Annotated in this window: 37 protein-coding genes, 1 tRNA gene and 10 pseudogenes (2 of these 48 cut by a window edge); 28 read left to right on the top strand and 20 right to left on the bottom strand. The window is 52.7% G+C overall.

The features are described 5' to 3' along the window. From ACQ86O_RS14930 to tmaR, 3 genes and pseudogenes are all read right to left on the bottom strand, one after another. A pseudogene (locus ACQ86O_RS14930) lies at nucleotides 1-693 on the bottom strand (ABC transporter ATP-binding protein) (it extends 107 nt beyond the left edge of the window). After that, nucleotides 687-1,832, bottom strand: coding sequence for an MlaE family ABC transporter permease (locus ACQ86O_RS14925; protein WP_431221768.1), 1,146 nt, complete (start codon nucleotides 1,830-1,832; stop codon nucleotides 687-689). The pseudogene ACQ86O_RS14930 and the gene ACQ86O_RS14925 overlap by 7 nt, the downstream one beginning before the upstream one ends. Before the next feature lie 344 nt (nucleotides 1,833-2,176). Beyond that, entirely contained in the window at nucleotides 2,177-2,494 is a 318-nt protein-coding gene (tmaR, locus tag ACQ86O_RS14920) for a PTS system regulator TmaR (protein WP_431221767.1), read from the bottom strand. A gap of 494 nt (nucleotides 2,495-2,988) precedes the next feature. Here tmaR and ACQ86O_RS14915 point away from each other — a divergent pair, with 494 nt between their 5' ends. Next, nucleotides 2,989-3,735, top strand: a complete 747-nt coding sequence (locus tag ACQ86O_RS14915; protein ID WP_431221766.1) for a S24 family peptidase — start codon at nucleotides 2,989-2,991, stop codon at nucleotides 3,733-3,735. Between the two features lie 33 nt (nucleotides 3,736-3,768). Here the strand turns inward: ACQ86O_RS14915 and ACQ86O_RS14910 are convergent, their stop codons facing one another. Further along, nucleotides 3,769-4,878, bottom strand: a complete 1,110-nt coding sequence (locus ACQ86O_RS14910) for an SDR family oxidoreductase (protein WP_431221765.1) — start codon at nucleotides 4,876-4,878, stop codon at nucleotides 3,769-3,771. A gap of 243 nt (nucleotides 4,879-5,121) precedes the next feature. Here ACQ86O_RS14910 and ACQ86O_RS14905 point away from each other — a divergent pair, with 243 nt between their 5' ends. Both ACQ86O_RS14905 and sbcB read left to right on the top strand, forming a co-directional pair. After that, entirely contained in the window at nucleotides 5,122-5,295 is a 174-nt protein-coding gene (locus ACQ86O_RS14905) for a hypothetical protein (RefSeq protein WP_431221764.1), read from the top strand. Between the two features lie 65 nt (nucleotides 5,296-5,360). Next, nucleotides 5,361-6,788 carry an exodeoxyribonuclease I gene (gene sbcB / locus ACQ86O_RS14900; RefSeq protein ID WP_431221763.1) on the top strand — a complete coding sequence of 476 codons (1,428 nt, stop codon included), beginning with the start codon at nucleotides 5,361-5,363 and terminating at the stop codon, nucleotides 6,786-6,788. An 82-nt stretch (nucleotides 6,789-6,870) separates the two neighbouring features. Here the strand turns inward: sbcB and ACQ86O_RS14895 are convergent, their stop codons facing one another. Beyond that, complete coding sequence (locus tag ACQ86O_RS14895; RefSeq protein ID WP_431221762.1) at nucleotides 6,871-8,241, bottom strand: APC family permease; 1,371 nt, start codon at nucleotides 8,239-8,241, stop codon at nucleotides 6,871-6,873. A 520-nt stretch (nucleotides 8,242-8,761) separates the two neighbouring features. Next, nucleotides 8,762-10,179, bottom strand: a pseudogene (locus tag ACQ86O_RS14890) (glutamine synthetase family protein). 397 nt (nucleotides 10,180-10,576) lie between these two features. Here ACQ86O_RS14890 and puuR point away from each other — a divergent pair. The 3 genes from puuR (at nucleotide 10,577) to ACQ86O_RS14875 (ending at nucleotide 14,671) form a co-directional block, all read left to right on the top strand. Next, nucleotides 10,577-11,134 carry an HTH-type transcriptional regulator PuuR gene (gene puuR / locus ACQ86O_RS14885; RefSeq protein WP_431221761.1) on the top strand — a complete coding sequence of 186 codons (558 nt, stop codon included), beginning with the start codon at nucleotides 10,577-10,579 and terminating at the stop codon, nucleotides 11,132-11,134. An 18-nt stretch (nucleotides 11,135-11,152) separates the two neighbouring features. After that, a complete protein-coding gene (locus tag ACQ86O_RS14880; RefSeq protein WP_431221760.1) occupies nucleotides 11,153-12,433 on the top strand; it encodes an NAD(P)/FAD-dependent oxidoreductase in 1,281 nt (426 codons plus the stop codon). A 252-nt stretch (nucleotides 12,434-12,685) separates the two neighbouring features. Then, nucleotides 12,686-14,671, top strand: coding sequence for a ligand-gated channel protein (locus ACQ86O_RS14875; protein WP_431221759.1), 1,986 nt, complete (start codon nucleotides 12,686-12,688; stop codon nucleotides 14,669-14,671). 155 nt (nucleotides 14,672-14,826) lie between these two features. Here the strand turns inward: ACQ86O_RS14875 and ACQ86O_RS14870 are convergent, their stop codons facing one another. After that, complete coding sequence (locus ACQ86O_RS14870; RefSeq protein ID WP_431221758.1) at nucleotides 14,827-16,308, bottom strand: amino acid permease; 1,482 nt, start codon at nucleotides 16,306-16,308, stop codon at nucleotides 14,827-14,829. A gap of 151 nt (nucleotides 16,309-16,459) precedes the next feature. Continuing rightward, a complete protein-coding gene (yieE, locus tag ACQ86O_RS14865; protein WP_431221757.1) occupies nucleotides 16,460-17,332 on the bottom strand; it encodes a DNA-binding transcriptional regulator YeiE in 873 nt (290 codons plus the stop codon). 291 nt (nucleotides 17,333-17,623) lie between these two features. Between yieE and ACQ86O_RS14860 the strand changes: the two genes are divergently transcribed. Both ACQ86O_RS14860 and nfo read left to right on the top strand, forming a co-directional pair. Then, on the top strand, nucleotides 17,624-18,703 hold the full coding sequence (locus tag ACQ86O_RS14860; RefSeq protein WP_431221756.1) for a YeiH family putative sulfate export transporter: 1,080 nt from the start codon (nucleotides 17,624-17,626) through the stop codon (nucleotides 18,701-18,703). A 95-nt stretch (nucleotides 18,704-18,798) separates the two neighbouring features. Further along, the gene (gene nfo, locus ACQ86O_RS14855) at nucleotides 18,799-19,638 is read left to right on the top strand and encodes a deoxyribonuclease IV (RefSeq protein WP_431221755.1); all 840 of its coding nucleotides are present in this window, start codon (nucleotides 18,799-18,801) and stop codon (nucleotides 19,636-19,638) included. A gap of 60 nt (nucleotides 19,639-19,698) precedes the next feature. On the opposite strand, the gene fruA is transcribed toward nfo, so the two are convergent. The 3 genes and pseudogenes from fruA to fruB form a co-directional block, all read right to left on the bottom strand. Next, on the bottom strand, nucleotides 19,699-21,378 hold the full coding sequence (gene fruA / locus ACQ86O_RS14850) for a PTS fructose transporter subunit IIBC (RefSeq protein ID WP_431221754.1): 1,680 nt from the start codon (nucleotides 21,376-21,378) through the stop codon (nucleotides 19,699-19,701). Nucleotides 21,379-21,392: 14 nt separating this feature from the next. Continuing rightward, complete coding sequence (fruK, locus tag ACQ86O_RS14845) at nucleotides 21,393-22,331, bottom strand: 1-phosphofructokinase (RefSeq protein ID WP_431221753.1); 939 nt, start codon at nucleotides 22,329-22,331, stop codon at nucleotides 21,393-21,395. Continuing rightward, a pseudogene (gene fruB, locus ACQ86O_RS14840) lies at nucleotides 22,328-23,460 on the bottom strand (fused PTS fructose transporter subunit IIA/HPr protein). The gene fruK and the pseudogene fruB overlap by 4 nt, the downstream one beginning before the upstream one ends. Nucleotides 23,461-23,707: 247 nt before the next feature. Between fruB and ACQ86O_RS14835 the strand changes: the two are divergent. From ACQ86O_RS14835 to setB, 4 genes are all read left to right on the top strand, one after another. Beyond that, entirely contained in the window at nucleotides 23,708-24,130 is a 423-nt protein-coding gene (locus ACQ86O_RS14835) for a nucleotide triphosphate diphosphatase NUDT15 (RefSeq protein ID WP_431221752.1), read from the top strand. A 218-nt stretch (nucleotides 24,131-24,348) separates the two neighbouring features. After that, entirely contained in the window at nucleotides 24,349-25,509 is a 1,161-nt protein-coding gene (locus ACQ86O_RS14830; protein ID WP_431221751.1) for a NapC/NirT family cytochrome c, read from the top strand. Between the two features lie 12 nt (nucleotides 25,510-25,521). Continuing rightward, complete coding sequence (gene torA / locus ACQ86O_RS14825) at nucleotides 25,522-28,002, top strand: trimethylamine-N-oxide reductase TorA (protein ID WP_431221750.1); 2,481 nt, start codon at nucleotides 25,522-25,524, stop codon at nucleotides 28,000-28,002. A 445-nt stretch (nucleotides 28,003-28,447) separates the two neighbouring features. Continuing rightward, complete coding sequence (gene setB / locus ACQ86O_RS14820; protein WP_431221749.1) at nucleotides 28,448-29,626, top strand: sugar efflux transporter SetB; 1,179 nt, start codon at nucleotides 28,448-28,450, stop codon at nucleotides 29,624-29,626. Here the strand turns inward: setB and ACQ86O_RS14815 are convergent. Then, nucleotides 29,623-29,876, bottom strand: a pseudogene (locus tag ACQ86O_RS14815) (YkgJ family cysteine cluster protein). The gene setB and the pseudogene ACQ86O_RS14815 overlap by 4 nt on opposite strands. Nucleotides 29,877-30,320: 444 nt before the next feature. On the opposite strand from ACQ86O_RS14815, the pseudogene mtr reads away from it, so the two are divergent. Continuing rightward, nucleotides 30,321-31,564, top strand: a pseudogene (mtr, locus tag ACQ86O_RS14810) (tryptophan permease). A gap of 189 nt (nucleotides 31,565-31,753) precedes the next feature. Continuing rightward, nucleotides 31,754-32,326, top strand: coding sequence for an elongation factor P-like protein YeiP (yeiP, locus tag ACQ86O_RS14805; RefSeq protein WP_431221748.1), 573 nt, complete (start codon nucleotides 31,754-31,756; stop codon nucleotides 32,324-32,326). 127 nt (nucleotides 32,327-32,453) lie between these two features. Here yeiP and uxuA read toward each other — a convergent pair whose 3' ends face one another. Then, nucleotides 32,454-33,650 carry a mannonate dehydratase gene (gene uxuA / locus ACQ86O_RS14800; protein ID WP_431221747.1) on the bottom strand — a complete coding sequence of 399 codons (1,197 nt, stop codon included), beginning with the start codon at nucleotides 33,648-33,650 and terminating at the stop codon, nucleotides 32,454-32,456. Nucleotides 33,651-33,969: 319 nt separating this feature from the next. On the opposite strand from uxuA, the pseudogene ACQ86O_RS14795 reads away from it, so the two are divergent. Continuing rightward, nucleotides 33,970-35,462: pseudogene (locus tag ACQ86O_RS14795) on the top strand (mannitol dehydrogenase family protein). Between the two features lie 89 nt (nucleotides 35,463-35,551). On the opposite strand, the gene ACQ86O_RS14790 reads toward ACQ86O_RS14795, so the two are convergent. Together ACQ86O_RS14790 and ACQ86O_RS14785 are read right to left on the bottom strand one after the other, a co-directional pair. Further along, the gene (locus tag ACQ86O_RS14790) at nucleotides 35,552-35,860 is read right to left on the bottom strand and encodes a type 1 fimbrial protein (protein WP_431221746.1); all 309 of its coding nucleotides are present in this window, start codon (nucleotides 35,858-35,860) and stop codon (nucleotides 35,552-35,554) included. Nucleotides 35,861-36,187: 327 nt separating this feature from the next. Further along, nucleotides 36,188-36,496, bottom strand: a complete 309-nt coding sequence (locus ACQ86O_RS14785; RefSeq protein WP_431221745.1) for a type 1 fimbrial protein — start codon at nucleotides 36,494-36,496, stop codon at nucleotides 36,188-36,190. 349 nt (nucleotides 36,497-36,845) lie between these two features. On the opposite strand from ACQ86O_RS14785, the gene ACQ86O_RS14780 reads away from it, so the two are divergent. From ACQ86O_RS14780 to yejF, 8 genes and pseudogenes are all read left to right on the top strand, one after another. Then, nucleotides 36,846-37,820 (top strand): CobW family GTP-binding protein, encoded by a 975-nt coding sequence (locus tag ACQ86O_RS14780; protein ID WP_431221744.1) that lies wholly within the window; start codon nucleotides 36,846-36,848, stop codon nucleotides 37,818-37,820. A gap of 46 nt (nucleotides 37,821-37,866) precedes the next feature. Further along, complete coding sequence (locus ACQ86O_RS14775) at nucleotides 37,867-38,577, top strand: phosphatase PAP2 family protein (protein WP_431221743.1); 711 nt, start codon at nucleotides 37,867-37,869, stop codon at nucleotides 38,575-38,577. A 408-nt stretch (nucleotides 38,578-38,985) separates the two neighbouring features. Continuing rightward, complete coding sequence (mepS, locus tag ACQ86O_RS14770) at nucleotides 38,986-39,567, top strand: bifunctional murein DD-endopeptidase/murein LD-carboxypeptidase (RefSeq protein ID WP_431221742.1); 582 nt, start codon at nucleotides 38,986-38,988, stop codon at nucleotides 39,565-39,567. 375 nt (nucleotides 39,568-39,942) lie between these two features. Then, a pseudogene (locus tag ACQ86O_RS14765) lies at nucleotides 39,943-41,527 on the top strand (cyclic di-GMP phosphodiesterase). 192 nt (nucleotides 41,528-41,719) lie between these two features. Next, nucleotides 41,720-43,527: pseudogene (locus tag ACQ86O_RS14760) on the top strand (extracellular solute-binding protein). 10 nt (nucleotides 43,528-43,537) lie between these two features. Beyond that, nucleotides 43,538-44,632: a microcin C ABC transporter permease YejB gene (locus tag ACQ86O_RS14755; RefSeq protein WP_431221741.1), complete on the top strand. Its 1,095-nt coding sequence runs from the start codon at nucleotides 43,538-43,540 to the stop codon at nucleotides 44,630-44,632. Continuing rightward, nucleotides 44,629-45,654 (top strand): ABC transporter permease, encoded by a 1,026-nt coding sequence (locus ACQ86O_RS14750; protein WP_431221740.1) that lies wholly within the window; start codon nucleotides 44,629-44,631, stop codon nucleotides 45,652-45,654. The genes ACQ86O_RS14755 and ACQ86O_RS14750 overlap by 4 nt, the downstream gene beginning before the upstream one ends. Nucleotide 45,655: 1 nt before the next feature. Beyond that, on the top strand, nucleotides 45,656-47,260 hold the full coding sequence (gene yejF / locus ACQ86O_RS14745; RefSeq protein WP_431221739.1) for a microcin C ABC transporter ATP-binding protein YejF: 1,605 nt from the start codon (nucleotides 45,656-45,658) through the stop codon (nucleotides 47,258-47,260). Between the two features lie 9 nt (nucleotides 47,261-47,269). Here the strand turns inward: yejF and ACQ86O_RS14740 are convergent, their stop codons facing one another. The 3 genes from ACQ86O_RS14740 to rsuA all read right to left on the bottom strand — a co-directional run bounded on the left by ACQ86O_RS14740 (nucleotide 47,270) and on the right by rsuA (nucleotide 50,167). Beyond that, a complete protein-coding gene (locus ACQ86O_RS14740; protein WP_431221738.1) occupies nucleotides 47,270-47,614 on the bottom strand; it encodes a YejG family protein in 345 nt (114 codons plus the stop codon). A 613-nt stretch (nucleotides 47,615-48,227) separates the two neighbouring features. After that, on the bottom strand, nucleotides 48,228-49,424 hold the full coding sequence (locus tag ACQ86O_RS14735) for a Bcr/CflA family multidrug efflux MFS transporter (protein WP_431221737.1): 1,197 nt from the start codon (nucleotides 49,422-49,424) through the stop codon (nucleotides 48,228-48,230). Nucleotides 49,425-49,453: 29 nt separating this feature from the next. After that, nucleotides 49,454-50,167 (bottom strand): 16S rRNA pseudouridine(516) synthase RsuA, encoded by a 714-nt coding sequence (gene rsuA, locus ACQ86O_RS14730; protein ID WP_431221736.1) that lies wholly within the window; start codon nucleotides 50,165-50,167, stop codon nucleotides 49,454-49,456. Between the two features lie 307 nt (nucleotides 50,168-50,474). Here rsuA and ACQ86O_RS14725 point away from each other — a divergent pair. Further along, nucleotides 50,475-52,231: pseudogene (locus tag ACQ86O_RS14725) on the top strand (DEAD/DEAH box helicase). 150 nt (nucleotides 52,232-52,381) lie between these two features. Further along, the gene (gene rplY / locus ACQ86O_RS14720; protein ID WP_431221735.1) at nucleotides 52,382-52,666 is read left to right on the top strand and encodes a 50S ribosomal protein L25; all 285 of its coding nucleotides are present in this window, start codon (nucleotides 52,382-52,384) and stop codon (nucleotides 52,664-52,666) included. Between the two features lie 77 nt (nucleotides 52,667-52,743). Here the strand turns inward: rplY and yejK are convergent, their stop codons facing one another. After that, nucleotides 52,744-53,751 carry a nucleoid-associated protein YejK gene (gene yejK / locus ACQ86O_RS14715; RefSeq protein ID WP_431221734.1) on the bottom strand — a complete coding sequence of 336 codons (1,008 nt, stop codon included), beginning with the start codon at nucleotides 53,749-53,751 and terminating at the stop codon, nucleotides 52,744-52,746. 161 nt (nucleotides 53,752-53,912) lie between these two features. On the opposite strand from yejK, the gene ACQ86O_RS14710 reads away from it, so the two are divergent. The 3 genes and pseudogenes from ACQ86O_RS14710 (at nucleotide 53,913) to ACQ86O_RS14700 (ending at nucleotide 56,084) form a co-directional block, all read left to right on the top strand. Further along, nucleotides 53,913-54,140, top strand: coding sequence for a YejL family protein (locus tag ACQ86O_RS14710; protein WP_076941538.1), 228 nt, complete (start codon nucleotides 53,913-53,915; stop codon nucleotides 54,138-54,140). Nucleotides 54,141-54,149: 9 nt separating this feature from the next. Continuing rightward, a pseudogene (yejM, locus tag ACQ86O_RS14705) lies at nucleotides 54,150-55,930 on the top strand (LPS biosynthesis-modulating metalloenzyme YejM). A 77-nt stretch (nucleotides 55,931-56,007) separates the two neighbouring features. Further along, a tRNA-Pro gene (locus ACQ86O_RS14700) sits at nucleotides 56,008-56,084 on the top strand. Between the two features lie 536 nt (nucleotides 56,085-56,620). Here the strand turns inward: ACQ86O_RS14700 and ACQ86O_RS14695 are convergent. Further along, nucleotides 56,621-57,671, bottom strand: partial view of a prophage tail fiber N-terminal domain-containing protein gene (locus ACQ86O_RS14695; protein ID WP_431221733.1) — the 3' portion only. The gene runs 764 nt beyond the window's last position; the window shows 1,051 of its 1,815 coding nt (coding positions 765-1,815); its start codon lies off the right edge, out of view — the gene reads right to left on this strand; its stop codon occupies nucleotides 56,621-56,623.

The raw sequence follows: 57,671 nt of genomic DNA, 5'->3' as shown, positions 1-57,671 counted from the left end.
GTGAATCCACCACCAGCACCTTTTTTGCGAAAGTACCGCCACCCGATCACATATCGTATACAGGGTATCCAGATCGTGGGTGACCAGAAATACGGTTAGCCCCAAGGCATCACGCAAGGTGCGGATCAGGCTGTCAAAAGCTGCTGCACCGATAGGATCCAACCCGGCCGTCGGCTCATCCAGAAACAGGATTTCCGGATCCAACGCCAGCGCCCTGGCCAGAGCCGCACGCTTCACCATGCCGCCAGAAAGCGAGGCCGGATATTTATTACCGGCATTGGCCGGCAGGCCGGACAACGCCAATTTCACCTGCGCCAGCTGTTCGGCATCACTGCGTTGCAACCCCGCGTATTCAATGAGCGGCAAGGCCACGTTTTCCGTTACGGTCAAGGAACTGAACAACGCACCGCGCTGAAACAGTACGCCAAATCGCCGCTCCAACGCAGAGCGCCGTGCGCCGCTTAGCGCCATCAAATCTTCGCCAAAAACCTGGATCTGGCCAGCCGTTGGGCGGCGCAGGCCGACAATACTGCGCAACAGCACGGACTTCCCGGTGCCGGATCCCCCGACTACGCCCAGGATCTCCCCACGGCGTACGTCCAGGTCAAGATCTTCATGCACGCATTGTTTGCCGAAACAGTTACGCAGTTCGCGGATGCGAATAATGGTTTCCGGGTTTGTCTGGTTTACCATCCCATCTCCATGAAGAACAGTGCGGCAACCGCATCCAGCAGGATCACCACAAAGATTGAATGCACAACGCTGGCGGTAGTATGGGCCCCCACCGATTCAGCGCTACCGCTGACTTTAAAACCTTCCAGACAGCCAATGATGGCTATCAGGAAAGCAAATACCGGAGCCTTGCTCATCCCCACCAGGAAATGCTCAAAACCGCCGCTGCTCTGCATAATGGTTAAAAACATGGTCGGGGAGATATCCAGCGTCAGGGCGCAAACCACCACCCCGCCAAAAATCCCGCTGATCATGCCGATAAAGGTCAGCATCGGCAGTGCCAGCAACAGCGCCAGCACGCGCGGAAGCACCAGCAATTCAACCGGATTGAGCCCCAATGCCTGGATAGCGTCAATTTCTTCGTTGGCCTTCATCAGGCCGATCTCAGCAGTGAAGGCGCTGGCGGTACGCCCTGCCATCAATATGGCCGTCAGCAGCACCGCAAATTCACGCAGAAAAGAAAACACCACCAGTTGGACGGTAAAAATACTGGCGCCAAAGGTGGATAAGACCGTTGAGCCAAGAAAAGCAATGACGGCGCCAACCAGGAAGGTCAGCAGCATAATGATAGGTACCGCGTTCAGGCCGATTTGCTGGAGGTTGGCGACCAGTGAGGTGATCCGCCAGCGCGAAGGGCGTAGCAGGCTGCCAAACAAGGTTTGCAGCGTCAGGCCGATAAACCCCAGCAAAGCCACCAGGTTTTGCCAGAAGTTCTCCATCGACTGACCGATGTTGGACAATAGCTCTATCACCAGACCGGGTGGTTTTTCCTCCGGTGGCGGCTCAAAACCTTGTAATGCACGGCCTACTGTTTCGAGCAGGACACGGCGTTCAGCGGGCAGTGAAGGCGCAATCTGGCCGAGAGAAAGTATTCGCTGTTCACCAAGGAGATTAACCAGAAGCGTGGCGCCTGCGGTGTCAAGAATGCCCAGTTGACTCAGATCGAATACCACGTTGGCAGGCAGCCGGGTCTGCAGTTGTCTGACGGTGGGTTCCAACTGGCGATAATGTGCCAATACCCAGTCCCCAGATGCCGAGATACGGGGTGGGTTAGCGGCCTCGTCCAGATTGAGCAATGCGGTGAGCTGTTGTTCTGTCATAAAGATAACCTGTTACCCGATAAGCAAAAAAATGCATCATGCTGCTTAAGGCGACGCCCAATCCCCACGGGAAGGGCACTACAGAACTGGTCACGCTATCAAGCCCAAAAACTATACCGCTATTTTTCAAACGTCAGTTTGAAATTTATAGGGTAAAACAGAGTTTTCCGGCCAGAATACGTTTTTATTATTCATAACAACAAGCGTAGCGCCTCTAGGCCGATTTGCTATCTCACCGTTGAATATCAGTGATGTTGTGGTGATGGTTCAAACTGTAACCGTCAGATGGGGCGAGCGGGTGTAGGTACAGGGCCGGGGGCTTCCCCAACCCTGTTCGGCGCAAATTACTTCACTTCGCCCATAGCTTTCAGCTTTTTGGATAATTCGCGGCGCTCTTTCGACAGATCGGCATTCTTGATGATGTAATCATCAACGCGATCTTCATAGTCGCTGCGCATATTGGCGATGATGCCCTGAATGTCTTCAATGCTCATGCCAGGCTTGATGTACTCGCTCAGGTTGTCGAGCAGCAGCACACGCTTCTGGTTATCACGAACTTTCTTTTCGTTGTCGACAATTTCACGCTGTAGCTTGTTTTTACGACGGTTCATACGCACAAACTCCAGTACGTCCTGGAAACTCGGCTTAGTTGCATTATCCATCTTTAATACCCTTGCTTAAGTAATACACAGATTCGGTTGCTTACGGCCACAATGGTACCAAGATACAGGTTTGTGGCCTTCAGACACAACAGTCATCGCCCTATCTTAGCGACTTTAGCCTCTCAGCCCTATCCCGATATACCGGCTTCATGATCTGATCCCCTATTCGCGCCCACTGGCAGTACAGACCTTGAGCAGATCGCCCAGCTCTTTGAGTTGAATAGGCCATTCCCCAGCTCACAGCGCGCTCCGCCCTCCGTGAACAATACGGTAATTGCGGTATGCCAGGTGTTCAAAAGAAGAGATTTCCGGTCAAGACACACCTTTCTGCCCCCCGACAATGAGGTAAAACACTTATTTTAGAGTAGGAACCAGGCTTGCGTACAACAACTCACATCAGCAGATGTGTTCAGGCTGCCGGTAAGGCCGTTTTGTGCTAAAGATTTTCACACCGCAGGATTTACCTTTTTGCTAAAGGATGCGACCATCCACCGATGGAAACCAAAGAAATTAGGCGCAATAATCTGCGCGATCTGATGGCGCATTATGCCCGGCAAGGCACTAACCAGAATGAATTCTCCTTACTGGTGGGTTCCTCTGCGCCAACCCTGAGCCAGATCACCGGCGAAAAGTCCTCGCGCAACCTGGGCGATAACCTTGCCCGGCGCATTGAGGCCAAGTTAGGCCTGCCCAAAGGATGGTTTGACGTGTTCCATGAGAAGGCTCTGGAACAGCCGTTTGCCAACGTAGCCGCAGAGTCGGATTTCCAGCCTGCCAGGCTCAAACCCGTGGTGTGGGAAGATACCGATCAGGACAAAGAAGAATTTGTGGAGATCCCATTGCTGGATATTGATTTTTCCGCAGGCGATGGCTGTTATGAAATTGTCGATCGTGAAGAGTTTTCGCTGATTTTCCGCCGCTACTACCTGCACAAAATGGGCGTAGCGGTAAATGCAGCGCGCATTATCCGCATTTCCGGCTCCAGTATGGAACCCCGGCTGCAGGATGGCGACGTGGTGGGGATCAACACCGACGATACCCGTATCCGCGAAGGGAAAACCTATGCTATCCGCCACGGCAATCTGTTACGGGTCAAGATCCTGATTGAGAAGCCCGACGGCGGTGTGGTGATCCGCTCGCTGAACCGGGAAGAGTATCAGGATGAGCAACTCAGCTATCCGCAGCGCAAAGAACAATTGGTGGTGCTGGGCCGCGTTTTCTGGTCATCGTCATCCTGGTAAAAGCAGGGGCGCTTTTCTGAGCGCCCTTTTCAGCTATTTAAAATCCACCACCATCTGCTGGGGTATAGACAGCCCACGCGTCGACTGCACGCAACGCGCAATATAATCGGTAAAGCGTGGCGGTTTCGGCATACCCAGTTGCAGGATCTTCTCATTACTGAAACGCACGTTCAGCATGGCAAATGAGCCGTATAAACGCATGGCTTTCAGCATCAGGCGTTCATTACATGGCCCAAAGATATCTTTCAGTTGCCTGCGCATTTGCAGCAAGGCTTCGTAGCTGACCTGCGCATAGCGATCGCCCACCGGCGGCTCTTCCAGCGCAGCGGCAATGGCGTAATCGATATCGGCAAAGCTGACGCTGCTCTCTTCACCCGCCGAGATATGATAAACATCATTGTCCAGGTCTTCTCTGCAGAGCAGCATCACCAACGCGTCGGCGCAGTAATCCACCGGGATCACATCGATATTATCCTGCAGCGAACACATAAACTTGCGCAGCATCAGCGCCATACTGAATACCCAGAAGATACTGCTGGAAGGTTTACAACCCAGGCGCGTATGGCCCACGACGATCGAAGGCCGGGCAATCACCAACGGCAGTTGCGGGCAAACCTGCCGCATCATCTGTTCGATAGTGGATTTGGAGCGGGTATATTCCACCAGATGTTCAGCGGTTTCCTCAAATTCGGCGCTTTCGGCCACCAGCGAACCTGCCTGCGGGGCGCAGGACATTGCCGTCCCAACATGCAGGAAACGTTTTAATCCAGCAACCTGCGACATTCGCTGGGCGAAAGCCAGGGTGCCTTCAACGTTTACTTTCCAAATAAGGGGATTATTGCCAAATGAAGCAACAGCGGCACAATTAACCACATGCGTCACATTATTGATACGTGCGTCTGATAAAAAACAGTCTGGCTCACTTAAATCACCCAGTAAAATATTATCAACCGTCAGTTGATTCAGAATATTTTTATCGATATTGAACTTTTCCATATTAGTGCGAATACGGTTTAAACCCAGCTGTTCATTCTCAGCACGCACTAATAAAAGGTAATTAATCTTTTGATTTTCAATCAGGAACTTTTCAAGCACTGCGCCACCAAGAAAGCCGGTAGCGCCGGTCAACAACAGCGTTTTCATATTGGACACCCATATTGGTATTTAATAAAACGGATTGTATCCCTGTATTTATAAACCGAATTTAAATAGAAATTAATCCCGCACAACTTAACCTGCTCACTATTATTCCAAGGCAAGACAATTCCAGAGATTAGCAACCCATATCTATCATTGCGCGGCAGTTATATTGTTATCGTTTAAATAATATTGATGTTAGACCTGATGTAATTACACCGATAATCCATTCTTTTTCTTGGCACCGAGATGAACTACAACCAAAAAACCTGGCTGGGCGTGTTGGTCATTTGTACCTTATTCTGGTTAGGCGTGGCTGGCAGTATTAATTATTTCAGTAAGACAATAGAGAAGCCGTCAAAGGATCAGAAGGTGAAAAACACCCCGGCGCGAACAGCTATCTCCAAAGTTGACGACGTTTAAGCTTGGCATCGTTCATGGCGCCGTTACAATAGGGCTATTCCCTACGCCAATAAAGAGATGCGATTTTGAGCAGCAAGGCACCGGCAACATTTTACATCCACGATTACGAAACCTTCGGTAAAAGCCCGTCGAAGGATCGCCCGGCCCAGTTTGCCGGGGTGCGCACCGATATGGATTTCAACATTATCGAAGACCCCCTGGTTATCTACTGCGCCCCGGCCGATGACTACCTCCCTGAGCCGGAAGCGGTGATGATCACCGGTATCACACCGCAGCATGCGCTGGCCAAAGGCGTGAACGAGGCCGAGTTTGCCCGCCAGATCCACCAGGCGTTCAGCGTGCCGGGCACCTGTATTCTGGGTTACAACAATATTCGCTTTGACGATGAAGTCAGCCGCAATATCTTCTATCGCTGCTTCTACGATCCCTACGCTTACAGCTGGCAGAACGGCAACTCACGCTGGGATTTGCTGGATGTGATGCGTGCCTGCTACGCCTTGCGCCCGGAAGGCATCAACTGGCCTGAAAATGAAGAAGGTTTCCCCAGTTTCCGTCTGGAACACCTGACCCGCGCCAACGGCGTAGAACACGAACACGCGCATGATGCCATGTCCGATGTGTACGCCACCATTGCCATGGCCAAGCTGGTCAAACAGGCGCAGCCAAGGCTGTTTGATTATCTGTTGCAGCATCGCAACAAGCACAAGCTGAACGCCCTCATTGACATAGCAGAAATGACGCCGCTGGTGCACGTTTCCGGCATGTTCGGAGCGGCGCGCGGGAACACCAGTTGGGTTTCACCGCTGGCCTGGCACCCGGAGAACAAAAACGCCGTGATCATGTGCGATCTGGCTGGCGATATTTCTCCGCTGCTGGAACTGAACGCTGAACAACTGCGCGAACGCCTTTATACCCGCCGCGATCATCTGGCAGCGGATCAAACGCCGATACCTATCAAGCTGGTTCATATCAATAAATGCCCGGTGCTGGCCCCAGCCAAGACGCTGTTGCCAGAAAATGCCGATCGCCTGGGTATCGACCGCGAAGCCTGCCTTGCTAACCTGAAAGTGCTGCGCCAGCATCCCGAAATACGAGAAAAAGTGGTAACGCTGTTTGCCGAAGCCGAGCCATTCCCCCCGGTCGATGATGTTGATGCCAGACTCTACGACGGGTTCTTCAGCGATGCCGACAAAGCCGCCATGAGGATTATCCAGCAAACCAAACCGCAGAACCTGCCTGCGCTGGATCTGACCTTCAGCGATAACCGCATGAAAGAATTGCTGTTCCGCTACCGTGCGCGCAATTACCCGAACACCTTGGATGACGCCGAACAGCAACGCTGGTTACAGCATCGTCAGGAAGCGCTGAACGCCGAGCGGGTGCAGGATTACCTGCTGCAATTAGAGGCGCTGTATAACCAGCATGAAGGGAATAAAGAGAAAACCGCGCTGCTTAAAGCACTGTTTGATTACGGCAAGCAGTTGGTGGGATAAAAACATCGCCAGGTATCAAGCCAGCAAAAAAGGGTTTCAGCACGCTGAAACCCTTTTTTATTTAGTGCGTTAGACTAATAAATCAAGCTACGTCTTCACTTGCCTGCGGCACCGGCAGGCGGAAGCTGCGGGTGACGAACGCCAGGTAAAGCAGGCCAATCGCTGCCCAGACCAGGCCCAGCGTCATAGAGCTGGCTTCCAGATTGATCCACAGCGCACCGACGGTCAACGCCCCCAGCACCGGCAAAATCAGGTAGTTGAAGGTGTCTTTCACGGTGCGGTTCAGCTTGTCGCGAATATAAAACTGAGAAATCACCGACAGGTTAACGAAAGTGAACGCGATCAGCGCACCGAAGTTAATCAACGCCGTGGCCGTCACCAGGTCGAACGAAACAGCGGACAGCGCAATCACGCCAACCAACAGCACGTTCAGCGCTGGAGTGCGCCATTTCGGGTGCACATAACCGAAGAAACGCTCCGGGAATACGCCGTCACGGCCCATCACATACATCAGGCGTGAAACCCCCGCATGTGACGCCATACCGGAAGCCAGTACGGTAACGCAAGAGAACACCAGGATCACCGACTGGAAGAACTTACCAGCCACATACAGCATGATTTCCGGCTGTGACGCGTCAGGATCTTTGAAGCGTGAAATATCCGGGAAGTACAACTGCACGAAGTAGGACACCACAATAAAGATGATGCCGCCGATCAATGCCGTCAGGAAGATGGCCTTCGGGATCACATTCTCTGCGTCTTTGGTTTCTTCAGATAACGAGCTGATGCCGTCAAAGCCGAGGAACGAGAAGCACAGAATGGTCGCACCGGTTATCATCGGCACCACGTGGGCATTATCAGACCAGAACGGGCGGCTGCTGACCAGGGTACCGGCACCTTCGCCGTGGGAAATACCGTTCACCACCAGGCCAAGGAACACGATCATGATCGCCACCTGCACTACCACGATAATGGAGTTCAGGTTAGCGACCAGCTTGATGCCACGCAGGTTGAAAATGGTCATCAAGGCCACCAGCCCTGCGACAAAGATCCACGATGGCACACCGGGGAAAATCGCTTCCAGATAAATTTTTGCCAGCAGGATGTTGATCATCGGCATGAACAGGTAGTCCAGCAGAGATGACCAACCCACCATAAAGCCGACATGCGGGCTGATGGCTTTCTGGGCATAGGTATAAGCAGAACCGGCGGAAGGGAATTTCCGCACCAGTTTGCCGTAGCTCAGGGCGGTAAACAGGATCGCCAGCAGAGCAAAGGCGTACGCTGTCGCGACGTGACCATCGGTCAGGCCGGAGACGATGCCGAAGGTGTCAAAAATGGTCATTGGCTGTAAATAGGCCAGACCCATCATGACGACCGGGACTAAAGTCAGGGTTTTACGCAGTTGGACGCGTTGGCCGGCTGGTGCGGCGCTGATGATGTTATCGGACATCGCGCAGCCCCCTTACCTTCAGCCTTGCGGATAATAGACACGCCAAGACTTAAGGTTGCGGGGAAACTTCGCAACGAGCGACTTAATTCTAAAAGGGGGATGAGGGAAGCTGGATAACGCGGCGAGATTGCCTTGGTTGCTCCATAATCGCTGCGACCACAGCGGAAACCGGCGGGCACCGGTGCTAAAGTGAAAAATTGCCCCATCTGTCTTATCCTCATGAGTCACGACCATAAAGTTTTGGTTGATCGTGACGAACCTATTTATCTATCCGGCTCGATGTCCGGCCTCTCTTGGTGTATGAAACGCACATTGGTAGAACGTAATGCAAAAAAATAACCGACGCGTTAAAACGTCGGCTATCTGCATTTCGCGTATTTTGCACCATTTGGCCTCAGGAAGACAAGATCTTGAAACCTTCTAATACAAATTCTTTTGGTGATTGCCGGGAAACTACCCTTAACGCGTAGAATCAGTGTCAATCCTTTGTTGAAATAGCGGTTTTCCCCGTTATGTCGGCTCAGGCATTTTTCAGCATCCAGTCAATCTCGGTCTCCGTTACCAACCGCTCGAATTGCATCAGCTCATCCGACTTGCAGGCGTGGTAAACGTGCGAGAAGCGTTCACCAAGATACTGGGTAAGCTCATGCTGGTGCTCAAACTCATATAAGGCATCGCTCTGGCGGATCGGGAATGGCAGCCCTTCCTGCTCCAGCCCATTGCCGGTGACCGGCTCGGGTAACGGCTGTTCGGTATCCAGCCCATAAAGCATACCCGCCAGGATTGCCGCCATCACCAGATAGGGGTTGGCATCGGCACCCGCAACGCGGTATTCCACACGGTGGTTATCGACGTCACCACAGGGAATACGCAACGCGACGGTGCGATTGTTATGCCCCCAGGAAGCCTGGACTGGCACATACATGCCCGGTTGAAAGCGGCGGAAAGCGTTCACATTGGGGGCCAGCAGCGCCATGGAGGCAGGCATCAGGGCGATCATTCCGGCCAGCGTCCGTTTGAATAATGCCGAGTCTTCGCCATCCGCTTCGGCAAACAGGTTCTTGCCGTTGCTGTCTACCATGCTGAGATGCACGTGCATCCCGCTCCCGGCATAATCCTCATAAGGTTTGGCCATAAAAGTGGCATGCAGGTGATGATGTTCAGCCGCCTGCCGCACCAGGCGTTTCAACGCCAAGGCGTGATCGCAGGCTTGTAATACGTTATCGGTATGGTTGAGGTTCACTTCAAACTGGCCGGGAGACGCTTCTGCCACCGCCCCGTCCGCCGGGAGCCCCTGCAACTGCGCCAAGGCGTCTATCTCATTAAGCACCCCGGCGAAATGGTTCAGATTATCCAGCGAATAGACCTGGCTCTGCACGTTGCGTTCCTGCGTCCCCAGAGCACAAGGGGGTTGCAGGTATCCTTCCGAGTCTCGCTGTCGATCGATGAGATAAAACTCCAGCTCTACCGCTACCACCGGGAATAATCCACGTTGGCGCAACGCCTGCCATATTCGGTTGAGGACATTACGGGGTTCAACGTCAAAGGGAGTACCATCTTCATCCAACATGGTCAGCAACACCTGACCGATGTGTTCCGGATCCGCCGCAGACGGCGTCAAGGTCCCAGGCACGGGGATACAAACGCGATCCGGCTCACCCAATTCCTGACCCAGACCGGCTTCTTCCACCACGTTGCCAAGAATATCCATAGCAAATACCGAGGCAGGGAAGTAGCAGCCTTTTTCAATTTTTTCAACCCGGAGAGGGGAATACGCTTACCGCGGAAGGAACCATTAAGATCGTTCAGAAGGATATCGATATACTGCGTGGCTGGGTGGCGTTCCAAATAGTGGTCTACTTCCACTTGGAACGCGCTACTTCGCCTCTCTTCATTATGCTGTGCAAAATCTTCAATTATTGCGCTATTGGTTTGCATACGTCACCCGCTGTTGTGCTCTTGGGAATGCCTTCGCATTCGCTTGCCGATCGTCTTAACACATGGTTTGATTTCTCTGTAGACTGCGCCGCAAACCGGCGCTCAAAATAACATCCATATAATGAAACATAGTATTAACGAAAATGCTTTGCAAATATTACAATCACGTTTGATTATTGGCCACGGGCTGCTAAATTGATAAAATATTGACCGAAAAGGCGTTGTTTACGCTTTTGTCGTACAGAATTTCGTCCGCCAGAACGGGGAAGAACATGGGCAATATATTTTCCAATCACCACCCAACTACCGATATCATGTGGTCTCGATATCCCCCAGACAGGGGCCCCGCGCCCGGGGTTCTCCAAACCTGTCGCTTCTACCAGAAGGAACTACCGCTATGAGCGAAGTCAGCTTGGCACCAGGCAAGCGCCTGTCGCAGATCCGTCAGCATTTGGGTTTGTCACAGCGCAGGGTCGCCGAACTGTCCGGATTAACCCACAGTGCCATCAGTACGATTGAGCAGGACAAAGTCAGCCCTGCCATCAGTACACTGCAGAAACTGTTGAAGGTCTATGGGCTATCGCTGTCTGAATTCTTTGCTGAACCCGAACGGCCAGATGAGCCCAAAGTGGTGATCGAGCCGGAAGACCTTATTGAGATCGGTAGCCAGGGCGTCTCAATGAAACTGGTGCACAACGGCAGCCCGACCCGCAATCTGGCCATGATGCTGGAAACCTATCAGCCGGGGACCACGACCGGGGAGAAGATCAAGCACCAGGGTGAGGAGATCGGCACCCTGCTGGAAGGGGAAATCATGTTGACCGTCAACGGCCAAAGTTACCTGCTGACTGCGGGGCAAAGCTACGCGATCAACACAGGTATGCCGCACAGCTTCAATAACTCCTCAACGCGTGTATGCCGGATTGTTAGCGCGCATACCCCAACCACCTTCTGAGACACCACCGGAGGAGTGATGATGGAACATGTTGCCAGCTATTATGCCGCCAGCGCCAACCCTCACGCTCCTTATCCTCAGTTAAAGGGAGCCATCCGCTGCGACGTCTGCATTATCGGCGGTGGTTTCAGCGGGCTCTCTTGCGCCTTGCATCTGGTAGAGGCTGGTTATGACGTGGTATTACTCGAAGCCTTCCGCATCGGTTGGGGGGCCAGCGGCCGCAACGGCGGTCAGGTGGTCAACTCCTACAGCCGCGATATCGACGTGATCGAGGCGCACTACGGCCAGGAAACCGCAGCCATGCTCGGTGGAATGATGTTCGAAGGTGCAGAGATCATCCGCCAGCGCATCGATCGCTACGCTATCGCCTGTGATTATCGCCCCGGCGCCATCGCCGCCGCCCTCACCTCAAAACAGTTCAGCGCGCTGCGAGAAAAACAGAAGCTCTGGCAGCGTTATGGTCATCAGCATCTGCAACTGCTGGATGGCGAAGCCATCCGCTGCGCCATTGGCAGCGAGCGTTACGTCGGTGGGTTGCTGGATAGACAGGGTGGGCATCTGCATCCGCTCAATCTGGCTCTGGGCGAAGCAGAAGCGGTGCGCCGCCACGGTGGCAGACTGTTTGAACAATCTGCCGTGACCCGTATCGAATATGGCCAACCCGCAACGGTGCACACAGCCCAGGGTTGCGTAAATGCCAGCTTGGTGATCGTAGCTGGCAATGCTTATCTTGGGGATCAACTGGAGCCACGCCTCAGCCGCCTGAGCATGCCCTGCGGTTCACAAATCGTCGCCACCGAACCTTTATCATCGGATATGGCACTTTCGCTGTTGCCGGATAACTACTGCGTTGAGGATTGTAACTACCTGCTTGATTATTTCCGCCTGACGGCAGACAACCGGTTGTTATATGGCGGTGGCGTGGTTTATGGCGCACAGGATCCGGCTGATATCGAGGCCAGGATCCGCCCCCTGATGCTGAAGACCTTCCCCCAGTTGAAAAAGGTGCGTATCGATTACCGCTGGAGCGGTAACTTCCTGCTGACGCTTTCGCGTATGCCGCAGTTTGGCAGGCTGGAAAACAATGTCTACTACCTGCAGGGGGACAGTGGCCACGGCGTGACCTTGACCCATCTGGCGGGAAAATTGATTGCCGAAGCGCTACGCGGTGACGCCGAGCGCTTCGATGCCTTTGCCAAGCTCCCCCATATGCCATTTTTCGGTGGCCGGCATTTACAAGTGCCCTTCACTGCCCTCGGAGCCGCCTACTACGCGCTGCGTGACCGATTAGGATTCTGATTTTCTCTCCCACTCTCCGGCCAATCCCTGCATTAACTTTACTAATGCCATTGGTTTCAATCAATTACTGAATAAACATACAAATGATAGTAATTATCATTTTGATTTACATTGCTGTCGATTTCCTTACAATAACCTGACGCTTTACCCACGGGAACAGAAATCATCAGGGGTAAAAGCAAAATTATATTCTTTTAAATCAAATAATTAACAGGGAAAACCTGTTGACCTCGGGCCAGGAATATTTATCTCATGGAAAAGCCAAGCTATAACACCTTGACTGCACTCATCCTCGCATCACTCGCCAGCAGCAGCGCTCTGGCACAATCACCGGACACCATGGTCGTCACCGCCTCTGGTTTCCAGCAAAGAATTCAAGACTCAGCAGCATCTATCTCCGTGATCCCCCGCCAGCAGTTGGAAACCAGGGCCTATCGCGATGTTACCGATGCCTTGAAGGACGTACCGGGCGTGGTCGTTACCGGCGGTGCCAGCAGCAGCGATATCAGCATCAGGGGCATGTCCTCCAAATACACGCTGATCCTGGTTGACGGTAAACGCGTTGATAGCCGCGGCACCCGCCCTAACAGCGATAACGCCGGGATTGAGCAGGGTTGGTTACCGCCGCTGCAGGCCATCGAGCGTATCGAAGTGGTTCGTGGGCCAATGTCTTCACTCTATGGCTCAGATGCCATGGGCGGGGTTATCAACATTATCACGCGCAGAACCTCCACAACCCAAGCGTGGAGCGGTTCGCTACAGGGCGACACCACCTTCCAGGAACACAGTGACTCAGGCGATATTTTCCAGACTAACGCCTTTGCTTCTGGCCCATTGATTGACGGTTTACTCGGCTTGCGGGTGAATGGCCTGCTCTCCCGCCGGGCGGAGGACCACATCCTCAATGGCTTCAAAGAACAGCGCATGCGTAGCGGCACGGCGGTATTCAGCCTGACCCCAGATGAAAAAAATGAATTCGATTTTGAAATCGGCCGCTCACTGCAAGACCGCAACGGCACGCCGGGCAAATCCATAGCAGCCGAACGCTGCAGCAAAGGTGTATGTAAACCAAACACCGCCAGCGAAAATATTTATACCCGTAACAACTACTCGGTAACGCATAACGGCTATTACGATTTCGGTAAGAGTACCAGCTACATTCAGCAGGAAGAAACCAACAACTCCGGGCGCGACATGAAGTCGTACAACACCATTTTCAACACCCAGACGCAGTTTGAGCTCGGCGCTCATCTGCTTAACCTGGGTGGTCAATACCGCTACGAAAAGCTTAGCGACGGCGGTAACCAACTGGAAGCCGCAGATGGCCTGAGCAAACTGACCCGTTGGAGCTGGGCACTGTTTGCCGAAGACGAATGGGCGCTGACCAATGATTTCAGCCTGACTACCGGGATCCGTATGGATCAGGATCAGAACTATGGCAACCACTGGACGCCGCGCATGTACGGCGTTTGGCATCTGACGGAACAATGGACCCTGAAAGGTGGGGTATCGGCTGGCTACCGTTCACCGGATCTGCGCCAGTCCTCTCCCAACTGGGGCCAGATCACCGGGGGTAACGTCAGCTCCGGTATTATCGTGGGCAACGCTGACTTGAAGCCAGAAACCAGTCTGAGCCAGGAAATCGCTCTGCTGTGGGATAACCAGCAAAACCTGAATGCCGGTATCACCCTGTTCAATACCGATTTCAAAGACAAGATCACCGAGGTGCGCCGCTGTAACGACTCGGCTGACCCGGCCTGCACCATCGGCAATACCCATTATGATTTTATCAGCGATCGCGTCAACGTAGACAAAGCCAACATGCGCGGTATTGAAGCCACCGTCGGTTGGGACATCACCGAAGACTGGAAGCTGAGCACCAACTACACCTTTACCGATTCTGAACAGAAAAGCGGGGCATTCCAGGGCAAGGCACTAAACCAGATGCCCAAGCACATGATCAACACCGTGCTGGATTGGCAGGCGACGCAGGATGTCAGCCTGTGGTCACGCGTCAACTTCCGCAGCGAAACCTCGGAATACCTGAGCCGCACGTCAATGGCCTCCAGCACACCGTCCTACACCTTTGTTGACGCCGGTCTGAGCTACCAGGCAAATAAAAACCTGCAGGTCAGTGGTGGCGTTTACAACATTCTGGATAAAACCGTGGATTACGAGCACTATAACACCACGCTGGATGGTCGCCGTTACACCGTTGGTATGACTTACAACTTCTGATTATTGGAAATAAGGGTGGGGAGGAATACGCCTCGTTCTGCCAAAGCCTTTACCCAAACGTCAAAAGGGCCGCAAATTGTGCGGCCCTTTCGTTTACAGGGGATACTTGGCAAGGAATAACGCGGCGGTGACCCACCGCGTCCTGGTCTATTTGATTACTTATCAGGGTTCCACTTCGGGAATTCCATTTCGCTGTACTTCACAACACGGGTGCCGCGCGTCAGCTTATAACCGAACCAGATGATCAGGAACAATGGAATACCGATGTAGGTTGCCGTCACGCCATACCAGTCAATCTTGTCCTCCAGGAAAGCCTGATAGTTCTGCCCCAGCGTGATGATCAGACACAGCACAAAGGCAAACATTGGCCCCAACGGGAAGAAACCGGAACGGTACGGCAGATCGTTAAGATCAAGCCCTTGCTTCATATAACCACGACGGAAACGGTAATGGCTGATCGCAATCCCCAACCAGGCGATAAAGCCGGTCATGCCCGAAGTATTCAGCAGCCACAGATACACCGACTGGTTGCCGAACATCGAGCTGAGGAAGCACAGTGCCGCAACCACGGTGGTGGCATACAGAGCATTACGTGGCACACCGCCTTTCGACAGTTTGGCAAAAATGCGGGGTGCCTTACCTTCCGAAGCCAGCGTAAACAGCATACGGGTTGAGGCGTACATCCCGGAGTTACCGGCAGACAACACCGCAGTCAGGATCACCGCGTTCATCACCGCCGCCGCAGACAGCAAACCGGCGTGCTCGAATACCAAGGTGAACGGGCTGACGCTGATGTCTTTCACATCATTACGCAGCAGGCTCGGATCGGTATAAGGAATGATCAGGCTGATAATCAGGATGGCGAAGATATAGAACAACAGAATACGCCAGAACACCTGGCGCACCGCGCGCGGAATGTTCTTGCCCGGATCTTCAGATTCACCGGCTGCGATACCGATAAGCTCGGTCCCCTGGAAGGAGAAGCCGACGATCATCGCCACGCCAATCATGGCCGAGAAGCCCCCGGCAAAAGGTGCATCGCCGATGGTCCAGTTTTGCCAGCCCGCATGTTCACCGCCCTTCAGGATACCGAAAATCATCAGTATGCCGAGGCCGATAAAGATAATGACCGTACTCACTTTGATCAGTGAGAACCAATATTCTGCCTCACCGAAACCCTTCACCGAAATGAAGTTCAGCAGGAACATCAGGCCGAGGAACAAGGCGCTCCAGATCCAGCCCGGGGTATCAGGGAACCAGTAGTTCATCACCAGTTGTGCTGCCACCAAATCAACAGCAATGGTCACCGCCCAGTTGTACCAGTAGTTCCAGCCGAGCGCGAAGCCGAAGCCTTCCTCTACATACTTGGCGCCATAAGTGGAGAACGAGCCCGAAACCGGCATAAATGCCGCCAACTCACCCAAGCTGGTCATCAGGAAATAGACCATCAAACCAATCAAGGCATAGGAAAGCAATGCGCCACCTGGGCCTGCCTGAGAAACCGTTGCGCCGGAAGCAACAAACAGGCCTGTACCGATGGAGCCGCCAATGGCAATCATGGTTAAATGCCGCGCTTTTAGCTCGCGGCGTAATCCGGGTGCTTGTTGCCCCGCTGTTTTTATATCCTGCTGAGCCATTCTTACCCTATCTGCCCGTCAAAAAAAATGAGGGCAGAATTGTAACAAATACCCGCCAGTGAACTAGTAACATTGCGCTGATATAAGATAGCTTCATAATCCCGTTGTAATTATTAGCGACACCCCTGCTCCCCGGCCTCAGGGAAGCCTTTTACTTGGGTTCAACGCAGTAGCTCAGGAAGCGTTGCAGCGCGTTGGAGATATGCTTTTGCCGATGATGGATCAGGTACAGTGTGCGTACCAAAGGCGGCAAAGGTAGTTTCAACTCTACCAGTACGCCGCTGGCCAACTGCTCCTCAACCACACGCCGTGAAAGGCAACTGATCCCGATACCATGCCGCACCGCGTGCTTGATCGCTTCGGAGTTCCCGAGTTCCATCACCAGTTGGAAATCTGGCAGATGTGCCAGCAACAGATGATCCAGCACTTCCCGCGTGCCGGAGCCTCGCTCACGCAGGATCCAGGGGGCGCTGGCCAGCGCGGCCATGGTCATTGGTTGTTGCACCAACGGGCTATCCGGCGCGGCAAATACCACCAGCTCATCTTCCAGCCACGGTTGTGTCACCAACTCCGGCATATGACATGGCCCTTCAATCAGGCCAAGGTCTACACGGAAATCCGCCACCGCCACTATCACCTCCTGGCTGTTGCCCACGTTCAGTTCCAGCGGGGTGGCAGGGAAATCCTTGCGATAACGGGCAATCATCTGCGGCAATAAATAGTTGCCAATGGTACTACTGGCAGCGATGCGTAACGAGCCACTGTCATGCAGGAACAGTTGTTCAATTTCCCCGGCCTGTTCCAGTAGCGCCAGAGCCTTGGGGTAGAGCAAGCGGCCATGTTCGTTGATAACCAAGCGCTTACCAACCCGATCGAACAGCAACACTTTCAGTTGCCCTTCCAGATCGGCCAGTGCCGCGCTAACCGCTGATTGTGATAAAGCCAGAACCACTGAGGCTTGAGTGGTTGAACCGCTTTTAAGCACTTCGGTAAAGACTTCCAATTGGCGCAAAGTGATATGCATAGCGGCCTCGATATAGAAAATGTCCAGCCAGACTTGGCCATAGCCACCACCTTTCAAGCCAAAACTGAAACTTGAAATCCATGGAAGTATATGGGTCAGAAAAAGCCATTTGAATGACAACGCTGTTATGTCTTTAAGATTATCACGTTTACGGCAATCGACCTGAAAACCGGGATAATCCCGCACTCTATATCACTTATTCCGGTAAGTTATAAATATATAATCAATTTCATTTTTAGGTCACGAACTTTTATCCTTGTCTTCAGGAATTGAGAAGAGGACAAATAATAAATGGCGAGTGATACCACCCACACCTATCCTGAACAGCGTTTTCCCTTGTTTGGATTACCACGGCTGATACCGGGTTTGTTGCTGACCGGTGCGTTAACCGCATTGGCGATCTGGGCGGGTGACATACCCTGGATTGCAAATCTCGGATTAGGCGCCCTGACGCTGGCGATCCTGTTTGGTATCGTGGTTGGCAACACCCTCTACCCATGGCTGCAACCCAGTTGCCATAGCGGTGTGCAGCTTGCCAAGCAGCGCCTGCTGCGCCTGGGGATTATCCTTTATGGCTTTCGTTTGACCTTCCAGCAGATTGCTGACGTCGGGGCTACCGGTATCATTATCGATGCCTTCACCCTGAGCAGCACTTTCCTGTTGGCCTGCTGGCTGGGTAAAAAGGTATTCGGTCTCGACAACCAGACCACCATGCTGATCGGTGCCGGCAGCAGTATCTGCGGGGCCGCAGCAGTCATGGCGACCGAACCGGTGCTGAAGGCCGATTCAAGCAAAGTTGCCGTCGCGGTCTCCACCGTGGTGGTATTTGGCACCCTGGCTATCTTTGTCTACCCCTGGCTGTATCAGCTAAATGAGCACTTTCAGTGGTTACCCTTTAACCAGGAAACCTTCGGTATTTACACCGGCTCAACCCTCCACGAAGTTGCTCAGGTAGTGGCGGCGGGTCACGCTATCGGCCCAGATGCAGAGAATGCGGCGGTGATCGCCAAAATGATCCGTGTGATGATGCTGGCCCCCTTCCTGCTGTTGCTATCTGGTTATATCAGCCGCGGTGCCGGAAGTGGCAGCAAAAGCGAAAAATCAGCGATCACCATTCCCTGGTTTGCCGTGTTGTTTATCGCCGTTGCCGGGTTGAACTCCTTTAACCTGATCCCGACCACGCTGGTACAGCATCTGATCACCATCGACACCTGGATGCTTGCCATGGCGATGGCTGCGTTGGGCCTGACAACTCACATCAGCGCGGTCCGCCAGGCAGGGGTAAAACCCATTCTGCTGGCAACCCTGCTGTTTGTCTGGCTGGTTATCGGCGGTGGCGCAATCAACCTGCTTGTGCAACACCTGCTGTAACCTCTCTTCGACAGCAGGCCCGAGCCTTCGGGCCTGCTTCTTTTGTCCCGCGCTTATCAATGCCATAATGCCCCTGATAACTCAGGAGAATGATAATGAAGTTTGTCGGTGCACATGTCAGCGCTTCAGGCGGCGTAGATCAGGCCGTGATCCGCGCGCACGAATTAGAGGCGACCGCATTCGCCCTGTTCACTAAAAATCAGCGTCAATGGAAGGCAGCGCCACTGCCAGCCGACGTTATCGAAAAGTTTAAAGCTGCTTGCGCGCAATACGGGTATGGCCCCGAGCAGATCCTGCCACATGACAGCTATCTGATTAACCTTGGCCACCCGGTGGAAGAGGCGCTGGAAAAGTCCCGCGAGGCGTTTCTCGATGAGATGCAGCGCTGCGAGCAATTGGGGCTGACGCTGCTGAACTTCCACCCTGGCAGCCATCTGATGCAGATTGATGAGGATAAATGTCTGGCACGCATCGCCGAATCCATCAACATCGTGCTGGATAAAACCCAGGGCGTGACCGCCGTGATCGAAAACACTGCAGGTCAGGGCAGCAATCTGGGGTTCAAATTTGAACACCTGGCGGCGATTATTGACGGTGTGGAAGATAAAAGCCGCGTCGGCGTGTGTATTGATACCTGCCATGCTTTCGCTGCCGGTTACGATCTGCGTACCGAAGAGAACTGCCAGAAGACGTTTAAGGAACTGGATGATGTGGTGGGCTTTAACTACCTGCGCGGTATGCACCTGAACGATGCCAAGAGCGCGTTTAACAGCCGCGTCGATCGCCACCACAGCCTGGGCGAAGGCAATATCGGCAAGACCGTGTTCAGCTATATCATGCGCGATGCGCGTTTCGATAATATCCCGCTGATCCTGGAGACGGTAAACCCGGATATCTGGGCCGAAGAAATTGCCTGGCTGAAAGCTCAGCAATAATCCTCTCGACATAAATAGAAAAACCGGCACCTGAGCGCCGGTTTTTTGGTTGCTTACCTTTTATGCCACGGTGGCGGCTGGCACTTCGCTACGTTTCAATACCGCGTAAGCCACACCTGCCAGTAAAGTACCGGCAACAATCGCCAGCAGATACAGCAGCACCGGAGAGATCGCCCCTGGGATCAGCAGGACGAACAGACCGCCGTGCGGTGCCATCAGTTTTGCACCGAAAGCCATAGAAAGTGCACCAGTCAACGCACCACCAGCGATACAGCATGGCAGGACACGCATCGGGTCACGGGCAGCAAACGGAATAGCCCCTTCAGTGATAAAGCACAGGCCAAGAACCAGCGCGGCTTTGCCACCTTCCTGCTCGGATTTCTCGAACTTACGGCGCGCCAGGATAGTCGCCAGGCCCATCGCCAACGGTGGCACCATACCCGCCGCCATAATCGCGGCCATCGGTGCATAGACAGAAGAGCTGAGCAGCGCCACACCAAAGGCATAAGCCGCTTTGTTGACCGGGCCGCCCATGTCGGTACACATCATCGCACCGAGGATAGCGCCCAGCAGCACCGCGTTGGCCGTGCCCAGCGATTGCAGCCAGTTGGTCAGACCTTCCATGATTTTAGCCACCGGCGTACCGACCACATAAATCATGATCAGGCCAGTGATCAGGCTGGCGACCAGTGGAATTATCAGGATCGGTTTCAGCGCTTCCATACTCTGAGGCAGCTGCAATTTGCTGCTGATCGCCTTAGCCACGTAACCCGCCAGGAAACCGGCAATAATACCGCCAAGGAAACCGGCACCGGTACTCACCGCCAGCATACCGCCGATCAGACCCGGTGTCAGACCAGGGCGGTCGGCAATAGAGAAGGCAATATAACCGGCCAGTACCGGCACCATTAGCGCGAATGCCGAACCGCCGCCGATTTGCATCAGGGCCGCAGCCAGCGTTCCTTTGACTTCAAAGGCTTTGATACCAAACACGAATGACAGTGCGATACACAGACCACCTGCGACTACCATCGGCAACATATAAGACACGCCGGTCAGCAGATGGCGGTAAGGCCCGGTACTGCTTTCTTTCTTCTTGCTGGCCGTGTTGCCGCCTTTAGTCGGCTGGAAGATCTCGGCTTCTGCCTGTGCCTTGTCCAGTTCCTGCGCGGTTTTCTTCAACGCCAAACCGGTGGAAGTACGGTACATCGGCTTGCCGGCAAACTTGTCCAGATCCACTTCGATGTCTGCAGCTACGATCACCAGATCGGCCGCCGCCACTTCTTCTGGCGTGATGGCGTTACCAGCACCGACGGAGCCACGGGTTTCCACTTTCACCCACCAGCCACGTTTCCTGGCTTCGCTCTCGATGGCTTCTGCCGCCATAAAGGTGTGCGCCACGCCGGTCGGGCAAGCCGTTACTGCCACAATCCTTTTCGGGCCAGCGGCTTTTACCTGTGCCACTGCCGCAGCCTGGTAGGGCTTGGCCTCGGCCACGGCGCTGGCCAGGAAAGCTTGCGGTTCACGCACTGCGTGCTCCACATCACCGATATATACATTTTTGCCGTTCAGCAGTGCGTCAGCAGGAGCCATGCTCCCGGCGAGCACGACCAATTCAGCTTCGTTGAGTGAACCCACCAGCGTCAGGCCGGCTTTGGCCGCAGCGGCCTCTAGCATGCGTTTCGCCAGGTGACCACGGGCCTGCCCAAGCGAACTGTCTATCATCAGCAGCGTTTTCATTCTGCCTCCTGCTATCAATTAAAGGGTTTCAGATCGACACGCGCCATCATCGCGGCCAACTGTGGACGATCGGTCACGCCAACGTTGCTCTGGCTGACGGCCAGGGCTGCCACGGCGGTGGCCAAACGCAAAGTATGCTCACTGGACTCACGCATCAGCAGACCGTAGATCAGGCCACCGACCATCGAGTCACCAGCCCCCACGGTACTGACGACTTCGCAGGCTGGCGGTTTGGCAATCCAGGCACCGGAGGCGTTGACCCACAATGCGCCTTCAGCGCCCAGTGAAATCACCACATGGGCGATACCTTGCTCGCGTAACGCATGAGCAGCTTCAACCACATCTTCCAGCTTCGGTAATGGCCGACCGGCCCAGATTTCCAGCTCGCGGCGGTTAGGTTTCACCAGCCAAGGAGAGGCTTTCAACCCGGCGACCAGCGCTTCACGGCTGCTGTCAAAAATGATGCATGGGCACTGCGCACGCAGGCGAATCATCCACTCGGTAAAAGCTTCTGGTGCGACCCCGGCAGGTAAACTGCCGCTAACCGCCACCATGTCGAACTGGCCTAACCAGCTCAGGGAATCGGTAACAAAACGATCCCAATCCTGCGGTGTCACTTCAAAACCGGAGAAATTGAAGTCGGTGACTTCGCCGTCTTTCTCCGTCAGTTTTACGTTGATACGTGTACGCCCCGGCACCACCTGAAAACGGTTGGCAATGCCCAAATCGCTGAACAGCAGTTGGAAACCATCCTGGTTGTCTTTACCGAGGAAACCGCCAACGGTGACATCAATACCTAAATCTTTCAGTACTTTGGCAACGTTGATCCCTTTACCTGCCGCGTGTAGCCCTGCAGTTTTTACCAGGTTTACCTCACCACGCTCGATCTCCGGGCAGAACCCCACCAGATCGTAAGCCGGGTTTAAGGTAATGGTTGCTACTCTTCTGCTCATGCTGCACCCTCGCCAAGACCTTCACTGATTGCTTCGCCTATCGCTTTCAGCGCAGTTTCAGCATCGTCACCGCTAGCGGTAAATCGCAGGCGATGACCTTTTTCACGCCCAAAGCCACAACCTTCATCAGGCTGCGACCGTTGGCTGGTTTACCACTGCCATCAAGGTTGGTGACGGTAATTTCACTGCTGAACTGCTTGATCACATTGACCAACGCCGTCCCCGGGCGGGCATGCAGGCCGTGCTCATTGCGCACTACATATTCCGCACTCAGTACCGAGCTCTCTTCTGCCACTTCGCTGGTCAGTAATGCCAGCACGCCAGGGGCATCGGCGTTCAGCAGGCGTTCAGCTTTATTGGCCAACAGCAGATCGCTTAAATAGTTCAGCACTGCCAATGGCTGTTGATCGGTTACGGCGACGGTCAGCAACAACGCCACTTTTTCGCCATCTTCATCAAAAGCCTGAGCAGGACGACTGACCGTTGTTGCACTGACCAGGTTTCCTGCAGTACTGTCGCTTAACCAAATACCCTGGCCCAAGTTCAGCGGCTTGCTGGTGATCACGTTGCTGACGAGCTGTGCATCAACAGCCCCGAGCTTTTGCAGACGGCCCGCGTTCAAGGCTTGCAGCGTCATCAGAGAATCCGCCGCCACATCAAGGGCGATCAGCGAAGCATCGAACTTGAATTCAGCCGCCAGTTTTTCGCCCATCAACAGGCTGCGCAGCTCTTCTGCTGAAGTGGTTTTTGCCAGCTGTTCCGCCACGCTGTCATCACTGAGCACATGCGTCAGTTGGCGCAACAGAGCCAGGTGTTCGTCGGAACGGGCGGCGATACCAATCACCACATAAGCCGTTTGGCCTTCGCCCCATTCGATCCCCTGCGGGAATTGAAATACCTGCACGCCGGTGTTCAACACCAGATCGCGGGTATCGGTAGTGCCGTGGGGAATAGCGATACCATTGCCCAGATAAGTGGATGTTTGCAGTTCGCGCTGCAGCATGCCGTCCACATAGGCGGCGCTGACGCACCCGGCAGCCGTGAGCGCTGCCGCAACCTGCCGGATGGCTTCCTGTTTGCCGCTGGCGGCGGCACCCAGATGAATATCTTGCGGTGACAACTGGAACATGGTTCTCCTCTCCTGCTGAATTGAATCGTTTCAGCCGCATTGGGAAAAAGGAGCGTTATCGACTCCCAACAGAGGAACAGATAACGCTGAAACGTTTCAATTAGTGTGTAAGCCACCCTCGATAAAAGCAAGTTTTCTTAATTTCAGCATGACAGTTTTTTGACCTCACGCACATTTTCCCGGCAGGATCCCATGCTGGCTGACAAAAATGGCATACTGTGCTGAAACATTGCTGAAGGAGAAAAACATGACTGTCGCAACCGGTGTGGGTGTCATCATTGTCAATCCTCAGGGGCAGATCCTGTTGGGCAAACGCTGCGGCCCCCATGCCCCTTTCTGGTCGATCCCTGGCGGCCATCTTGATAAAGGTGAAACCTTTGAACAGTGCGCTCAACGCGAGATAACAGAAGAAACCGGATTGCAGATCGCCCCGCCCACCTTTATAGGCATCAGTAATAACCTGCAAACCTGGCGCGCCGAGGGGAAACATACCGTCTCCATCTGCATGCTGGTTCAGCACCCGGGTGGAGAAGCACAATTGAAAGAGCCGGAAAAATGTGCCGAATGGCGCTGGTGCTCGCCGGACGATCTACCGGAACCCCACTTTGAGGCCAGCAGAATGGCTATCCATTTATGGCTGAACCAACGAGTCTATCTGCCCGTATTGTGAAATCCCTACGCCCCCTTATCCCAGCATCAAACGCTATATAAATAAAAATATAACGCTATATTATTGTGCTATTTTCGAGTTTTTCACTACAAATAACCCTAAGGTGTTAGGTTTCTTTCGCAAAGATATCTATACTTACGCAGATACTTCGGCCTGATGTCGACAGTTTTTTGGCAAGATTTTTCTTGGTTTTTCATAACTATAAGTGGGTTTTCAATATGAGCAAAAAACAAACTGGCTTTGAAAAGCGGCGCCGGTGGGGGTGGCTATGGATTTTGTTAATCGGGATCGTACTCGGTGCGGCATTACTGGCGGGAACGGCAACCGTGTTCCATAAAACCAGCGATACTGCTTTCTGCGTCTCCTGCCACACCATGCAACAACCTCTAGCCGAATATCAGGGCAGTGTCCACTTCCAGAATACCAAGGGGATCCGCGCCGAATGTGCCGACTGCCACGTACCGCATCAGCCGCTTGATTACCTGTGGACCAAGATCCGTGCGGTAAAAGACATTTATGGCGAGATGGCCGGCACTATCAGCACACCAGAAAAATACGAAGCGCATAAGCTGGCCATGGCGCAATCGGTGTGGAAAACGCTGAAAGAAAACGACTCGGCGACCTGCCGTTCGTGCCACAGTTTCGATGCGATGGACATTACCGCCCAGAGCCCTGAAGCACGTATTCAGCACCCGGTCGCCATCAAGCAGGGTGAAACCTGTATCGATTGCCATAAAGGAGTGGCGCACATCCTGCCAGATATGAGTGGTGCCGCCCAGGCCGGTGCTGCAGAGCTGGCAAAAGCCGCCGCTGAAACCTCACCAACAGCAACCACACTGTTCACCATTGCTACCGAACCCTTCTTCCTCAAGCCGGACGACAGCCATAATGCCGGTAACCTTATGCCTTCTACCGAAGTTCACGTAGTGAAACAGGAAGGCGACAAGGTGTTGGTTGATGTCAAGGGCTGGCAGCAGGATGGCGTCAGCGAAGTGTTCTACGCGGCGCAAGGTAAACGTATCCTTAGCGTATTGCTGGGTGAAGATGCGCGCAAACTGCTGAAAACCGGCAGTACCATGACCGACGCCGAAACAGGCCTGGTCTGGCATCAGGTTTCACTGCAGGTATGGCTGCCACGCAAACAACTGATCGACGATCAGCAGAAAATCTGGCGTTATACCGCCGATATGATGTCCGCCAACTGTACCGGCTGCCACGGCCTGACTGCCCTTGATCGCTTCAACGCCAACCAATGGATCGGCGTGATTAAAGGTATGGCTCCTCGCACCTCACTGACGCAGGAACAGCTGCGCGTTCTGACGCAGTACGTTCAGAAACATGCCAGTGATATGCAACCTGCCACACCAGCCAAGATTTAAGGGAGAAGCGAAATGAGCAAATACCTACAAAAACCATTAGCAATGAGCCGCCGCCGTTTCCTGACCGGTGCCAGCGCCCTGGCCGCAGTGCCTCTGTTTGCGGGCCTGTGGCCTAAATCGGCGTTGGCAGAAGCCATCAGCCAGGCATTGCCACAGTTCGTGGCGCTGCGCCAGGCGCAGAAAGGCATCCTGACCGGTGCCCACTGGGGGGCCTTTGAGGCTATCGTTGAGGATGGGAAAATGGTCGGCGTGTTGCCGGTCAAAGACGACCCTTACCCTAACGATCTGATCACCATGGCCCCTTATCAGGTGCATGCGGAAAACCGTATCAAGTACCCGATGGTGCGTAAAAGCTGGCTGGAAGGTGGCCCTGGTAGCCGCACCGAGCTGCGTGGCAATGATGAATGGGTCCGCGTCAGTTGGGATAAAGCCATCGATTTGGTCAGCGGTGAAATTGCCCGTTTGCAAAAAGATCATGGCCCTCAGTCGATTTATGCCGGTTCTTACGGCTGGAAAAGCGTCGGGATGCTGCACAACAGCCGCACGTTGCTGCAACGCCTGATGAACCTGAGCGGCGGCTTCCTCGGCTACGCCGGGGACTATTCTACCGGTGCTGCGCAGGTGATCATGTCGCATGTGGTTGGCTCGATGGAAGTTTACGAGCAGCAAACCGCCTGGCCAAACGTGATCGATAACACCCAACTGGTGATCCTGTGGGGCTGTAACCCGATGATCACGCTGAAAAACAGCTGGAATATGCCTGATCACGTGGGCCAGACCGGTTTTGAAGCACTGAAGAAGAAAGGCACCCGCATCATCAGCATCGATCCGGTGCACAGCGACAGCGCCAAATTTGTTGGTGCCGAGTGGATTGCCCCGCGCCCCTATACCGACAGCGCGATGCTGATCGGTATCGCCCATACCCTGTTGACGGAAAAGCTGCACAACCCAGACTTCCTGAAAACCTATACCGTGGGTTTTGACAAGTTCCAGGCCTATTTGTTGGGTGAAACCGACGGCACACCGAAAACCGCCGAATGGGCAGCCGATATCAGCGGTGTCGATGCCGAGGTGCTACGGCAGTTGGCTCGCGATATGGCAAAACACCGCACCATGATCATGAGTGGCTGGGGGATCCAGCGCCAGCATCATGGTGAGCAGCAGCACTGGATGCTGGTTACCGTGGCAGCCATGCTCGGCCAGATTGGCCTGCCGGGCGGCGGCTTTGGCTTCAGCTATCACTACTCTTCCGGTGGCAGCCCGACGGCCAAAGGCGGCATCCTTTCGGGTATTTCTGCTGGCAACGCACCAAAGAATTCGCCAACGCCAATCCCGGTGGCACGCATTGCCGAATGCCTGACCAGCCCAGGTAAGACCATCCAGCTCAACGGAACGGATGTTACCTACCCAGACGTGAAGATGGTGTATGTCGCCGGTGGCAATACCTTCCACCAGCACCAGGACACCAACAACCTGGTGAAAGCCTGGCAACGGCCTGAAACCATCGTGGTTAACGAACCTTACTGGACGGCAACCGCCAAGCATGCCGATATCGTGCTGCCAGCGACCACCAGCTATGAGCGTAACGATCTGGAGATGGGCGGCGACTATTCGCAGTTGTATGTCTTCCCGATGCATCAGTGCGTGCCACCACAGCATGAGGCGCGTAACGACTTCGATATCTTCGCCGCTATGGCTGCCAAACTGGGCGTGCTGGATGGCTTTACCGAAGGCAAAGACGAAACCCAGTGGCTGAAAGGCATGTATGACGATATGAAACAACAGGCGCGTGCGGCCCGCGTTGCCCTGCCGCCGTTTGACATGTTCTGGCAATCGAATAACTACATCCGCTTCCCGATCCCGGCGGAAAATAAACAGTGGGTGCGTTTTGCCGATTACCGGGAAAACCCACTGCTTAATCCTTTGGGTACCCCGTCTGGCAAGATTGAGATCTACTCCGATGCCATCTCCAAGATGGAGTATCTGGATTGCAAAGGTATCCCTACCTGGATGCCACCGCATGAGTGGTACCGTGGCCCGGAAGCTGCAAAATACCCACTGTCATTAAATACCGCGCACCCGCTCAACCGCTTGCACTCGCAATTGGACAACACGCCGCTGCGCAAGAAGTATGCGGTAGCCGACCGTGAAGCAATTCTGATCCACCCACAAGACGCCAAGCCTCGCAACATCACCAACGGTGATTTAGTGCGGGCGTTCAACGACCGCGGGCAGATCCTGGTTGGGGCGATTGTCAGTGAAGACGTGCGCCCAGGGGCCGTGCGGATCAGCGAGGGGGCCTGGTACGATCCGGCCGATCCGGCCAAACCAGGGTCAATCTGTAAGAACGGCAACGTCAACTGCCTGACTTTCGACATCGGTTCTTCCAACCTGGCGCAAGGCAATTGCGGCCAGATGGCACAGTTGGAAATTGAGAAATATCAGGGGCAAGTGCTGAAAAATACCGCGCACGACGTTCCTGCTGGCGCCTAAACGCCAGGTTTGACTAAAACAGGGCGCTGGCAACATCGCCCTGTTCATTTCCCCTGCTCATCTGCACGATCATCTACCCGATGAATTTCAAGTTGGCCGCTCTAGCGCATTTATACCTCCTTTACAGCACACCTGGGCGCACAGCTCACACATCCCCAGTCAGTGGCCGGGGGTGACAAATCGGTCGGTAACCGATTTGAATGCCGCCAGCGGCAGCCCGCAGGGAAATCACAACGTTTTGATTTCTCACAGAATTGAATGCGGTGAACAGCGGCTCCGTGAAGGGTGAAACCCACGGACCGGTTCCGTAACAGCAGGTAACAACGCTACCGCTTGAAAGGCGACGGGTATATTTACCCTTTCATTGATTGAAACAGGTTTTTGTTTTTTTTAAACGAGCGTATTATGCGCGCGACTTCTTTTATTTGGCTTTTTACTCACCATTATGCGTACTTCCACTGCGGCAACCCGACGTTTGCCCGATTTAACTTCATTGGCATTCCTGGTGGTGGCTTTCCTCACCGGCATTGCCGGTGCCTTACAGACCCCCACGCTGAGCCTGTTCCTTTCCACCGAAGTCAACGTGCGGCCAACCATGGTCGGCCTGTTTTTTACCGGCAGCGCGGTGATCGGTATTCTGGTCAGCCAGTTTCTTGCCCGCCGTTCGGATAAACAAGGCGATCGCAAATCGCTGATCTTCCTCTGCTGCATGCTGGGAGCCCTGGCCTGTGCGCTGTTCGCCTGGAACCGGAACTATTACCTGCTGCTGTTTATCGGCGTGCTGTTGAGCAGCTTCGGCTCGACCGCCAACCCGCAGATGTTTGCACTGGCACGCGAGCATGCTGAGCGCACCGGGCGCGAAACCGTGATGTTCAGCTCCATTCTGCGTGCCCAAGTCTCTCTGGCGTGGGTGATCGGCCCCCCCATTGCGTTTGCGCTGGCGTTGGGCTTTGGCTTTAAGGTGATGTACCTGGCCGCAGCGGCTGCCTTTATTCTTTGCGGGGCACTGGTATGGAAAATGCTGCCCTCGATGCCCAAAGCGCGCGGTGCCAGCGGTGCCACACTGGAAGCCCCACGCCAGAATCGTCGTGATACGTTGCTGCTGTTTATGGCCTGCACATTAATGTGGACAGCCAACAGCATGTATCTGATCAACATGCCGCTGTACATGGTGCGAGAGCTGAATTTGCCGGAAAAACTGGCCGGGATCCTGATGGGTACCGCCGCCGGGCTGGAGATCCCGACGATGTTGCTCGCCGGTATGGTCGCCAAACGGTTTGGTAAGCGTTTTCTGATGCTCTGCGCAGTCATTGCCGGGGTGCTGTTCTACGCCGGTCTGCTGTTTATTACCGGTTCTTGGCAACTGATCGCTTTGCAACTGCTTAATGCCGTGTTTATCGGCGTTCTGGCGGGTATCGGCATGCTCTATTTCCAGGATTTGATGCCTGGCCAGGCCGGTGCAGCAACCACGCTATTTACCAATACTACCCGCGTTGGCTGGATTATTGCCGGTTCGCTTGCCGGCGTGATAGCCGAAATCTGGAGTTATCATGCGGTGTTTTATTCCGCACTGGTCATGGTGATAGGGGCCGTGCTGTGCCTGTGGCGGCTTAAAGACGCTTAAGGCGCAGTATCCGCTTCCAGTTTGGCTAAGTAGATCAACGCCTCATCGCGGCGATCATGACACATCTCTCGCTTGGCCTGCAGGCTGCCACAGACTCTGGGGCGCAGGGGGAATGAAATAGCCCGCAGCGCAGTTGCTGATCCAGATGAATACAACGGGTATTCGCCGGTTTGCCGTTGGGCATCCCTGGGATCGGGCTGGAAATGGAAGGAGCAATGCAACAAGCACCACAGTCTGGACGGCAGTCCATCGGCGACTCTCTTGGTGGGCTGATTATCGTGGCTGAGACAATAGCAGAACTCCACGTTAAGTTATACTCCCTCAAAAACCTTATCAGTGGTGCTGGCATTTATCCTTCATAGGGCAGAAAACATAAAGCTATCAATGGGATAACGCCCTGCCAGATAAAACATTCTATCCACGTTGGCAAGGCTGTATGGGGACTTCCTGAGTGGTAATGTCAGGAGCAACCGACTAAAACCCCAGCATGAATTTTTGACACTATCTTTTAGTGTGTTTTTTACGTTAAGCAGATCAAACTTTAAGGTATTTGTTGCCACACCCGCCGCAGTAACGGCCACACCACAACAAAATGCACTACTTGCCCTTCGTATCCCCTTTACATGCACATATCACGCATGTACCATTGCGCTAGTACAAAAGAACTCAATACCTCTCTGCCCCAGGAGCAATAATGTCCACGGACACCATCCAGAAGCTTTCCCGCCCTTCCGTCATCGGTGGCGCGATGATCATTGCCGGTACCGCAGTCGGTGCAGGCATGTTCTCAATCCCTATCGTAACTTCTGGCGTGTGGTTCAGCGGCTCCGTGGCGCTGTTGATTTATACCTGGGCCTGTATGCTGATCTCCGGGTTGATGATCCTGGAGGCTACCCTGAATTATCCCGCAGGCGCCAGCTTCCACACCATGGTGAAAGACCTGCTGGGTAAAGGCTGGAATACCCTGAATGGCCTGTCGATTACCTTCGTGTTATACATTCTGACTTATGCCTATATCTCAGCGGGGGGTCAATCATTGCCCATACGCTGGAGGGTATTATCGGCACCAGCCAGACGGTAGCCGGGTTGGTTTTTGCTCTCATCGTCGCCTTTATTGTCTGGTTATCAACCCGTGCAGTTGACCGCCTGAGTACTATCCTAATCGGCGGAATGGTGATTACCTTCGTGATGTCCGTGGGCGATATGTTTATCCATGTGCAACCTGCCGTGTTGTTCAACCGTGGCGAAAGTGACGCCAACTATCTGCCTTATGCGCTAGCGGCACTGCCTTATCTGCTGGCTTCGTTCGGTTACCATGGCAACGTCCCTGGGCTGGTGAAGTATTATCAGAAAGACAGTAGCGCCGTGGCGCGCAGCCTGGTATACGGCACCCTGCTGGCCTTGGCGATCTATATCCTGTGGCAGTATGTGATCCAGGGCAATATCGCCCGGGATGCCTTTAAACAAGTGATTGCCGAAGGCGGCAATATCGGTAGCCTGCTCAAGCAGATGGGTAGCGTGTCCAGCAGCCAGGCGGTAGGCCAGCTTCTGAATGCCTTCTCTTATATGGCCCTGGCCAGTTCTTTCCTTGGCGTGTCGTTGGGATTATTCGATTTTATCGCCGACTTCTTCAAATTCAGCGATAACACCGCTGGCCGTACTAAATCGGCGCTGGTCACCTTTGTGCCACCCACTTTGGCCGCGCTGTTGTTCCCGAATGGTTTCCTGTATGCCATCGGGTTTGCCGGTCTGGCCGCTACCGTTTGGGCCGTGATCGTCCCTGCACTTATGGCGCGGGCTAGCCGCCGCCGTTTCCCGCAGGCCACATACCGTGCTCCCGGTGGCCAGGGCATGATCCTGTTTATCATTCTGTTCGGGGTGATCAACGCCGTTGCGCACCTTCTGACGCTGCTGAATCTGTTACCGGTGTTTAAATAAGCTTCATGGGCGGCTATCCGCCGCCCTGTTCTTGGCGTTTTCCCCACTCTTTTTACACGATGCTATTGCCTGTAAAGCACGGCACGAGTAACTTGTCGCAACTTCCCAAAAAATCTTTACCCAATGAATTTCCAGTTGCAGCCAGGCGGCCAACTTGAAAGAAGCGGGTACACTCGACAGGTAATTCCAATGGCTAGAGCTAACGAAATCAAACGTGGTATGGCGATCAATTACAACGGCAAACTGCTGCTGGTAAAAGATATTGATGTCCAGAGCCCAAGCGCCCGTGGTGCCAGTACACTGTACAAAATGCGTTTCTCCGACGTCCGTACCGGGCTGAAGGTAGAAGAGCGTTTCAAAGGCGATGACATTCTGGACACCATTAGCCTGTCCCGCCGCAAAGTTAACTTCTCTTATATCGACGGCGAAGAATATGTATTCATGGATGACGAAGATTACACCCCATATATCTTCAAGAAAGAGCAGATTGAAGATGAGCTGCTGTTTATTCCTGAAGCGGGTTTGCCGGGGATGCAGGTATTGACGCTGGAAGGCCAGGTGCTGGCGCTGGAACTGCCGCAAACCGTAGATATGGAAATTGTTGAAACCGCACCGGGCATTAAAGGCGCGTCTGCCAGTGCGCGTAACAAGCCGGCCACCATGGCGACCGGTTTAACCATTCAGGTTCCGGAATACCTGAGCTCCGGCGACAAAATCCGCATTCATATTGCAGAGCGCCGCTATATGAGCCGCGCAGACTAGTCGTTAGTTCAGGGCGCAACCTGATTGCGCCCTGCTTGCTGTTATCCCCGTCTGGTTTGAGGTTGCTGTGTTGTTGGCTGCGCGGCACGTCGCGAGCGCAGGGAAGCTCAAGAACGGCCAACTGCAATTACTTTGAGCACAACTCAGGGAAAAACCGCCGTTTTAACGCCAGCTCCACCCCTCTGATTTCTGCCAAGCCTTTCAGACGGCCAATTGCCGAATAACCCGGGTTGGTTTTCTTCTTCAGATCGTCCAGCATCTGATGGCCATGATCCGGTCGCATTGGAATTGGCCGCAGATCGCCCGCCTTTTGACGGCGCAACTCCTCGGTCAGGATGGCTTCAATCACCGCCACCATATCCACATCCCCTTGCAAATGCGCCCCTTCATGGAAGGTCTTCGGGTTCTGTTCGCGACAAGTTGCGCGCAGGTGGGTAAAATGGATGCGATCGCCAAAGCTCTCAATCATCTGAACCAGATCGTTATCCGCCCTGACACCGTATGAACCGGTACACATGGTAAAACCGTTGTAAATGCTGTCGACCGTCTGTTTCAACCACTGCATATCTTCTAGGGTAGAAACAATGCGTGGCAAACCAAGGATCGGGCGTGGCGGATCGTCTGGATGCACCGCCAGGCGCACACCCACTTCTTCCGCGACCGGCACGATTGCGCGCAGGAAAACGGCCATATTCTCACGCAATTGTGCCTTATCAATATGATCATACTCCGCCAACCGTGCCCGGAATTGATCTAGCGTGTAGCCCTCTTCCGCCCCCGGCAAACCAGCGATGATGTTACCGGTCAGCCTGGCAATATCCGCAGCGCTCATGGCCTGGAAGTAGGCCTGCGCCTCAGTTAACTCTTCACTGGTGTAATCTTTCTGCGCACCGGCACGCTGCAAGATATGCAGATCAAACGCGGCAAAAGCGCTCTGATCGAAGCGCAATGCCTTGGAACCATCCGGCAACTCATACTCCAGATCGGTACGCGTCCAATCAAGAATGGGCATAAAGTTGTAGCACACGGTATCAATACCGCAGGCAGCCAGATTACGTAGCGACTGTTGGTAATTGGCAATATGGCGCTGATAGTTGCCGCTGTGGGTTTTGATCTCCTCATGCACCGGGATGCTTTCCACGACCGACCACACCAACCCTTTCTCCACCAACAAGGCCTGACGCGCTTTGATCTCTTCAACCGGCCACACTTCCCCATTGGGAATGTGGTGCAGAGCGGTTACTACCCCCGTTGCCCCAGCCTGACGCACATCATCCAGGGAGACCGGATCGTTCGGCCCATACCAACGCCATGTTTGTTCCATTGATTTATCCTTGTGAAAGTCGTTCCGCGCTCGTGGTTAACCAACTCGCAAAGCCATCTTGTTATACCACATTGCAATAGATATCATCCATCTTCAACCTTACTCTTTACCGGAATGCTTTCAAAATCGAAACGTTGATTGGTTGATCTATCTCACGATTCTGGCTTATTTTGGCCTGACCAATTTTATTCACCTCGCTACAGCCTTACACTGGCGCTAGGTAACAACAGACAGCGCCCCGTGGAGTGACAACGCTCTGCACCGGGCAAACTGGTCTGATAGCTTTTGATAAGCTGCCGACCGGCCTTTTCTTTTTGTAATGGAGCCCTGCATGAAAACCATCGCCAATTCACCACTACCCGCCAAGACACAGCGGTCACAGTACGATCGCACCCAACTGCGCAGCCGGATCGTTCATTTGGGGTTTGGCGCTTTTCATCGGGCCCACCAGGCGCTGTTAACCGATCGTGTACTCAACCGCATCGGGGGCGATTGGGGTATTTGCGAAATCAGCCTGTTCGGCGGCGATAAACTGTTCCAGACCCTGCGTGCTCAGGATCATCTCTATAGCGTGCTGGAAAAAGGGGCGGCTGGCGATCAGGTCGTTGTGGTGGGTGCCGTTCATGAAAGCGTTCACCGTAAGCTGGAAGGGATTGATGCCGTACTGGAGAAACTGGCCGAGCCGCAGGTGGCTATTGTCTCGATGACCATTACGGAAAAAGGCTATTGCATCGAACCCGGTAGCGGTCTGTTAGACGTGCAACATGATGCCATCAGAGCCGATCTGCAGAACCCGACCCAACCCACCACGGTTCCGGGGATCCTGGTTGAAGCACTCCACTTACGCCATCAGCGAAATCTGCCCGCCTTCAGCGTACTTTCCTGCGATAACATTCCAGAAAATGGCCATGTAGTGCGCAATGCGATTATCGGACTGGCACAGGTTCGAGACAAACAGTTGGCCCAGTGGATCACCGACAATGTGACCTTCCCCAGCACCATGGTCGATCGCATTGTGCCAGCTGCCACCCCGGAAACACTGGACGAAATTGCCATTGCCCTGGGTGGAGTACGCGACGAATGCGCTATTGCCTGTGAACCTTTCATTCAATGGGTGGTAGAAGACAACTTTATTGCTGGCCGCCCGCAATGGGAAGCAGCAGGAGTTCAAATGGTGGGCGACGTATTGCCGTTTGAACAGATGAAGCTGCGGATGTTGAATGGCAGCCACTCATTTCTGGCGTATCTCGGCTATCTGGGTGGGTATCAGTATATTAATGACTGTATGGCGGATGAATCTTATCGTCGTGCGGCACAGCATCTGATGCTGAACGAGCAAGCCCCCACACTGCGGGTAGAAGGTATTGATCTGGCCGCTTACGCCGGGGAGTTGATCGAGCGTTACAGCAATCCGGCACTGCAGCACCGTACCTGGCAGATCGCCATGGATGGCACGCAGAAATTACCACAGCGTCTGCTGGAGTCCATTCGCTGGCATCGTCAACATGGTGGCAGCTATTCAGGGCTGGCATTGGGCGTTGCAGGCTGGATGCGCTATGTCGGGGGGTTGATGATGCCGGGCAAACCATTGATATCCGCGATCCTATGCTAACCACATTGCAGCAGGTCGTTAACCACTCACCAGACGACGAGCGGCGAGTCGCTGCTCTGTTGGCATTGAAATCAGTGTTTGGCGACCCGTTGCCTTCAGACAAAGAGTTTGTAGCAGAGGTGACACAGGCCTATCTTTCGTTGCGCGATTACGGGGCACGAGAGACGGTAAAAAATTGGGTGACTACGCAGTTAATCTGACGCTGAGGGTTGGCGAAAATCGTCATGCCGAGCCCAACTCGGCATGACGGGCAATGGATTGCAGCATAAACACTCTGGGTGTTACTTGGTTAACGGTATTCCACCGTCATTATTGCGAGTTTTTTCTGCTGATTTATCCACTTCACTTGGCTCGTCCCAAGGTTCATTGGAAGCTCCTTGCTACCAACATCAATATTGGCCAAAGTTTGTGTAGCCCGGTAATTTTGCCCGTTGCGGTAGCATTCGGTGCTGGCCGTTGAGTTGACAACATTCACCGTACAAGGGCCTTCGACAATGGAGCCGGAGAAATTGATAACCCCTCCGGCCACTCCGGCATGACTTGCTGCCATCCATGAAAACAACATCCCTGCGATCAAAAATAACCGTAAGCTCTTCATGGCAACCTCACTTGTGTTAAACCAATTTAAACTCAGCGAATTTTCATAGGAATAATCGTAAGGTACAGAAAATTTATATTTATTAATCAACGCATTAAAAAATAACCAATCTTCTGGCGGTGCGTAATTTATTGCCTACAAATCCAGTTTTCAATTAGGAAAAATCCCAATTTAATTTTCTGGAATCCCATGAGTCTGGTGTAATAGGTATCGGCATTGAAATGAGATACTTGAAGGGATCTTGAAAAAATGTTGATGCGGGGTCTGAAGCTTGAGTCTCTCTGTTTGAAGTAGTCATGCCGATCCATTCGGCATGACTCTGGTGACTTAACGATATACAACCGTCATTATTGCGAGTTTATGTTGCTGGTCCACCCACCGCATTTCGGTCGTGCCGATATTAAGCGGAAGTTCTTTACTTCTGGAATCAAAGCTTGCCAGTTTTTGCGTGCCTGTGTAGTTTCGCCCATTACGATAACAATCTGTGTTAGCGGTAGTCTGGCTAACATTCACCAAACAAGGGCCCTCGACTATGGCACCAATAAATCTGACTACGCCACCTGTGGTACCTGCATTACTTGCTGCCATCCATGAAAACAACGCTCCTGCGATCAAAAATAACCGTAAGCTATTCATGGCAACCTCACTCATTTTTAAGTCACTTCGTGTTTAAGCACTATTTGTTAAAGCTCTTTAAATATAGAGTATTTTCTTAGGAATCATCGCAAAAGTACGCGATATTATCGTCGGCAAAAATTAAAGTTAATGGCATAAAAACAAACCACTACAACACATATGACTTTTTTAATGCTAGGTTTTAATTAGGAAAAATCTCAGGGAAAATTCAAATTAAACTGATCAAAAAATGCTCTGCCTGAATTATCAAAAATGTGACACAGATCACGCAATGAGAAATGATTTCCATAAGAAACAAATAATTACCAGCTATTGAATAATATTTACTCATCATTAACGGAAATATAAAATGACCAAAACCAACCTGATTACCGGTTTTCTTGGCAGTGGGAAGACAACCACCATCCGTCATCTATTGGCTCATAAGCCAGAAAACGAGCGTTGGGCAGTTTTGGTCAACGAGTTTGGTGAGATCGGTATTGACGGTGCGCTGTTAGCCGACAGCGGCGCGGTACTGAAGGAGATCCCTGGTGGCTGTATGTGCTGTGTTAACGGCTTGCCCATGCAGGTAGGGCTGAATATGTTGCTGCAGCAGGCAAAACCCGATCGGTTATTGATTGAGCCCACTGGATTAGGGCATCCAAAACAGATCCTGGCGCTGTTAACCCAGGAAACCTATGGCGGTTGGATCGATCTGCTGGCAACAATCTGCCTGCTTGATGCCCGCCAACTTAATCAACCCAACTATCGTGAGAATGAAAATTTCCGCGATCAGTTGGCCGCCGCGGACATTATCATCGCCAATAAAAAAGATACCTGGCAACCGCAAGATTCCCTGGCGCTGGAAGAATGGCAGGGACAACAAGGCCAGAATCGTCCGGTTTATGCCATTGAACAAGGGCGTATGGATATTACGTTGTTGGACCAACCCCGCACGAATCGTACAGAATTACCGGACGCCCAGCACCATCATAGCCATGCTCAAACCAAAGGGTTGGCGGCTCTGCGTTTGCCTGAAAACGCCCGCTGGCGCCGAGCACTGAATCAAGGCCAGGGACTTACCAGTTGTGGCTGGATTTTTGATAGTGAAACCGTGTTTGATACCATTGGCATGATGGAGTGGATCAGACTGGCGCCGGTTGATCGTGCCAAAGCGGTGGTGCGCATTGCTGAAGGAAGCTTGATGATTAATCGTCAGGGACAGGATCTCAGTATAGAAACGCGCCCCACAGCCCCACTGGATAGCCGTATAGAGTTAATACACGCAGGTGAGGCCGACTGGAATAGTCTACAATCAGCTTTGTTTAAGATTCGTTTAAGTTAACGGTTTTACCGTTGGTATTATTTTCTTGATGAGATACAGGTTTTCCATGACTCGCCGTAATTTGCCTCTTATTCTCCTGCTCAATATCCTGGGCATCGCGCTGTTTCTTTCCTGGTATCTGCCGGCGGATCATGGCTATTGGTTTAAGGTAGACTCGGCAATCTTCTTTTACTTCAACCAGCACCTGGCTACGGATCACTGGTTCCTGCACTTGGTGGCCGTCACCAACAATCGGGCCTTTGACGGTATTTCGTTGATCGCTATGGGGCTGTTATATTTTTACTTTTACCTCAAGCAAGACTCCTTCGGCCGTCGTCGCCTGATCGTCACCGGCGTGGTCATGCTACTGACGGCGGTGGTACTAAACCAGCTTGGCCACATGCTGCCGGTTAAACACCCTAGCCCGACGTTAACCTTTGATAACATCAATCGGGTCAGCCAACTGACCGGTATCCCCACCAAAGATGCATCCAGCGACAGTTTTCCTGGGGATCACGGTATGATGCTGATCATTTTCTCCTGCTTTATGCTGCGCTACTTTAACCGCACGGCATTTGCCATCGCATTATTGATTACCGTCGTTTTTTCTCTGCCGCGCGTGATGATAGGCGCCCATTGGTTTACCGATATTGCCGTAGGCTCACTTTCGGTGGTTTTAGTCGGAGCCAGTTGGTGCCTGATGACACCAGCCAGCGATATCGCGATCCACTGGTTGAACCGCCGGTTACCCGGCCCTTACCGCCCAACGCAGCCATAACGACCAATTATGCTAATCAGGAGGTTGCAGCCTCCTGATTATTCAATCATCCCCTGATGCACACAAATCAACCACAATCGTTAACCCATCCCCTCATAAATTAACCTAAAACTAACACGTAGACTAAAAAGCCTGTTTTTATATGAACATTTACATTATGTTACATCACAATTTCATATAAAGAATGTCAGAAAAAAACTCGCAATCCCTCCCTCATTCCGGTAGTCTCAGTGGCGTTTGTGCCTGGTTTCAGGTGGCTCAGTACCAAAAATCTTAAAATTGTGCGTTCCTGCACATTTTCAGCGGTAACTGATTGTCCTTCCTACGGGTGCCGATTAGTCTCGTTCCGTTTGGTATTTTTCAGATAGCGGCTTCTGTCGTTAAGGACTTCAAGGGAAAACAATTACAATGGTCAAATCTCAACCTTTTCTGAGATATTTCTTGCGGGTGTTACCTGCAATAGCGGCAGCAGTGGTGCTCTCCGCCTGTAGCTCAACAAATACTTCGAAGTTAGATAACTCACAAACTGAGATGCATGCAGTTAATGACAAAAATGGTCTTTTACTGCAAGCCTCTCAGGATGAATTCGAAGCGATGGTGCGTAATGTTGACATCAAGTCAAAGATTATGGACCAGTATGCTGACTGGAAAGGCGTGCGTTACCGTTTAGGCGGTGAAAGCAAGCGTGGCATTGATTGCTCTGCATTCGTACAGCGTACTTTCCGTGAACAGTTTGGCATGGACTTACCCCGCTCAACCTATGAGCAAGAAGATATGGGTAAGCAAATCCAGCGAGCCAAGCTGCGCCCGGGTGATTTAGTGCTGTTCCGTGCTGGCTCTACCGGCCGTCATGTCGGTATTTATTTAGGCAACGACAAGTTCGTTCATGCCTCCACCAGCAGTGGCGTTACTATTTCCAGCCTGACGGATAACTATTGGGATAAACGTTATCGCGAAGGCCGCCGTTTACTGGGCAGAAGCTCAAGCTAACGGTGCAGTATCTGATTTAAGTCCTGAAGGCCAAACAAACGAGACGAGAACGCTGCCCCCAAGGGCAGCGTTTTTTTCAGCTGCATTAATCCTCGAGACTGGCTGTTTTTCTCGGTAATAAACGGGGGGCAGATTTGAGCGTAAATCGTCAAATCCGGGCAAAAATCCGGGTAAAAATAGACTTTCGATACGCTATTTGCAGGAAGTTCTACGGTATAGGGAAAACTGGCCTATTATCGTCAAGTGACGGTTGATATCCTGATACGCTATTTGATTTAAAACCCGATGAAGAATGACTCAAACAGAATCGGCGGGATATATTAACAGCGAACAAAAAAATAAAAATAACCTTTCACCGTGCACGGAGGGCAAGTTATGAGCTTAAAGAGAGCATTCGCACGCCATGCGTCACACCGGCGGCGTAGCTTGACTAAAAGCAGTATTGCCGCCCTGGTTTTCTTTGTTGTTTTTACCTCCGTTACGTTATTTCTGATTAATCACCAACGTTCGAACCATCAGCGAATGCTCGAAACCCGGGCGCAAAAATTCACCGTTGATTATCTCGACCATCTGACTGCAACCATGCAGCAGATAATGCCACTAACCAATAAATCCTGCAGCGCTGCTTTGGCCGATTTAACCTACCGGGCCGCATTCACTACCGGCGTTCGCACCTTTATTCTGGTGCGCGATGACTTCGCCTTCTGCTCTTCCGCCACCGGCGATATGATGCTGGGCACCCCCAGTTGTATCCCGAAATAGACTGGCATAAACCGCTGGATATGAAACTGCAGCAAGGCACCCCACTGGTGCCGGAAAAGCCAGCAATCGCCGTGTGGCTGCGTCAACCAGGCCAAGGTGAGACCGGGGTACTTGCTACTCTTGATCTCAGCCTGACGCCCTATCTGATGCTGAACTCTCACCATGATGAATCGTCTGGGTTAGCCATCATTATGGGCAAACATGCGGTAACCACGTTCAGCCCTAACCTGATGCCACTGTCGCAATTGCCTGATACCAATGCCAGCAGCCTGTCTATTCCACATTACCCATTAACCCTCGTTTTCTACCACCAGCGTTTGACCGCTGACGATATACGCTTAACCGTGCTGGGCAGCCTGGTACTTTCCCTGATGGTTGGCGTGCTGGCTTACTACATGCAGATGCTGCGCCAAAGCCCGGAGCGAGCGTTGATGCGGGGTATCAAGCGTAATGAGTTTTTTGTCGAGTACCAGCCGGTATATCACACTGCCAGCACCACCATCGCCGGATTGGAGGCTCTGATTCGCTGGCAGCACCCCACAGAGGGGCGTATTCCACCGGACCTGTTCATCCCTTATGCCGAAAGCGAAGGGTTGATCGTTGCGCTGACCCGCCATCTGTTCAACATGATTGTGGCCGATATTCCACAGTTGGTGCAGGCTCTGCCAAAGGGAGCCAAGCTTGGTATCAACCTGGCTCCATCTCATCTTAATGCACCGTCGTTCCATGCAGATATCACCGACCTGCTGACAAAATTACCGGAAGAACATTTCACCCTGGTATTTGAAATCACCGAACGCGGCATGGTGGAAGAACAAAACGCGATAGAAGAGTTTGACTGGCTGCATCGCCAGGGGTGGAAATCGCCGTCGATGACTTTGGTACCGGCCACAGCGCTTTAATTTATCTGCAACGCTTTAGTCTGGATTACCTGAAGATAGACCGAGGGTTCGTCAACTCTATTGGCCAGGATACGGTCACTGCTCCGGTACTGGATGCGGTTATATCTTTGGCCAAGAAACTGGAAATGCTGACAGTGGCAGAGGGTGTTGAAACCGCAGAACAGGTCAGTTTCCTGCAAGAGCATGACGTTAGTTTTATGCAGGGCTATTATTTCAGTAAGCCACTCGGCATTGAGGCATTTGTGGCCTTTTGTCAGGCTAATGCCGTCTTTGATCATCAGAACCCTGATATTTAAACTTCTTTACTCAGAAGACCGGTGCAAAATGGTATGCTGTCGGCCGGATTAATTGACGATAACCCATGAGGTTCAAGCTGCAGCAACAGCATAAATTCCCAAGCTTACTCGGGTAAGTCATTGGGCCTATGCAGTTAACCTGGTAGCGGCTTGAAAGATGACGGATATACACAGCAGGAGCTTACCGTAGAGATGTCTGTACGCATTTTTGCTGCCTTGGTGCTTTCGGCGCTCAGTTTTAGCTTGCAGGCCGAAACCCTCAATGAAAGCTACGCTTTCTCCACGCTCGGTGAACCTAAATATTCCACCGACTTCAGTCATTTTGACTACGTAAACCCGGCGGCACCCAAGGGTGGCGATATTCGGCTGGCAGCCATAGGCACTTACGATAACTTCAACCGTTTCGCCTCGCGCGGCGTGCCCGGCGAGAGAACCGGCGAGCTCTACGATACCCTATTTACCACCTCGGACGATGAACCTTCCAGCTACTATCCGCTGATTGCCGAATCGGCCCGTTTCCCGGCGGATATGCGTTGGATGGAGCTGGATATCAATCCCCGCGCCCGTTTTCATGACGGCAGCCCGATTACCGCGGCCGACGTGGCCTTCACCTTCAATAAATTTATGACTGAAGGGGTGCCGCAATACCGTTCCTATTACAAAGGCGTAAGTATAAAAGCGCTCTCCCGCCTGACTGTACGCATTGAACTGCCTGAGCCAGATAAAGAAAAAATGCTCAGCCTGCTGAGTAGCAAAGTGTTACCGCAAAGCTTCTGGAAAGATCATAAGCTCAACGAGCCATTGAGTACCCCGCCCCTCGGTAGCGGCCCCTATAAGGTCGGGAGCTATCGCCTGGGCCAATACATTACCTATGAACGCGTGCGAGACTATTGGGCGGCAAACCTGCCTGTAAACCGCGGGCGCTATAACTTTGATACGCTGCGTTATGACTATTATCTGGACGATAAAGTCGCTCTCGAGGCGTTTAAGGCGGGAGCCTATGATTTCCGCATGGAAGGCTCGCCCAAAAGCTGGGCCACACAGTATGAGGGCGGTAACTTTGCCCGCAACTACATTATCAAGCAGGATGAAACCAACGAGGCGGCACAGAATGCCCGCTGGTTGGCGTTCAATATCCAACGGCCGATTTTTGCCGATCGCCGGGTGCGGGAAGCCATTACGCTGGCCTTTGATTTCGATTGGATGAACAAGGCGCTATATTATAATTCTTACCAGCGCGCCAACAGCTATTTCCAGAACACCATTTACGCGGCATCCGGCTACCCGAATGCGGCAGAGTTGGCCTGGCTGGCTCCGCTGAAAGGTAAAGTGCCAGAAGAAGTGTTTACCACCATTTATCAGCCCCCTCTTCCGATGGCAGCGGTACCGATCGTGAAAACCTGCTGAAGGCTACCGAACTGCTGAAACAGGCGGGATGGGAAGTGAAAAACCAGCAATTGGTGAACAGTGAAACCGGTAAGCCTTTTACCTTTGAGCTGATGCTGTTAAGCGGCAGCAATTTTCAGTATGTGCTGCCTTTCCAGCACAATCTGAAGCGGTTAGGCATTGATATGAAGATCCGTGAAATAGATGCCAGCCAGTTCACCCGGCGCATGCGAACGCGTGATTTCGATATGATGCCGAGGGTGTATCCTGCTATGCCGTTTCCTAGCGCCGACCTGCAGATTGTCTGGGGATCACAATATATGGATTCCAGTTATAACAGCCCTGGCGTCAGCGATCCGGCGGTAGATGCCCTGATAGAACAGATCATAAAACATCAGGGAGATGAAAAAGCGCTTCTTTCCCTTGGCCGCGCACTGGATCGGGTACTGACATGGAACATGTATATGTTGCCGATGTGGTATTCCAACCACGATCGCTACGCCTATTGGGATAAATTCTCTTCGCCAGCGATACGCCCGACCTATTCGATCGGGTTTGATAACTGGTGGTTCGACGTCAACAAGGCGGCACGCTTGCCGACGCAACGGCACTAAGGAGCCTGCAGTGGCCGCTTATCTGATACGCAGATTACTGCTGGTGATCCCAACTTTGTGGGCGATCATCACGATTAACTTTTTCATCGTGCAAATCGCACCCGGTGGCCCGGTCGATCAGGCAATCGCTACCATAGAACTGGGGCAAACCAGTGGTTTTGGCGGCGGTGGCGGTGGTGACGGGCTTGGGCATGTCAAGGCCGGTGTTGGCAACGTTGGCGAAGGCCAATATCGCGGTTCACGCGGGCTGGATCCGGAAGTTATTGCCGAAATAACCAAACGCTACGGCTTTGACAAGCCGCTGCATGAACGCTACTTCTCCATGCTTTGGAGCTATATGCGCCTCGACTTCGGCGAAAGCCTGTTCCGTGGCGCTTCGGTCATGCAGCTTATCAGCCAAAGCCTGCCGGTCTCCATTACACTAGGTTTATGGAGCACGCTGATCATCTACCTGGTGTCGATCCCGCTGGGGATCCGTAAAGCCATCCACAACGGCACCGCCTTTGACACCTGGAGCAGCACGCTGATTATTATTGGCTATGCTATTCCGGCGTTTCTGTTCGCCATTCTGCTGATCGTGCTGTTTGCCGGTGGCAGCTATCTGGACTGGTTCCCGTTACGTGGGTTGGTTTCCAGTAACTTTGATTCCCTGTCGTGGTACGGCAAGATCGCCGATTATCTGTGGCACATCACCTTACCGGTGCTGGCAACGGTGATTGGCGGGTTTGCCACCCTGACCATGTTGACCAAAAACTCGTTCCTTGATGAGATCCGTAAGCAATACGTGGTCACCGCCCGCGCCAAAGGGCTGGATGAGAAGAAAATTTTGTACCGCCACGTTTTCCGTAACGCCATGCTGTTGGTGATCGCCGGTTTTCCGGCCACCTTTATCAGCATGTTCTTTACCGGCTCGTTGCTGATCGAGGTGATGTTCTCCCTCAATGGTCTTGGATTATTGGGTTATGACGCGACCTTGCAACGCGACTACCCGGTAATGTTCGGGACGTTGTATATTTTTACCCTGATCGGCCTGTTGCTGAATATTGTCAGTGATATCACCTATACCCTGGTCGATCCGCGCATTGATTTCGAGGCCCGCCAATGAGCCGCTTAAGCCCCATCAATCAGGCCCGCTGGGCGCGCTTTCGCAGCAACCGCCGTGGTTACTGGTCACTGTGGATTTTCCTGGTGGTGTTTGTGCTTAGCCTGGCCGCCAACCTGATCGCCAACGATAAACCTTTGCTGGTGCGCTATGAAGGCCGTCTGTATGTACCGTTTATGGTCAACTACAGTGAAACCACCTTTGGCGGTGAGCTGAATACCACCACAGATTTTCAGGACCCCTTTGTCATCAAGCAGATCGAAAACCACGGTTGGGCAATTTGGGCGCCGATCCGCTTTAGCTACAACACCATCAATTTTGCCACGCAGGTTCCCTTCCCTTCTCCGCCCTCACGGCAGAATTTGCTGGGAACGGACAGCAACGGCAGCGATGTTCTGGCACGAGTGCTCTACGGCTTTCGTATTTCAATGCTGTTTGGGCTGGCGTTGACGCTGTTTTCCAGCGTGATCGGCATCTGCGCCGGGGCGACGCAGGGCTATTACGGCGGCAGGTTTGACCTCTGGGGGCAGCGGCTGATTGAGGTGTGGTCGGGCATGCCGACGCTGTTTTTAATCATTTTACTTTCCAGCATTGTGCAACCCAACTTTTGGTGGTTACTGGCCATCACCATTCTGTTTGGCTGGATGAGTCTGGTGGGCGTGGTACGAGCCGAGTTCCTGCGTACCCGCAATTATGATTATATTCGAGCAGCCCGGGCCATGGGCGTACCCGATCGTGTGATTATGTACCGCCATATGCTGCCTAATGCCATGGTGGCGACCCTGACCTTTCTGCCGTTTATTCTGTGCGGCTCTATCACCACGCTCACATCCCTGGATTTCCTCGGTTTTGGCTTGCCGATAGGTTCACCTTCATTGGGTGAGTTGTTGTTACAGGGTAAAAACAACCTGCAAGCGCCGTGGCTGGGTATCACCGCTTTCCTGGTGCTGGCGGTGTTGCTCTCACTGTTAATCTTTATCGGCGAAGCGGTTCGCGACGCCTTCGACCCCAGCAAGGCGCATTAATATGACCACTCCGCTGCTCGCTATTAAAGATCTCAGCATCGCTTTCCGTCAAGCCGGGGCTTTAAACCAGGTGGTTAACGGCGTTTCACTGCAGGTTGAACAAGGTGAGACGCTCGCATTGGTGGGGGAATCCGGTTCAGGTAAAAGCGTCACCGCCCTTTCCGTGCTGCGCTTGCTGCCTTCACCCCCAGTGGTTTACCCCGGTGGGGATATTCTGTTTAACGGCAACTCCCTGCTGCACGCGCCGGAAGCCGAACTGCGTAAAGTGCGTGGCAACCAGATCTCGATGATTTTTCAGGAACCGATGGTGTCGCTAAACCCGCTGCATACCATTGAGAAGCAACTGGCCGAAGTCCTGATATTGCATCGGGGCATGCGCCGTGACGATGCCCGGGCCGAAATCATTCAGTACCTCGATCGCGTGGGTATTCGTAACGCCAAAGGGCGGCTAAAGGATTTTCCCCATCAGTTATCCGGCGGGGAGCGCCAGCGCGTAATGATCGCCATGGCGGTGCTGACCAACCCTAAACTGCTGATTGCCGACGAGCCCACTACGGCGCTCGACGTCACCATTCAGGCACAGATCCTGATGTTGCTGAAGGAGCTGAAACAGGAGTTGGGGATGGGGTTATTGTTTATAACCCATAACCTGAATATCGTGCGTCGCCTGGCCGATAACGTGGCGGTCATGCGCCAGGGCCTGTGTGTCGAGCAAAACAGCCGCGCAGGGCTGTTCAGTGCCCCTCAACATGCCTATACCCGCCAGCTGTTGGCCGCAGAGGATGTGGGTGAGCCTTTGCCCCTACCGGCCAGCGAGGGGCCAGGAGCTACCTTGCCGTTGCTGAAGGTAGAGAACTTGCAGGTGAGCTTCCCGATCAAACGCGGCCTGCTGCGGCGTATTGTCGATCAGAACTTCGCGCTGAAGAACCTGAGCTTTGAGCTGAGACCGGGAGAGAGCGTGGGTTTGGTTGGTGAATCTGGCTCGGGTAAAAGTACCACCGGCCTGGCGTTACTGCGTTTGCTAAGCTCCAAAGGCGCGATCTGGTTTAACGGCCAACCGCTGCATCAATTTAGTAACCAGCAAATGTTACCTTACCGTAGCCGCATGCAGATTGTTTTCCAGGATCCCTACTCAGCGCTGAACCCACGGCTGAATGTGCTGCAAATTATCGCCGAAGGTTTAGAGGTGCATCAGCAACTGAGCGTCGAACAACGTGAACAACGGGTGATTGAGGCCTTGCAGGAAGTGGGTTTAGACCCAGCGTTGCGTCATCGTTATCCCACGGAGTTTTCCGGTGGGCAGCGGCAGCGGATCGCTATCGCGCGTGCGCTGATCCTGCAGCCGCAACTGCTGATCCTCGATGAGCCGACGTCGTCATTGGATAAATCGGTACAGGCGCAGATTTTAACGCTGCTGAAGTCATTACAGCAACGGCACCATCTGGCTTACTTGTTTATCAGCCACGACCTGCAGGTCGTGCGATCGCTCTGCCATCAGGTGATTGTCCTGCGCCAGGGCGAGGTCGTGGAACAGGGTGACTGCAAGACCATTTTCAATGCGCCCTCTGCTGCCTATACGCAGCAGTTATTGCAGTTGGTTGATTAACGGCTTGGTTCAGAAGGGGTATTGGGCGCTGAATTTTTCAGCAATCGCCGCGCCGACGTTTTTTAACCGGCACATGGTGGCGCTTTCATCGCAACGATGAACGAACATGCAAGGCTCGCCTTCCCATTCAACCACAGCACAATCAACCTGGATCTCTTGCAGAGACTGGTTGAGTTGTTGCATTACCCGCCAGGCATCATGCCCGTCATGACTGAGCAGCTTCAAGCCAATCAGATTGTTATCCTCGTCTATGCCGCTAAGCGGAATCGGTTCAACCTTGACGCCGGTAAAACCTGATAGCCAACGATAACTTTGCGGTAAGCGGTGCACTACCGAAAGCTGGATAGTATCCACATGAAATCCCTAGTATGAAAAGGTGAAACACTTTTTTACATCACAGGACTAGGTTAGTTATAGCCGTTCTAATCCGACTTTGCTGCCGATAAACGTTATTTAAATGTAAAGTTTACAACAAATAATTAACCAAATCCTACGATCGCTGATATCACTGATTTTTTGCTCACCGTAAAAGTTTCTCTTACAGCATTTTGCGACTCAGCTCTCATTTTTGCGTTATATGTAACCCTTTCCGCTCTCAATCTCAACTTTTTTTCTTGCAATGCAGTTACTTTACAAACGCTATATTTTTACATGGTCGAAACAATTAAGCCAGACACGCCGTACAGGGTAACTTAATAAGCGCATGATAAAAAACAATATAAACCCAATCAGGCACAAAGAAAACCGCTTATCCACATGCAGGTTGCACCTTGTGCTACCTCCTTGGAATATCAGGTATTTTTAACAAAAAAACTACAGATGGTTATGCCCAACATCTTGTCAGCTAGCCGTTATTCAGTAATGAACTGAATATTGTCAGCCTGGGAAGAGGTTTTTAATGATGCACAAATGCCGCACCTGCCCCACAGGGAACTGGCTAGCGGCATCACTGATAAGCGTTCAGATATCAGGCAGGATTGGGGTGTGACCGGCTGGCATAGACGTAAAACAACACCGCGATAAGGCTGCACAGCGCCATGGAAGCGACCATCGGCCACGCGCTTTTGCCCGGAGCCAGGGAAAGTATCGCCCCAACCAACGCACCAATGCTAAAGCGCAGCGTCCCGGCCAGTGAAGAAGCGGTCCCCGCCATATGTGGGAAATCATCAAGAATAACCGCCATCGCGTTAGAAGAGATCATGGCTATGCAACCGAGATAAACCGCGACCCCCAGCACCAATGCCCAAAATCCCAGGCCGCTGGCCGTAACGGTTAACAGCCACAGGCTCATCGTCAACTGCACAAACAGCCCGATGCGGAACATTTTAACCGCCCCGAGCCTGCGAACATTACGACTATTGAACAAGGTTGTCAGGAACAGGAATACGATGTTCAGCGCAAAGTAATAGCCAAAATGTTGCGGCGAAACGTTATTCAGTTCGATATAGACAAAGGGCCCGGCGCTGAGGAACGAGAACATGCCGGCAAACGAGAAGGCACTGGCCAGCATGTAACTCAATACGCGCTTGTGGCGAAACAACGAACCGAAGTTCCCCAGCGTGGTGCGCAGATGGAATTTCTGCCGCCGCTCTTTAGGTAATGTCTCCTTGATAAAGAACGCCACCAGCACCGAGCCAAACAGTGCAGCTACCCCCATCGTCCAAAATATGGCATGCCAGCTGAACCACAGCAGCAGCGCCCCACCGATCATCGGAGCCAACAGCGGCGCAATGGTCATCACCAGGATCACGAACGACATCATGCGTGAGAACTCGTCCTTGGTGAACATGTCGCGCATCAGGGCGTTAATCACCACGCTGGCAGCCGCCGCAGAAAGGCCATGCAGGAAGCGCAGGTTGATTAGCTGCTCAACGGACTGGGCCATGGCACAGGCCCCGCCAGCGATGGCAAAAATCAGCGTCCCCCACAGGATCACCGGCTTGCGGCCAATGCTGTCTGACATCGGCCCATAGAACAACTGGCCTAAAGCAAAACCCAGCACATAAGCACTGAGCGTCATTTGTACACGGCCAGACTCAACGCCAAATTCTTGAGCGATAATCGGCATGCTGGGCAGATACATGTCGATAGCCAATGGCATCAACATGGAAAGCAGGCCCAGAATAAAGATTAAACCGAGGTGAGAAGTCCGGTTCTGTTGCACTTTCAACGACTCCTTGGTCAGCCGAAAAATCAATCTTGCAGGTGCGGAGCGCCCACGCTGGCAATTTCTTCTTCGGTCAGCGGGCGGTATTCACCCGGTGCCAAATCATCATCCATCACAATGGCGCCGATGCGTTCGCGGTGTAATTCGACGACCCGGTTACCGACGGCGGCAAACATCCGCTTCACCTGATGGTAACGGCCTTCACTGATGGTCAGACGCACCAGGTTATCCTCAATCTTTTCCAATCGGGCTGCTTTGGTCAGGTCTTTCTCGTTATGCAACTGCACACCTTGCTCAAACTGTTGCGCCGTATCGGCTGCCAACGGATGTTCCAGCGTCACCAGATAGGTTTTCTCACAATGATGTTTCGGAGAGGTAATACGGTGCGACCACTGACCGTCATCCGTCATCAGTACCAGGCCGGTAGTATCAATATCCAGGCGGCCTGCTGCGTGTAGCTTGTAAGCCACGGGCTCATCCAGGAAATAGAGCACCGTTGGATGATCCGGATCGTCGGTAGAGCACACGTAACCCTGCGGTTTATTAAGCATGAAATAACGTGGCCCGTTCAGTTGAGACAAAACGTTGCCATCAAACGCCACTTCCTGCTGCGGAGTCAGTTTAACCGCCCCGCTCTTCACCACTTCACCGTCTACGGTGACGCGTTTTGCACGGAGTTCACGCGCTACCAGCGCACGGCTGATACCTAACTGCTGAGATAAAAACTTGTCCAGTCGCATTGAATCTGCTTTGCCTGTGATTGTTAAGATCGCATTGATCGTATTGCTGAATATGACGTCCCGCCCTTGCACCAGGTGCAAATGAGCCGGCTCGGAGAAGAAAATTGCGTGGGGAAACGGCCCAGTATAACGGCGTAAACGACGCCATGACAGGATCAATTTCCATGCATCTCGCACTGCGTACGCCTAGAGGGCATAATAATAGAAATTTTTCCGCCGTCTGGGGAGCAAAATGTCATTAATTTTGTGGGTTCTTATGTGGCAAAATAAACTCCTGATGGCCCACGACAGTGAACGGCGATAACCGATGGCTTTTACCCTGCGCCCCTATCAGTTGGAGGCGGTTGACGCCACCATCAAACACTTCCGCCGGCATCCTGAACCGGCATTGATTGTGCTGCCAACCGGCGCAGGCAAAAGCCTGGTGATTGCCGAACTGGCTAAGCGCGCCCGTGGCCGGGTGTTGGTGCTGGCCCACGTTAAGGAGCTGGTGGCACAAAATCACAGCAAATACTGCGCGTATGGCCTGGAAGCCGACATATTCGCCGCCGGTTTGCAGCAGAAAGACAGCGCTGGCAAAGTGGTTTTCGGCAGCGTGCAATCGGTGGCCCGCAATCTGCCGCTGTTTGACGGCGCTTTTTCGCTGTTGATTATTGACGAATGTCACCGCATCAGCGACGACGATGACAGCCAATACCAGCAAATTATCCAGCATCTGCAAAAAACCAACCCGCAACTGCGTCTGCTCGGCCTGACTGCCACACCTTATCGTCTGGGCAAGGGCTGGATTTATCAATACCACTATCATGGCATAACGCGGGGCGACGGCAGCAGCTTGTTCAGAGACTGTATTTATGAACTGCCACTGCGTTACATGATCAAGCATGGGTTCCTGGTGCCGCCGGAGCGATTGGATATGCCGATCGTGCAGTACGATTTCAGCCGGTTGCAAGCCAGAAGCAATGGCCTGTTCAGCGAAGTCGACCTTGATCGAGAGCTAAAAAACAAAACCGCATCACGCCACATATCATCAGCCAAATTGTGGAATACGCACAAACCCGCAAAGGCGTGATGATTTTTGCCTCGACGGTAGAACATGCACGCGAAGTCCACGGTTTGTTGCCAGGCGGGGAAGCGGCGTTGGTCAGTGCTGAAACACCCCCAGCCGAACGCGATGCCCTGATCGAGGCCTTCAAACAGCAGCAGTTGCGCTATCTGGTCAACGTTGCGGTACTGACCACCGGTTTTGATGCGCCTCATGTCGATCTGATTGCCATTTTGCGGCCAACCGAATCTGTCAGCCTGTACCAACAGATAGTCGGGCGTGGCCTGCGGCTGGCACCGGGCAAAGAAGATTGCCTGATCCTTGATTACGCCGGGAACCCCCACGATCTGTTCACGCCGGAGGTTGGTACCAGTAAGCCCCATGCGGACAGCCAGCCGGTGCAGGTATTTTGCCCTGGCTGCGGCTTCGCCAACCTGTTTTGGGGGAAATGTACCGAGAGTGGCGAAATAATCGAGCACTATGGCCGGCGCTGTCAGGGATGGCTGGAGGACGACGAGGGAAATCGTGAACAATGTGACTATCGTTTCCGCTTCAAGAGTTGCCCACACTGCGGCGCAGAAAACGACATTGCGGCACGCCGCTGCCATCAGTGCCAGGAAGTGCTGGTCGACCCGGACGATATGCTGAAGGCTGCGCTGAAGCTGAAAGACGCGCTGGTATTACGCTGTGGAGGAATGGAGCTGCAAAGCGGGCGGGATGATAAAGGGGAATGGCTGAAGGCCACCTATTATGACGAAGACGGCACCAGCACCAGCGAGCGTTTTCGCCTGCACACTCCGGCGCAGCGTAAAGCCTTCGAGATGCTATTCGTGCGCCCGCACCAGCGCGCGCCCGGTGTGCCTTTCAGTTGGCAAAATGCCGCGGATATATTGGCTCAGCAACCGCTGCTGCGCCATCCAGACTTTGTCGTCGCGCGCAAACGCGGTCAGTTTTGGCAGGTGCGTGAAAAAGTATTTGATTATCAGGGCCGCTTCCGCCGAGCCAATGAGCTCTATTAGCGGCACAGGGCAGGTTTTCATTGCCCATGGCGCGGCTTTCCGTTAAAATGCCGCCCGCTTTACCTGGGTTCTCCCGGTGTGGAAGCACGTTACCGAGCCTGTTACTGGGTCGCCTGTAGCAGGGTAAATTTTCTTTTTAGAGAAAAAACAATGTTCACTATCAACGTACAAGTACGTAAAGACCAGGGTAAGGGTGCGAGCCGCCGCCTGCGTGCAGCAAACAAATTCCCCGCTATCGTTTACGGTGGCAAAGAAGCTGCAATTTCCATCGAATTAGACCATGATTCTGTAAAGAACATGGAAGCTAAACCAGAATTCTACAGCGAAGCAGTAACTCTGGTTATCGACGGTAAAGAAACCAAAGTTAAGGTTCAGGCTGTACAGCGTCACCCGTTCAAGCCAAAACTGGCTCACATCGACTTCGTTCGCGCTTAATCGCAACGCTATCGATTTCGGGACGCCGAAGTAGAAAACGCCGCAATTGCGGCGTTTTTTATTGGCTGCGATCCGGCCTATTTGCCACCGTTTGAACGGCGTTGCAACTGATCGCGCAGGTTCGGTGGTGTGCCGCGGATAGTCAGCGTATCGGTGGCCGGATCCCAGAAAATCCGCTCCCCCAACAGCATCGCGTCAAAGTTCAGGCTGATACCGCCGCCGCTACCAGCAAATTTGGTCAGTTGGCGTAACGTCCCGCGATCCGCCGGGAAACTATCTTCCAGTTGATAATTCTGTTCACTGGAAAACTGCAGGAAATCCTTCTCGCCCACAGGGGCTATCTCTTTCGACAGTTCTTGCAGCTCTATCTCTTCCCCAGCCTGCAATTGCTCATTACAGTAGCTGTAAACCTGCTGGCGAACCGATTGGCGTTGGTTTTTATCCAACTGCGCATCCGTACAGTAATCATCTACTGCCTGCAGCAAACCACGGTTTTGTGCCTTGGTATCCAGCCCCTCTGCCGCCGCCAGGAAATCCATAAAGAAGTCGGAAACCTTACGCCCTACCCGCCCTTTGAGGAATGTCAGGTAGCGGGTGGAATCCGGGTTGGTTTCCCATTCGGTCAAATCGATACGCGCCACAATGTCCGCGTGGTTGATATCCAGATAGTGCGTGGTGCTGATATCCAGCTCTTCATTAACGCGCATACTGTTGCAACTGTTCAACACCGCAATCAGCAAATATTCCGCCGACAGGTAACGGTATTGGCCAAACAACACCACGCCGCCTTCGGCAAACGGGTACTTGGCCAGCTCATCACGCAAACGGCCAGTAGCCGCACGGCTGAACGCCAGGAAATCTTCATCCCCTTTGCGGCAGCTGCGTAACGCATCCGCCAATTCGCTCTGTTCGTTGAACAGGCCGTAAGCTTTGCTCTTGGCGCTGTAAACGCGATGCAGTTCCGCCATCATATCTTCCACCGCCGTATTGGTGGGAAGAAGGGAATCGCGCAACACCACCTCCAGCGTCTGCTCATCGCGTTTTACCAACTGGTGCAGTGCAATCTGCTGGATATCCAGACTCATGATAAATCCTCCTGTTCTTTGAGCGCGTATTCAAGCACTGAAGCGGCAATGGCTCAATCAATTAATCCATTCCTTAACGATCTTCGCACTATAAAAGAGCGGAAAATCACGGCTCTATACGGTAAGATATGGGACTTTGTCGGGCTTTGAGCACAATCTTTATGCCACAATCATCTCGTTACAGTGACGAACACGTTGAACAACTGCTCTCTGAGCTGGTCAATGTTTTAGAAAAGCACCATACTCCCACCGATCTTTCTTTGATGGTGCTGGGTAACATGGTAACCAATTTGATCAACACCAGTATTGCTCCTGCTCAGCGGAAGTCTCTGGCCAGATCGTTTGCTGAAGCCTTGCAGGCTTCTATCCGTGAAGATAAAGCGCATTAATAATTATTTATGGTGACAAACCGTCAGCGTTATCGTGAAAAAGTCTCCCAGATGATCAGTTGGGGGCACTGGTTCGCCTTATTTAATATTCTGCTCAGTATCGGGTTGGGCAGCCGCTACCTCTTTGTTGCCGATTGGCCGTCCTCATTGCTGGGGCGCGTCTATGCGTTAGTCAGCCTGGTAGGGCAATTCAGCTTTATCGTGTTTGCCGCCTATCTGCTGATCATCTTCCCGCTCACCTTTGTGGTGATGTCGCAGCGCCTGCTGCGATTTATTTCTGCGGCGCTGGCCACCACCGGGCTGACGCTGCTGCTGGTAGATAGCGAAGTCTTTACCCGCTTCCACCTGCACCTTAACCCGGTAGTCTGGGAACTGGTAGTCAACCCGGACCAGAGTGAGCTGGCTCGCGATTGGCAATTGATGTTTATCAGCGTACCGGTGATCTTCCTGGTGGAGATGCTGTTTGCCACCTGGAGTTGGCAGAAACTACGCAGCCTCAACCGACGCAGCTTTGGCAAGCCGCTGGCGGTGCTGTTTATCTGCTCGTTCTTCGCTTCGCACCTGATTTACATCTGGGCGGATGCCAATTTCTATCGTCCGATCACCATGCAGCGTGCCAACCTTCCACTCTCTTACCCGATGACCGCACGTAAGTTCCTGGAAAAGCATGGCCTGCTCGATCCACAAGAATATGAACGTCGCCTTATGCAGCAAGGCAACCCGGCGGCCGCAGCGGTCGAATACCCGCTAAATCGACTCAACTACAGCGATAAGGGCAGTGGTTATAACCTGCTGATGATTGTGGTTAACGGCATCCGCACTGCGGATGTCACGCAAGATATGCCTGCCCTTACCCGCTTTGCGCAGGAAAATATACGCTTCAACGACCATTACAGTTCTGGCAACCATGCAGATACCGGCCTGTTTGGCCTGTTCTACGGTATTTCCCCGACCTATCTGGACGGTATTCTGGCGGGCCGCAAGCCTTCAGCGTTGATCAGTGCGCTAAGCGATCAAGGCTATCAGTTCGGCCTGTTTTCTTCTGACGGCTTCAATGCCAGCCTTTACCGCCAGGCGTTATTGACTGACTTCTCTCTGCCACCTAAACCCTTGGTGCAGAGTGACGCAGCAACCACGCATCAATGGCAAAGCTGGCTGGCCAATCAGAACAAGGATAAGCCTTGGTTCTCTTATATTAATTTCAGCGGTAGTGAGATCCAGGGTGGGAAAAACCTGTCATCGGACGCTTTCATCCAGCGCTATCGTGCTGGTGCAAAAGATGTCGACACCCAGATTGCCCAGGTGCTGGCAACCCTGGAAGAAAAAGGCATGCTGGACAAAACCGTGGTAATCATCACCGCCGAGCACGGGGTGGAGTTCAACGATACCGATAAAGGGAACTGGGGGCGGGTAACAGCTTCAACCGCAGCCAATTGCAGGTGCCTTTGGTGATCCACTGGCCGGGCACGCCAGCGCAGACTATCAATAAGCTGACCAATCACAATGACGTGATGCGGACTCTGATGCAACGCCTGTTGCATGTGAAAACAACCGCCAATGATTATTCGCAGGGGGAAGACCTGTTTGCCGCCCAGCGTAAAAATAACTGGGTCGCTACCGGTAATGGCAGCCAGTTGGTAATTACCACGCCAACACAGACGCTGATATTGGATGGAAATGGGACTTACCGTGCCTATGATCAGCACGATAATGAATTAAAGGACGAAAAACCGCAGTTAGCGCTGCTGTTGCAGGTGTTGACCGATGTTAAGCGCTTTATTGCCAACTAACTGCTTAAATCTAAAGCAATCAGTTAGACACCAGCTTGAATTTACGCCCGGAAACGGTAGTATGGTTTTCACTGCGTCGGCATGTAGCGCAGCCTGGTAGCGCACCGTCATGGGGTGTCGGGGGTCGGAGGTTCGAATCCTCTCATGCCGACCAAAATTATATAGAGAAACCAACCTGTTACGGTTGGTTTTTTTATGTCTGGAATTTTAACATGGTAAAATAATGGTAAAACCATGGTAAAACTCTCGACGGAAAAGCCCTTTTCGCGGCGTTGATAATCAAAACAACGTGTAGTTAGCATCGATCTCATCAGGACATTCCTCCATCCTCTGTTGATGAAAAAGATTAAGTATGTAGTCGATTCCTTCACGCAATGACACTGGTCTTTCTATCTCAAAGATGAAAGCATTGTCGTATGCTCTCCCAAGCCAGTAACCGCCGCCATACTCCCTCAGCCGTTGAAAAAATACTAACCGACCAGGTGGTATGTAATCCCTCAACTCCCCCTGTACACAATGTCATAACCAGAATCTTTACGGCTCATAGAAACCTCACACAACAAAATAACTGTACATAAATACAGTATAATTGTGAGGTATCGGAGTGTGAAGATTGATTTACTCAGTGAATGATATGAGTCTGATCGATAAGGAAAGAAAGTTTAGCCGGGGTCTCTCCCGGCTCTGTAGTTACTCTTTTGGCTCTTCAGCAGGTACAATTGTTTCACCCTGTGACGGTTCCTCCCCGTTTCCCACATCTTCCGGCTCTGGCTTAAATTCATCTTCTGTTTGTTGCTCAGGTTCCACAGGCTCATCAATGGCTGGCTCTTCAACCGGATCATCACCTGCAGGCATTTCGACACGCAGATCAATCCACCGGCCATCGGGAATATCGATCGGGGTGCCTTCTTTGTAACCGACTTTCACGTTCTGCGCGAATTTCGGAGCGGTGGAGTTAACGCGATGATAGGTCTTGATCAGCAGGTCGCCGGTGGCTTCGACCTCGTAATCAACCCATACCAACGGTAATTTATTGCGATCAATTGGTATCTCAATACCGCCATCTGCTCCGCCCCACCCAGCATCAGAGTTAAAGCCAAGTGTGCCGGACACACGATAAACCCCCTCTTCTATGCGTTCGGTACTAACTCCCTGGCTTTGTTCATTGAGTTCACTCGTGCCATCGCTGAACAACTTAACAATAGGGCTGGCTTTCTTGAGGAAACCGTTGGCGTCTACTGTTGTGTTTCCGTTATGCCAAACTTCTTTCCATGCTCCAGATGCGTTATTCTGAATGCGCCGGAATGCCATTTTGTCTGCGCCAAACGGAAATGCAATCTGAAAACCGTAAGTGCGATTTGAATACCCGAACACGTTTAGAACATGATTATTCGCTGCATCAAATGTATCGGTCATCGCTGAGATATTAGCGTAAAATGCACCGTTAATTCGATAATCGGATGCTAATGTATATCCCGTTAACGATGGCCGAAAATCAGCACCAAGTCCATAGGCTCCAATTTGTAGATAACGCGCATCACTTTTGGTTCTCGCTTCATAAATGTCCCATTCACTCCACGTATCCGTTAGAGCAAAATATGTACGAGTGTAATAATAACCAACAACATTCCACACGTAATAATTTTGCGTAACACCAGTTCTTCCGCTTGCTTGAGCGTGAGAGTTGATAACCTCCAATACACCAGCCAGGGCTACTGGATAATTTCTTGCAAGGGTCGCG

Source organism: Serratia sp. L9, assembly GCF_050632285.1.
Lineage (GTDB): Bacteria > Pseudomonadota > Gammaproteobacteria > Enterobacterales > Enterobacteriaceae > Chania.
The sequence above is the reverse complement of the archived record's forward strand: the minus strand, read 5'-3'. Positions and strand labels throughout refer to the sequence as shown.

Excerpts from the sequence above, each read along its gene's own strand:
- tmaR (WP_431221767.1), bottom strand. The coding sequence starts at position 2,494 with ATGGATAATGCAACTAAGCCGAGTTTCCAGGACGTACTGGAGTTTGTG.
- ACQ86O_RS14925 (WP_431221768.1), bottom strand. The coding sequence starts at position 1,832 with ATGACAGAACAACAGCTCACCGCATTGCTCAATCTGGACGAGGCCGCT.
- ACQ86O_RS14910 (WP_431221765.1), bottom strand. The coding sequence starts at position 4,878 with ATGAAAACGCTGTTGTTGACCGGCGCTACCGGCTTTCTTGGTGGCGCA.
- ACQ86O_RS14790 (WP_431221746.1), bottom strand. The coding sequence starts at position 35,860 with ATGAAGAGCTTACGGTTATTTTTGATCGCAGGGATGTTGTTTTCATGG.
- puuR (WP_431221761.1), top strand. The coding sequence starts at position 10,577 with ATGAGCGAAGTCAGCTTGGCACCAGGCAAGCGCCTGTCGCAGATCCGT.
- ACQ86O_RS14835 (WP_431221752.1), top strand. The coding sequence starts at position 23,708 with ATGACTGTCGCAACCGGTGTGGGTGTCATCATTGTCAATCCTCAGGGG.
- ACQ86O_RS14905 (WP_431221764.1), top strand. The coding sequence starts at position 5,122 with ATGAACTACAACCAAAAAACCTGGCTGGGCGTGTTGGTCATTTGTACC.
- uxuA (WP_431221747.1), bottom strand. The coding sequence starts at position 33,650 with ATGGAACAAACATGGCGTTGGTATGGGCCGAACGATCCGGTCTCCCTG.
- ACQ86O_RS14870 (WP_431221758.1), bottom strand. The coding sequence starts at position 16,308 with ATGGCTCAGCAGGATATAAAAACAGCGGGGCAACAAGCACCCGGATTA.
- ACQ86O_RS14750 (WP_431221740.1), top strand. The coding sequence starts at position 44,629 with ATGAGCCGCTTAAGCCCCATCAATCAGGCCCGCTGGGCGCGCTTTCGC.
- fruA (WP_431221754.1), bottom strand. The coding sequence starts at position 21,378 with ATGAAAACGCTGCTGATGATAGACAGTTCGCTTGGGCAGGCCCGTGGT.
- ACQ86O_RS14710 (WP_076941538.1), top strand. The coding sequence starts at position 53,913 with ATGCCACAATCATCTCGTTACAGTGACGAACACGTTGAACAACTGCTC.
- ACQ86O_RS14785 (WP_431221745.1), bottom strand. The coding sequence starts at position 36,496 with ATGAATAGCTTACGGTTATTTTTGATCGCAGGAGCGTTGTTTTCATGG.
- rsuA (WP_431221736.1), bottom strand. The coding sequence starts at position 50,167 with ATGCGACTGGACAAGTTTTTATCTCAGCAGTTAGGTATCAGCCGTGCG.
- mepS (WP_431221742.1), top strand. The coding sequence starts at position 38,986 with ATGGTCAAATCTCAACCTTTTCTGAGATATTTCTTGCGGGTGTTACCT.
- torA (WP_431221750.1), top strand. The coding sequence starts at position 25,522 with ATGAGCAAATACCTACAAAAACCATTAGCAATGAGCCGCCGCCGTTTC.
- ACQ86O_RS14875 (WP_431221759.1), top strand. The coding sequence starts at position 12,686 with ATGGAAAAGCCAAGCTATAACACCTTGACTGCACTCATCCTCGCATCA.
- ACQ86O_RS14895 (WP_431221762.1), bottom strand. The coding sequence starts at position 8,241 with ATGTCCGATAACATCATCAGCGCCGCACCAGCCGGCCAACGCGTCCAA.
- yeiP (WP_431221748.1), top strand. The coding sequence starts at position 31,754 with ATGGCTAGAGCTAACGAAATCAAACGTGGTATGGCGATCAATTACAAC.
- yieE (WP_431221757.1), bottom strand. The coding sequence starts at position 17,332 with ATGCATATCACTTTGCGCCAATTGGAAGTCTTTACCGAAGTGCTTAAA.
- fruK (WP_431221753.1), bottom strand. The coding sequence starts at position 22,331 with ATGAGCAGAAGAGTAGCAACCATTACCTTAAACCCGGCTTACGATCTG.
- rplY (WP_431221735.1), top strand. The coding sequence starts at position 52,382 with ATGTTCACTATCAACGTACAAGTACGTAAAGACCAGGGTAAGGGTGCG.
- ACQ86O_RS14830 (WP_431221751.1), top strand. The coding sequence starts at position 24,349 with ATGAGCAAAAAACAAACTGGCTTTGAAAAGCGGCGCCGGTGGGGGTGG.
- ACQ86O_RS14780 (WP_431221744.1), top strand. The coding sequence starts at position 36,846 with ATGACCAAAACCAACCTGATTACCGGTTTTCTTGGCAGTGGGAAGACA.
- ACQ86O_RS14915 (WP_431221766.1), top strand. The coding sequence starts at position 2,989 with ATGGAAACCAAAGAAATTAGGCGCAATAATCTGCGCGATCTGATGGCG.
- ACQ86O_RS14860 (WP_431221756.1), top strand. The coding sequence starts at position 17,624 with ATGGCGAGTGATACCACCCACACCTATCCTGAACAGCGTTTTCCCTTG.
- yejK (WP_431221734.1), bottom strand. The coding sequence starts at position 53,751 with ATGAGTCTGGATATCCAGCAGATTGCACTGCACCAGTTGGTAAAACGC.
- yejF (WP_431221739.1), top strand. The coding sequence starts at position 45,656 with ATGACCACTCCGCTGCTCGCTATTAAAGATCTCAGCATCGCTTTCCGT.
- ACQ86O_RS14880 (WP_431221760.1), top strand. The coding sequence starts at position 11,153 with ATGATGGAACATGTTGCCAGCTATTATGCCGCCAGCGCCAACCCTCAC.
- ACQ86O_RS14775 (WP_431221743.1), top strand. The coding sequence starts at position 37,867 with ATGACTCGCCGTAATTTGCCTCTTATTCTCCTGCTCAATATCCTGGGC.
- setB (WP_431221749.1), top strand. The coding sequence starts at position 28,448 with ATGCGTACTTCCACTGCGGCAACCCGACGTTTGCCCGATTTAACTTCA.
- nfo (WP_431221755.1), top strand. The coding sequence starts at position 18,799 with ATGAAGTTTGTCGGTGCACATGTCAGCGCTTCAGGCGGCGTAGATCAG.